The organism is Pseudomonas taiwanensis DSM 21245, from assembly GCF_000425785.1.
Classification (GTDB): domain Bacteria; phylum Pseudomonadota; class Gammaproteobacteria; order Pseudomonadales; family Pseudomonadaceae; genus Aquipseudomonas; species Aquipseudomonas taiwanensis.
Map to the genome: position 1 here is coordinate 115,099 of NZ_AUEC01000015.1, position 57,671 is coordinate 172,769.

General features: G+C 62.5%; 45 protein-coding genes (1 of these 45 running past the window's edge). 11 read left to right on the forward strand and 34 right to left on the reverse strand.

The genetic code is table 11. The features are described from left to right. The 18 genes from tssM to H620_RS0107125 form a co-directional block, all read right to left on the reverse strand. Positions 1-2,995: the 5' portion of a type VI secretion system membrane subunit TssM gene (tssM, locus tag H620_RS0107040; protein WP_027907032.1), read on the reverse strand. Its footprint begins 533 nt before the window's first position; the window shows 2,995 of its 3,528 coding nt (coding positions 1-2,995); it begins with the start codon at positions 2,993-2,995; its stop codon lies beyond the left edge, outside the window. Between the two features lie 14 nt (positions 2,996-3,009). Then, positions 3,010-3,876 carry a type IVB secretion system protein IcmH/DotU gene (gene icmH / locus H620_RS0107045; RefSeq protein ID WP_027907033.1) on the reverse strand — a complete coding sequence of 289 codons (867 nt, stop codon included), beginning with the start codon at positions 3,874-3,876 and terminating at the stop codon, positions 3,010-3,012. A gap of 5 nt (positions 3,877-3,881) precedes the next feature. Next, positions 3,882-5,213, reverse strand: coding sequence for a type VI secretion system baseplate subunit TssK (gene tssK, locus H620_RS0107050; protein WP_023380004.1), 1,332 nt, complete (start codon positions 5,211-5,213; stop codon positions 3,882-3,884). Then, complete coding sequence (gene tssJ / locus H620_RS0107055; protein ID WP_027907034.1) at positions 5,210-5,716, reverse strand: type VI secretion system lipoprotein TssJ; 507 nt, start codon at positions 5,714-5,716, stop codon at positions 5,210-5,212. Before tssJ ends, tssK begins: the two co-directional genes overlap by 4 nt. A gap of 4 nt (positions 5,717-5,720) precedes the next feature. Beyond that, entirely contained in the window at positions 5,721-6,902 is a 1,182-nt protein-coding gene (gene tagH / locus H620_RS0107060; RefSeq protein WP_023380002.1) for a type VI secretion system-associated FHA domain protein TagH, read from the reverse strand. An 18-nt stretch (positions 6,903-6,920) separates the two neighbouring features. Continuing rightward, positions 6,921-7,061 (reverse strand): hypothetical protein, encoded by a 141-nt coding sequence (locus H620_RS0107065; RefSeq protein ID WP_023380001.1) that lies wholly within the window; start codon positions 7,059-7,061, stop codon positions 6,921-6,923. Between the two features lie 68 nt (positions 7,062-7,129). Then, on the reverse strand, positions 7,130-8,659 hold the full coding sequence (locus tag H620_RS0107070) for a sigma-54-dependent Fis family transcriptional regulator (protein ID WP_023380000.1): 1,530 nt from the start codon (positions 8,657-8,659) through the stop codon (positions 7,130-7,132). Positions 8,660-8,669: 10 nt separating this feature from the next. Next, positions 8,670-11,282: a type VI secretion system ATPase TssH gene (tssH, locus tag H620_RS0107075; protein WP_162144442.1), complete on the reverse strand. Its 2,613-nt coding sequence runs from the start codon at positions 11,280-11,282 to the stop codon at positions 8,670-8,672. A gap of 6 nt (positions 11,283-11,288) precedes the next feature. Then, positions 11,289-12,296, reverse strand: a complete 1,008-nt coding sequence (gene tssG / locus H620_RS0107080) for a type VI secretion system baseplate subunit TssG (protein ID WP_027907036.1) — start codon at positions 12,294-12,296, stop codon at positions 11,289-11,291. Then, a complete protein-coding gene (tssF, locus tag H620_RS0107085; protein WP_023379997.1) occupies positions 12,260-14,047 on the reverse strand; it encodes a type VI secretion system baseplate subunit TssF in 1,788 nt (595 codons plus the stop codon). The genes tssG and tssF overlap by 37 nt, the downstream gene beginning before the upstream one ends. Before the next feature lie 128 nt (positions 14,048-14,175). Next, positions 14,176-14,598, reverse strand: coding sequence for a type VI secretion system baseplate subunit TssE (gene tssE / locus H620_RS0107090; RefSeq protein ID WP_023379996.1), 423 nt, complete (start codon positions 14,596-14,598; stop codon positions 14,176-14,178). A gap of 7 nt (positions 14,599-14,605) precedes the next feature. Next, positions 14,606-16,078, reverse strand: coding sequence for a type VI secretion system contractile sheath large subunit (gene tssC / locus H620_RS0107095; RefSeq protein ID WP_023379995.1), 1,473 nt, complete (start codon positions 16,076-16,078; stop codon positions 14,606-14,608). Between the two features lie 27 nt (positions 16,079-16,105). Next, positions 16,106-16,606 (reverse strand): type VI secretion system contractile sheath small subunit, encoded by a 501-nt coding sequence (tssB, locus tag H620_RS0107100; protein ID WP_023379994.1) that lies wholly within the window; start codon positions 16,604-16,606, stop codon positions 16,106-16,108. A 33-nt stretch (positions 16,607-16,639) separates the two neighbouring features. Continuing rightward, complete coding sequence (gene tssA, locus H620_RS0107105) at positions 16,640-18,196, reverse strand: type VI secretion system protein TssA (protein WP_027907037.1); 1,557 nt, start codon at positions 18,194-18,196, stop codon at positions 16,640-16,642. Between the two features lie 834 nt (positions 18,197-19,030). Beyond that, positions 19,031-19,294: a PAAR domain-containing protein gene (locus tag H620_RS0107110; RefSeq protein WP_023379992.1), complete on the reverse strand. Its 264-nt coding sequence runs from the start codon at positions 19,292-19,294 to the stop codon at positions 19,031-19,033. 131 nt (positions 19,295-19,425) lie between these two features. Continuing rightward, positions 19,426-21,636 (reverse strand): 1,4-alpha-glucan branching protein GlgB, encoded by a 2,211-nt coding sequence (gene glgB / locus H620_RS0107115; RefSeq protein ID WP_023379991.1) that lies wholly within the window; start codon positions 21,634-21,636, stop codon positions 19,426-19,428. Further along, entirely contained in the window at positions 21,637-24,948 is a 3,312-nt protein-coding gene (gene treS / locus H620_RS0107120) for a maltose alpha-D-glucosyltransferase (protein WP_027907038.1), read from the reverse strand. A gap of 144 nt (positions 24,949-25,092) precedes the next feature. Beyond that, positions 25,093-27,111, reverse strand: a complete 2,019-nt coding sequence (locus H620_RS0107125; RefSeq protein ID WP_027907039.1) for an alpha-1,4-glucan--maltose-1-phosphate maltosyltransferase — start codon at positions 27,109-27,111, stop codon at positions 25,093-25,095. A gap of 139 nt (positions 27,112-27,250) precedes the next feature. Between H620_RS0107125 and H620_RS27160 the strand changes: the two genes are divergently transcribed. Further along, complete coding sequence (locus H620_RS27160; protein WP_023379988.1) at positions 27,251-27,412, forward strand: hypothetical protein; 162 nt, start codon at positions 27,251-27,253, stop codon at positions 27,410-27,412. Positions 27,413-27,480: 68 nt separating this feature from the next. Here H620_RS27160 and H620_RS0107135 read toward each other — a convergent pair whose 3' ends face one another. Beyond that, complete coding sequence (locus H620_RS0107135; protein WP_027907040.1) at positions 27,481-29,148, reverse strand: AMP-binding protein; 1,668 nt, start codon at positions 29,146-29,148, stop codon at positions 27,481-27,483. A gap of 218 nt (positions 29,149-29,366) precedes the next feature. On the opposite strand from H620_RS0107135, the gene H620_RS0107145 reads away from it, so the two are divergent. From H620_RS0107145 to H620_RS0107160, 4 genes are read left to right on the forward strand one after another with little or no spacing between them, the layout of a single operon-like run. Continuing rightward, on the forward strand, positions 29,367-30,530 hold the full coding sequence (locus H620_RS0107145) for an isovaleryl-CoA dehydrogenase (protein ID WP_027907041.1): 1,164 nt from the start codon (positions 29,367-29,369) through the stop codon (positions 30,528-30,530). A gap of 19 nt (positions 30,531-30,549) precedes the next feature. Then, entirely contained in the window at positions 30,550-32,157 is a 1,608-nt protein-coding gene (locus tag H620_RS0107150; protein ID WP_023379985.1) for a carboxyl transferase domain-containing protein, read from the forward strand. 3 nt (positions 32,158-32,160) lie between these two features. Continuing rightward, the gene (locus tag H620_RS0107155) at positions 32,161-32,976 is read left to right on the forward strand and encodes a gamma-carboxygeranoyl-CoA hydratase (RefSeq protein ID WP_023379984.1); all 816 of its coding nucleotides are present in this window, start codon (positions 32,161-32,163) and stop codon (positions 32,974-32,976) included. Then, on the forward strand, positions 32,973-34,925 hold the full coding sequence (locus H620_RS0107160) for an acetyl/propionyl/methylcrotonyl-CoA carboxylase subunit alpha (RefSeq protein WP_023379983.1): 1,953 nt from the start codon (positions 32,973-32,975) through the stop codon (positions 34,923-34,925). The genes H620_RS0107155 and H620_RS0107160 overlap by 4 nt, the downstream gene beginning before the upstream one ends. Positions 34,926-35,000: 75 nt before the next feature. On the opposite strand, the gene H620_RS0107165 is transcribed toward H620_RS0107160, so the two are convergent. After that, positions 35,001-35,708, reverse strand: a complete 708-nt coding sequence (locus tag H620_RS0107165; protein ID WP_041925469.1) for a LexA family protein — start codon at positions 35,706-35,708, stop codon at positions 35,001-35,003. 88 nt (positions 35,709-35,796) lie between these two features. On the opposite strand from H620_RS0107165, the gene H620_RS0107170 reads away from it, so the two are divergent. Beyond that, a complete protein-coding gene (locus H620_RS0107170; protein ID WP_023379981.1) occupies positions 35,797-36,108 on the forward strand; it encodes a DUF6124 family protein in 312 nt (103 codons plus the stop codon). Positions 36,109-36,539: 431 nt separating this feature from the next. Next, complete coding sequence (locus H620_RS0107175) at positions 36,540-37,055, forward strand: DUF4880 domain-containing protein (protein ID WP_023379980.1); 516 nt, start codon at positions 36,540-36,542, stop codon at positions 37,053-37,055. Positions 37,056-37,219: 164 nt separating this feature from the next. On the opposite strand, the gene H620_RS0107180 is transcribed toward H620_RS0107175, so the two are convergent. The 13 genes from H620_RS0107180 to H620_RS0107240 form a co-directional block, all read right to left on the reverse strand. After that, positions 37,220-38,002 carry a cyclase family protein gene (locus H620_RS0107180; RefSeq protein ID WP_023379979.1) on the reverse strand — a complete coding sequence of 261 codons (783 nt, stop codon included), beginning with the start codon at positions 38,000-38,002 and terminating at the stop codon, positions 37,220-37,222. Continuing rightward, positions 37,999-38,985 (reverse strand): NAD-dependent epimerase/dehydratase family protein, encoded by a 987-nt coding sequence (locus H620_RS0107185; protein WP_027907043.1) that lies wholly within the window; start codon positions 38,983-38,985, stop codon positions 37,999-38,001. The genes H620_RS0107180 and H620_RS0107185 overlap by 4 nt, the downstream gene beginning before the upstream one ends. Continuing rightward, a complete protein-coding gene (locus H620_RS0107190; RefSeq protein ID WP_023379977.1) occupies positions 38,976-39,968 on the reverse strand; it encodes a fumarylacetoacetate hydrolase family protein in 993 nt (330 codons plus the stop codon). Before H620_RS0107190 ends, H620_RS0107185 begins: the two co-directional genes overlap by 10 nt. Beyond that, positions 39,965-40,537: a cupin domain-containing protein gene (locus tag H620_RS0107195; RefSeq protein WP_023379976.1), complete on the reverse strand. Its 573-nt coding sequence runs from the start codon at positions 40,535-40,537 to the stop codon at positions 39,965-39,967. Before H620_RS0107195 ends, H620_RS0107190 begins: the two co-directional genes overlap by 4 nt. Positions 40,538-40,548: 11 nt before the next feature. After that, positions 40,549-41,322: an SDR family NAD(P)-dependent oxidoreductase gene (locus H620_RS0107200; RefSeq protein ID WP_027907044.1), complete on the reverse strand. Its 774-nt coding sequence runs from the start codon at positions 41,320-41,322 to the stop codon at positions 40,549-40,551. Then, on the reverse strand, positions 41,319-42,509 hold the full coding sequence (locus tag H620_RS0107205; protein WP_027907045.1) for an MFS transporter: 1,191 nt from the start codon (positions 42,507-42,509) through the stop codon (positions 41,319-41,321). Before H620_RS0107205 ends, H620_RS0107200 begins: the two co-directional genes overlap by 4 nt. Further along, entirely contained in the window at positions 42,499-44,997 is a 2,499-nt protein-coding gene (locus tag H620_RS0107210; RefSeq protein ID WP_027907046.1) for an efflux RND transporter permease subunit, read from the reverse strand. Before H620_RS0107210 ends, H620_RS0107205 begins: the two co-directional genes overlap by 11 nt. 3 nt (positions 44,998-45,000) lie before the next feature. Beyond that, positions 45,001-46,062, reverse strand: coding sequence for a WD40/YVTN/BNR-like repeat-containing protein (locus tag H620_RS0107215; protein ID WP_023379970.1), 1,062 nt, complete (start codon positions 46,060-46,062; stop codon positions 45,001-45,003). Positions 46,063-46,114: 52 nt separating this feature from the next. Continuing rightward, on the reverse strand, positions 46,115-47,482 hold the full coding sequence (locus H620_RS0107220; RefSeq protein ID WP_023379969.1) for a DUF1329 domain-containing protein: 1,368 nt from the start codon (positions 47,480-47,482) through the stop codon (positions 46,115-46,117). A gap of 14 nt (positions 47,483-47,496) precedes the next feature. Continuing rightward, positions 47,497-49,167, reverse strand: coding sequence for a DUF1302 domain-containing protein (locus H620_RS0107225; protein ID WP_027907047.1), 1,671 nt, complete (start codon positions 49,165-49,167; stop codon positions 47,497-47,499). 85 nt (positions 49,168-49,252) lie between these two features. Then, complete coding sequence (locus H620_RS0107230; RefSeq protein ID WP_027907048.1) at positions 49,253-50,377, reverse strand: FAD-dependent oxidoreductase; 1,125 nt, start codon at positions 50,375-50,377, stop codon at positions 49,253-49,255. A 139-nt stretch (positions 50,378-50,516) separates the two neighbouring features. Continuing rightward, entirely contained in the window at positions 50,517-50,864 is a 348-nt protein-coding gene (locus H620_RS0107235) for a Rieske (2Fe-2S) protein (protein WP_023379966.1), read from the reverse strand. 3 nt (positions 50,865-50,867) lie between these two features. After that, positions 50,868-51,809 (reverse strand): VOC family protein, encoded by a 942-nt coding sequence (locus H620_RS0107240; RefSeq protein ID WP_027907049.1) that lies wholly within the window; start codon positions 51,807-51,809, stop codon positions 50,868-50,870. Positions 51,810-52,086: 277 nt separating this feature from the next. On the opposite strand from H620_RS0107240, the gene H620_RS0107245 reads away from it, so the two are divergent. Continuing rightward, positions 52,087-53,025, forward strand: coding sequence for a LysR family transcriptional regulator (locus H620_RS0107245; RefSeq protein ID WP_023379962.1), 939 nt, complete (start codon positions 52,087-52,089; stop codon positions 53,023-53,025). A gap of 180 nt (positions 53,026-53,205) precedes the next feature. Then, positions 53,206-54,363 (forward strand): alpha/beta hydrolase family protein, encoded by a 1,158-nt coding sequence (locus tag H620_RS0107250; protein WP_027907050.1) that lies wholly within the window; start codon positions 53,206-53,208, stop codon positions 54,361-54,363. A gap of 343 nt (positions 54,364-54,706) precedes the next feature. Here H620_RS0107250 and H620_RS0107255 read toward each other — a convergent pair whose 3' ends face one another. After that, a complete protein-coding gene (locus H620_RS0107255) occupies positions 54,707-55,321 on the reverse strand; it encodes a hypothetical protein (RefSeq protein ID WP_155950774.1) in 615 nt (204 codons plus the stop codon). 516 nt (positions 55,322-55,837) lie between these two features. On the opposite strand from H620_RS0107255, the gene H620_RS0107260 reads away from it, so the two are divergent. Both H620_RS0107260 and H620_RS26895 read left to right on the forward strand, forming a co-directional pair. Beyond that, positions 55,838-56,995, forward strand: a complete 1,158-nt coding sequence (locus H620_RS0107260) for an AAA family ATPase (protein WP_027907052.1) — start codon at positions 55,838-55,840, stop codon at positions 56,993-56,995. Then, positions 56,992-57,489 carry a hypothetical protein gene (locus H620_RS26895; protein WP_155950775.1) on the forward strand — a complete coding sequence of 166 codons (498 nt, stop codon included), beginning with the start codon at positions 56,992-56,994 and terminating at the stop codon, positions 57,487-57,489. Before H620_RS0107260 ends, H620_RS26895 begins: the two co-directional genes overlap by 4 nt. Positions 57,490-57,671 lie beyond the last annotated feature (182 nt).

Consider the following 57,671-nt stretch of genomic DNA (forward strand, 5'->3'; position numbering starts at 1 on the left):
GCTTCATGTAGCTGTCGAAGAACTGGTCGGCTACACCCTGGGCCTTGAAGAAGTCGCGGAAATCGCTGATCGCCACATCGCCGGTGCCTGCGGCGTTGAACGGGTAGCGCGACTCGATGGCCTTGCCATAGAAGCTGTACAGCTCACTCTGGTAACGCTGGTTGAGGTAGTTGTAGCTGTCGTTCAGGACCATGCGCCAGATGTCGTCCGAGAGCAGGTTGAACCAGCCCGCCACTGGCCGTGGCAGTCGGGCGGTGCCGTTGCGCAGGCTGCTCAAGGCGTCACGTTGGCCCGACATGCGCGCCTTGGCCATCTGGTACGAAGCTTCCTCGACCTGATTGGAGCGCGCCAGCCCGGCCAATTGTTGTTGCAGATCGTTCAGCGCTTGCAGGGTCGGCGCCAGATCAGGCCCTGGGCCGTTGTTGTCATCGAGCAAACGGTGCAGCGGCTCGAAGCGCCGTTGCAGCGCCATGCGCGCGGTGTCTGGCAGCGGTCGCTTGGCCAGGGCGTCACGGGCCTTGCCGGCGACCGCGCCAGCCACGGCAGTGCCGTTCTTGCCAAGCTTCTTGGCCGCGGCCTTGCCAGCGGCCGCCTCGGCTGCCTGCTCGCCCTCGTCTGACGTCTCTGGCAACGTCGGGAAACGGGTGTTCTCGCGCACTTCGGTCAGCAGCAGCAACAACGGCGAGTTGGCGGCGGTGAGCGCCGACAATTGGTCAGCGCCTTCCCCCGCGTCGCTGAACGGAATCAAGCCGACCTGGTTGATCGCCTCCCCCCAATAATTGGCGTAGTCGCGAAAATACAACTGTTCCAGCGCCACCATCAGCCGTCGCATGTCCATGTCGCTGATACCTGGCCCCTCCCCCAGCACCCAGTTGTCACGCAGGATGTCGTTGACCAGGTTGGCGCCCTGCACCGAGAAGTATTGCTGGTAACCCTGGGAGGTGTAGAAGCCCGGAATCGCATAGTCGACCCCCACGAACTGGCTCGCCTGTGGCCCCAACTGCTGGCTCAGGCGGTACTCGGGCAGACTGCGGGCCTGTTCTCGCAGCACTCGGTAGACCACGCTGGCCAGCGACTCTGCACGCAACACCTGACGCGCCTGTGCCACCAGCGCATCATTGAGCGGCAAGGCGAACGGTTGCTGCAACAGGCGCCCGAAGTGTGCGTTGAGCGCCTCCTGCGCGGCGGTGTTGCCGCTGTAGCGCTGCGACCAGCCGGCTGCCACCCAATCCTGCAACCAGTCCTGATCTCGACGCTCGGGATCGCCCAGCATCAGGTAGGCACGCAGGCTGTTGAGCAAGCGTTCGCGGTTCTTCAGGTTGCTGCGAATCTGCTCTTCCACCATCTTGCCGACGCGCGGCAGCAGGACTTGCTCGAGTTCGCGCTGGTAAGCAGGTTGCAGCACCTCGTTGGCAGCCCCCCCTTGATACAGGCCGGCGCGCTGCAGCAGCGAGACATCGCCACTGTCGGGAAACACTCGTGCTGCCTGGTAGGCCGAATCCAACGGCTTGAGTGCGGCCAGGGCATCGTCGCGGCCGTCGAGGCTCTGGTGCTGATGCTGCCATTGCCGAGCCAGTTCACGCAGCGCTTCCAGACGCTCATGGTTGCCGGAGAAACTGTTTGCCCACAGCAGGCCGAACAGCACCAGCGCGCCGAGTGCCGTCAGGTATACGGCACGCTGGCCCCAATTGATGCGGCGCCGCTCACGGCGGTCGAGGCCAGCCAGGTCGTATTCGGGAAACACGACACGGGTGAACAACTGCAGCATGAAGCGCGCCCGCCCCCGCGGGATTCCGTGCCCAGGTATACCGGGCTGGAAGCCATTGTCGCTATCGACCTGCGGCGCAAGGTGCGGCGCGCTGGTCAGATAGACACCGCGCAAGTGGCTGGCGCGCTGATAGCGGTTGCCGGTGAAAGCGGCATCCACCAACAGGCACAATTGGTCACCGATGCGTCCGAGCTGGTGCGGGAAATCGAGGATGCGCGCACGACGCAAGGTATTGCGCTCGTGGTGGATGCGCTGGGTGACCTGGTCACCCAGGCGCTGCAGCAGGCCCTGAAACTCGTTGGCCAGTAACTCGGTATCGGCGCCATTCTTGCCTTTGCCGAACGTGACGCCAAACACCTGTTCGTTTTCTTCTCGCGACTGCTGGTCGAAGAATTCCTCAAAGCCAGCCAGCCGGTCGGTCTTGGTCAGCACCAGGTATACCGGCAGGTCCTGGTGCAGGCGCTGGCGCAACTCCTGCAAGCGCGAGCGAACCTTCTGCGCCAAGTCGTTCAATGCCGCGTCACCGCCAAGCAAGGTGTCCATCGGTACGGTGATCAACACACCGTTGAGCGGCCGATTGCGGCGACGCTGACGCAGCAGGTCGAGCAAGGTGCGCCAGGCATGGCCGTCCAGCTCACTGTCGCGCTGTTCGAGGAAGCGCCCGCCGGTGTCGACCAGCACGCCCTGCTCGGCAAAGTAGTAATTGCAGTATTCGCCATTGCCCGCGTCCTGCGAGCGCCTGCGCTCCAGCGCGTTGATGGGAAACTCCAGCCCCGAATGCTCCAGCAGGCTGGTCTTGCCCGAGCCATTGGCGCCGAGCACCAGGTACCATGGCAGATCACGACGCCAGCGGTCGTGACGGCCACCGTACAGGCTCGAGGTGTTGAGCGTGGCCAGGGCATGCTTGAAACGCGCCCTGATTTCCTTGGCCGCTTCGTACTTGCGCTCTTCACGCTCCAGACGCTCTTGCCCGCCCTCGCTCTCCAGCGCCTTCTGCTTGCGATGGTTGGCACGCCAGCTGGCGTACACCATCCACAATCCCCAGAGCAGGAACAGCACACTGATGGTCAACAGCCGCGCCGCGGCGTCTTCCCAGAACTTGTCGTCGGCGACGGCCAGCAGTGGCCCGATGAACCACACCAGCAAGGCCAGGGCCAGCACCAGCAGCAGACTCCACACCCAGGTCCGGGCAAGGAATGCGCCGACTTTCTTGAAAACATTCTTCATCACAGATCCTTGTGTCACTGCTTCTGTTCGGCCACGTTCTGTTCGAGGGGCTGGAAGGGTTGCAAGACGGTGGCGCGCTGCTCCCCCAGCACCCAGGCGAAACCGGCATACAGCACCATCAGACACACCATCGTGAGCAACGCCACGCTCCACCACGGCACGATACGCACCGGAGTGTGGCGCTGGTCGTGACCCTCCCAGCGTGGCGCCAACTCGCGCGGCACGTCGCCCCGCAGCTGGCGGATCTGGCGGAACAGCGCGTCGCGGATGCCTTCGAGTTCGGACATACCGCGATCGATTACCCGATACTTGCCCTCGAAGCCCAGCGACAGGCACAGGTACATCAGCTCCAGCATGGCCAGGTGCTTGACCGGGTTCTTCGACATGCGGTCGAGCAAGGCGAAGAACTTCTCGCCGCCGAAGGTTTCGTTGTGAAACGCACTGAGCAGGCTCATCTGGGACCACTGACTTTCGTTGCCCCACGAGGTGGTGACCACGGCTTCATCGACCACGGTGCAAATCAGGTAGCGCGCCACCGTCACCTGGCTGCTCTCGACCCCTTCGTAATGGATGCGCGCTTCGAAGGTGCGGATGTAGGCGCTCAGTCGCTCCTTGAGCGTATTCAAGTCTTCGGCGGTTTCGCTGTGCTTGAGCCGCACCACTTCCGAAATCAACTCGCCAGCAGCCGCCACCAACGGGTTGAGACCGACGCTGAAGCTGCCGCTGGCAGGGAGCCGCGCCGAATAGACCATACGCTGCTCCAGCGCCTCGACCTTGGCCGCATCGCCATGGGCCGTCAGTGGCTGGCCAGAGGGTGCCGAGCCATCCTGGTTGTACAGGACGGTCTTGTCGTCCTGCGGGTGTTCCGTGTCCTTGCTCATTGCGGTCAGTTCCTGATGGCCCAGAATTTCAGTTCAAGATCGGAGAACTCACTGGTGACGTGGAAGGCGAAACCACCAGAGCCATCCATCTTGGCGCGATCTGCGGCATCGAGTTCGACGATGAAGTAGGTTTTGTTGGCATGAAACGGGATCTGCCTCGGTGCCACAGGCAAGGGCTTGACCTTGAGCCCAGGCAAGTGAAGGTTGACCAACTGGCGAATGCGCTCCACCGGGCCGACCTTGAGGTGCAGCGGCAAACGCTGGCGCAGCTCCTCGGATTCGCAGTTGGCGCTGGCGGCCAGTACGAACGATGCCGTGGTGAGCAGCCCTGGATCGTGCAAGGGTGAAACCAGGATGCCGTACTGGCGCTGTTGCAGCTCCAACTCGATGGCATGTTGCTCGAGCACCATCGACAACACCTGACGGATCGACTCCATCAGCTTGCGGAAGCTGCTGCCCTGGTCACTGTGCTGGTAACGAGCGTCCAGCCGAGGGCGCTTGGTGTCGCTGGAGAAGGTCGACAGGTCGCCGAGCATGATCAGGAAGGTGCGGTACAACTCTTCCGGGTGCACCTGCTCAAGGTTCAGGTAGTGACGCAGCAGCAACTCGGTACGGTTGATCAGCTGCAGCATCATGAAGTCGCCCACCTCTGCACCGCCGACCTTGCCATTGGAGCGGATGCGCTCGGCCAGGGTGTCGCCACGCAAGGCCAGCATGCTGATCACTTCCTTCAGGCATGACTGCAGGTACACCGAGGATTGGGTCCGGATGTAGCTCGGGACGAAGTCCGGATCCAGGGTAATGACCCCGTCCGGCGAGGTGTCGAGCACTTCGCACACCTTGAGCTTGACGTACGCCTGGTCGCCCTGCTGCTCGCCCAGCAGCAGGCGGAAGTCCGGGCGCGCGCAGTTGATCTGGGTGCTGTTGTCATCGCCCGCGTTGGAATCGCTGACCTCCAGCTCGTAGGTGGTATAGCGCGTCAATACCTCGGCCTGCTCCGGCCGGCGGGCCTCGATGTGGTTTCCGGTGACCAGCGGCAAGGCCATGAAGATCGGCGTGCTGCCGGTGTTTGGCGGCACGTCCAGGGCCAGCGGTTCACTGCTGCCATCGAGCTCGAACAGACTGCCATCCGGCAGGATGCCTGCGGCACGACTGATCACCAGCTTGCCCATGGTCAGGAACTGCAGGTCGATCTCCAGATCGATGAAACCCCAGGTGCAATTACCCAGCAGCTGCGTGCGGGTTTTCATCTGGCTGTCGTAGTAGCGGTCGTTGTGCTGGAAATGCTGCGGGCGCAGCAGCATGCCTTCCTGCCAGACTACCTTGTGCACGTTCATGGCTGTTCACCCGCTTGGACTACCGCTGGTACGCCGTTGTGAATACCGGTCTTGTCCAGGTACAGGTTGACGACCGTCCGCTCACCGGCCCGAACCGGCTGCACCCGGCGCCACTCGGCTTGCTCCAGGTCGCGATAGGCGGCCAGCACGCCGACGAAGCGGCTGCCTGGGTCGATGCTCAGGTTCAGACTCAGGGTTTCGCCTGGGCGCAGTTCGTGCTCTTCGCTGGCAACCATGTCCAGGTCGAGGGCTTCTTTCGGGCGCTGGTAGAGCGTGAAGAAGTCGGTGCTTTCGAACGCGACCGGGTGCTTGAGCTCGAACAGACGTACCACTACCGGCGACGGCCGGCCGTTGATGTCGAGGTTGAGCGCGTCGGTGGCGGTCAGTGTCAGGTCGAGCTTGGTCATGTGCGAATACGGCGACAGCGCGGCACAGCCGGTCAACCAGGTCGCGGCAACCAAAGCCCACGCTGCCCCGAAGCATTTGCGGGTGATAGGTTTCATGCAGTCATCCTCGCGGATCGTGGTGAAGGGAAGCGATCAGGCGCACCTGCTCTTCGTAGGTTTGGGCGAAGTCCTTGGCCAGCAGGCGCTCGCTCCAGTCGGCATCGGCACTGAGTGCTTCGTGGTAGCGCACGTATTGCTTCCAGCGGCTACCGAACCACGGCTTGCGACCCAGGCGTTCGAACTGCAACGCCAACTGACTGGGGGCAAAGTGTTCGAGGGTGCTACGCAAGGCGCTGCGACTGGCACCAAGCAAAGCCACCTGGTGTGCCTGCAAGTCACGGAAGGCCTGGGCCACGGCCTGCTCGGCCGACAACTGTCCGGGCCGGCGCGGCTTGAGCAACTCGCCCAGGGCCTGGTCGGCTTCCAGCGGCGCCTTGATCGGGTTCCGGCTGGCGCCTTGCGGGGTGGTGAGCGACAGGCGCAACTCGTTCTTGAGCTCGCTACGGGTGCGCAAGCTTTGCTGCAAGGCACCGATACTGTGGCGCAGCAAACCGGCTGCCTGCACCGCGAGGTCTTCGCGAGCTTGATCGTCGAGACCGGCGAGGTCGACGCCCAGCGCTGCGCCGAAGCGCTCCCAGAATGCTTCACTTCGCCGTTCGCGCGGGGCCGGTTGCGGGGCAGGCTCGGTAACCGGGGCTGGCACCAACGTCGGCACGATGATGTTTTCGCGGTCGATCTGGGCGTAGTCGGCACGCTGCTTGGCCGGGGTGTCGGGCAAGGTCATGGCGGCCAGTTCATCCATCGGTGCAAGGCGCGCCTCTTCGTTGTCCAGGGCGGACAGCGGGTCAAGCGCGAGGAAGGCATCATCGGGGATGATGTCCGATCCCGGTATGCCGAGCCCTACATCCAAGGCACGATCCGTTTCGATCAAGCGGGCGCGCACCTCGATGTCGCCCATCTGGTACACCGCCCCCTGCTCGATACGGTAGGCCTCGCCCTTGCGCAGTTGCGCACCGCTGCTGGCCAGGCGAATGCCATTGCTGCTCTGGTCGGTGAGGTAGAAGGCGCCCTCGCGATAGGTGACCTCGGCATGGTGGCTGGACAAGTGGCGCTTTTCGTCCTCGATGCACCAGTGGCAGTCCTTGGCGCGTCCAATGTGGCCGCCACTGCGGCCAAACGACTTGCTGGGCGAGTCGGTGCGGGTGTGCTGGCGTCTGTCCACCAGCTCGAAAACCAGTTCCATGGTCAGGGCTCCTTGGGCTCAGTTGCCACGATTGAGGGCCTGTGGGTCGCCCACTGGCCGGTAGCGGTCGTCATCGAACTTGTAGTTGCCGCTGCACCCGGCCAGGACCAGCACGGTTAACAGGGCCAGTAACGCAGCCCGCCAGATACCGATGAACATCGAAAACACTCCATGAGCTAAACAGGCAAGCACCAGCTGCGGCGCGCCTTGGATGTAAGAGAAAAGGTTCATGCCAGCCGGCCTGCGCCATCGCCGATCTGGATATTCAGGCGACCGAGTCGGTACAGCAGGGTGCGCCGCGGCAAGCCCAACTCGCGAGCGGCCATGGTCTGGTTGCCATCGTGCTTGCGCAGGCAGTCGAGCAGCAGATTGCGCTCGACCTGCTCGAGGCGTTCGCGCAGGTTCAGCTCGCCATCGCCCGCTGTGGATGCGGCGCCGTTCAGCGCAAAGTGCTCCGCCGCCAGCTCACGGCCCTCGCAGAGCACCACCGCGCGCTCCACCAGCCCCTTGAGCTCGCGAACGTTGCCAGGGAAGCCATAGCCTTCGAGGTGGTTCAGGGCGGCGTTGGACCAGATCACTGGGCTGCGCTGCAGGAACGCACAGGCCTTATCGGAAAAATGCCGTGCCAGGGCACTCACATCGCCGTCACGCTGGCGCAGTGGCGGCAAGTCGATCGGGAACTGGGCCAGGCGGTAATAGAGGTCTTCACGGAACTGACCGTCACGCACCATCTGCGCCAGGTCACGGTGCGTGGCAGCGACGATGCGCACGTCGATCTTGTGCGTGCTGTTAGCCCCCAACGGGCGGATCTCACCCTCCTGCAGCACCCGCAGCAACTTGGCCTGCAACGCCAGCGGCATGTCACCAATCTCGTCGAGCAACAGGGTGCCGCCGTCCGCGGCGTCGAACAGTCCCGGGCGGTCGCGGTCGGCCCCGGTGAAGGCGCCTTTGCGGTAACCGAACAGCTCGCTTTCCAGCAGGTGCTCGGGAAATGCCGCGCAGTTCTGCACCACGAATGGCCCCGAACGGCGAGGGCCGTAGTCGTGGATGGCCCGGGCCACCAATTCCTTGCCGGTGCCCGTCTCACCGAGCACCAGCACGGTGTAAGGGCTGTGCAGCACCTTGCTGATCATCTGGCAGGTCTGACGCATGGCCGGGCTGTCACCGATCAGGCCGTAACTACCGACCTCGGCCGGCTTGGCGACACTGGCCGGCAGCTGCGGCTGGGGTTGACGCAAACGCCGCAGCAGATGCAACTGAGCCATGGCGAAAGCACCGAGGCGTCCCAGCGAGTCGGCAAAGCCGGCCAGCTCGATGCGCGCCCGGGCTACGCACAACAACACGCCAACCACCCGTTGCTGCGGGGTCACCAGGGGCACCGCCAGCAGCGCCTGCCATGGTGTTGCCTGAGCCGGCAGGAAACTGGTGTCGAACATGCTGGCGGACAGCTCGGCGATGCTCACCATGCGGTTCTGACACAAGGCGAACTGCATCAACTGCTCGCCATTGTAGTCGGCCGGCAGGCTGGCACAGTCCCGCGCCTGCAACTGCCCATCGAGGCAGGCGACCTCAAGCCCCAGCCGCGTGTGGGTCGAGTCGAGCAAGTACACCTGCACCAGCGCGCAGCCACTGAGCCCGGCCACCGCCTGGACCAGTGCCTGCATCAGGCCCTGCTCGTCAGCGGCGCAGGCCAGCTCGGTGAAGGTCCCCATCAAGGTCTCGGCATAGGCCAGAGGCTGCGGCACATGCGTGAACATCACTCCCACCTCAGGCGAACTCGCAGATCACGCCCGCAGCCGGGTCCAAGGTCGCATGCACACGGCTGATGTCCTCGCCGCTGGCCATGGCATCGAGCAGGCGATCAGCCACTTTTGGCAGCACGTGCGAATCGAGCAGGTGGTCGATCAGGCGGGCGCCACTCTCGCTCTGGCTGCAGCGCTCGGCCAGGTGGTCGACCAGCGGCTGGCAATAGCTGAACGCCAGTTGCCGACGCTGCAGTCGCTCGCCCAGGCGGGCAAGCTTGATCTCGATGAGTTCGCGCAGCACCGGGCCACCGACCGGGTAGTACGGCACCACGCGCATGCGCGCCAGCAGGGCCGGCTTGAAGTGGCGGCTGAGCACAGGGCGGATATGGCTTTCAAGCTGCTCGGCGTCCGGGCGCTTGCCGTTCTCGCAGAGGGCGCTGATCTGATCGCTGGCCAGATTCGAGGTCATCAGGATCAGGGTGTTGCGAAAATCGATCTGTCGCCCTTCGCCATCGTTGGCCACGCCTTTGTCGAAGATCTGATAGAACAGGTTGAGCACGTCGGGGTCGGCTTTTTCCACCTCATCGAGCAACACCACCGAGTATGGTTTCTGGCGCACGGCTTCGGTCAACATGCCGCCTTCGCCATAACCCACATATCCAGGTGGCGCACCGATCAGGCGCGAAACAGTGTGTTTTTCCTGGAACTCGGACATGTTGATGGTAGTGATGAAGCGATCACCACCGTACAGCAGGTCGGCCAGGGCCAGCGCCGTTTCTGTCTTGCCCACGCCACTTGGGCCAACCAGCAGGAACACCCCCACCGGTGCATCGGGCTTGTTCAGACCTGCGGCGGTGGCCCGCATGGCACGGTCAAGGGCATGCACGGCCTGCTCCTGGCCACGGATGCGCGCACGCAGGTCGTCGGCGAAGCTGACCACTTTGGCGTTATGCTCGCGTGCCAGCTGGGTCAACGGCACGCCCGTCCAGGCGCTAATCACTTCGGCCACCAGCCGTGGACAGACCTCGGCACTGACCAGGCGCTCTTGCGCCTGGGCATCGAGCAAGGCCTGGTGCGTCTCGGCAAGGCGCTGCTGCAGCTGCTCGCGGGTCTCGACCAGGGTGCCCTCCTCGTCCGCCTCGGCCACCGGCGCCACGGCAGCGCTGGCAACTTGCTGACGCAATGCCAGCACTTGCTCGGCCAGCTCACGCTGGCGCGCCCAGCGCACGCTCAGGTGTCGCTCTTGCTCGGTCGCCTCGGCCAGGCGCTGCTGCAAGCCTTCGAACGCTTCCTGGTCGATCTGCAGCCCTGCCTCAGCATCACGGCTGATGGCATTGCGTTGGCGCTCGCCTTCGGCCAGCTCGGCGCGCAAGCGCTCCAGGCTGTCGGGCGGCGCCGCCAGGCTGATGCGCACGCGGGCACAAGCGGTGTCGAGCACATCGACCGCCTTGTCCGGCAGTTGTCGACCGGTAAGGTAGCGCGCCGACAACTCGGCAGCGGTCACCACGGCGTCGTCGCGCAGGTAGATGCCGTGGCTTTTTTCGTACAACTGCGCCAGGCCACGCAGGATGGTCACCGCTTCAACCACGGTCGGCTCATGCAGTTGCACCGGCTGGAAGCGACGGGCCAGTGCCGGGTCCTTCTCGAAGTATTTCTTGTATTCGGCCCAGGTGGTGGCGGCGATGGTGCGCAGTTCGCCGCGTGCCAACGCGGGCTTGAGCAGGTTGGCGGCATCGGAGCCACCCGCGTTGCCACCGGCACCGATCAGGGTGTGTGCTTCGTCGATGAACAGGATGATTGGCCGGGGCGAGGCCTTGACCTCGTCGATCACGCCCTTGAGGCGCCGCTCGAACTCGCCTTTGACGCTGGCGCCAGCCTGCAACAGGCCCATGTCCAGCGCCAGTAGGTCGACGCCCTGCAAGGCAGGCGGCACCTGGCCTGCGACGATACGCGCCGCCAGCCCTTCGACCACGGCGGTCTTGCCGACACCGGCCTCGCCCACCACGATGGGGTTGTTCTTGCGTCGACGAGCGAGGATATCGATCATCTGGCGGATCGAACCGTCGCGGCACAGCACCGGGTCGAGCTTGCCGGCACGGGCCTGCTCGGTAAGGTTGTGGGTGAAACGCTGCAGCATCGACTCGCCCTGAGGCTGGCCAGCGGCCTTGGGCGCAGCGGGCTGCTGGGCCAGCGCATAGCCCTTTAGGCGTTCGATATCCAGGCGGCCTAGGAGCTTCTGGTAACGGCTGCCGGCATAGCGCAGCGGGTTGCGCAACAGTGCCAGGATCAAGGCAGCCTGGTCGACCTGGGCCTGGCTCAGTTCAAGGTTGGACACCAGCAGCGCATCCTGCAACCACTGCACCAGTTCCGGGGAGAACACGGGGTTGCGGGTGGCACTGTGCTCGACCGCCGTATGCAGCGCGGCGCGGAATTCGCCGAAATCGACCTCGGCGTCTTGCAGCGCTCGCTGCAACAGACTGCCTTCACGTTCGAACAAGCCGAGCAGCAGGTCTTCGACGAGGATCTTGCTGCCGCTGCGAGCGACGCAGCGCTCGGCGCAGCGCTCCAGGTCACGGCGGCTGTCGGCATCCAGGGCTTGTACGAGTTGTTGCAGGTCTACGTTGATCATGGTCATTGGTCCTTAATGAATTTTGCTTCCCAAAGTCACCACGCCATCGGCGCGCTCGCGCCCCAACCAGCTGGTCCAGCCCAAGTGGCAGACGTTCTGCTCGCCAATGCGTAGCTCGCGAATTTCCTCGCGGCGCAGCTCCAGGCGGATGTCGTAATCAAGGGGGTCGCGCAGCGTGAAACGCACCAACGCACACAGCGGCTGATAGCCGAGGCCGATGGGCAGGAATTCGTGAAAGCGCTGCCAGTCCAACTGGGTGATGTGAATACGGAACTTGCCACTGCGATCGCGCACCCGCTCGCCCAGTACCGCGTCTTCACCGAGCAGGCTGTTCGCCAGGCCAAGGCGGTTGCACTGTTCCTCGAGAATCTCCACGCGTCGTTCCAGGCATTGCTCGATGACCAGGTCGGCGTGCTTGAAGTAATAGCGCAGCACCGCCTCGATCAGGGCGGCCGAATGCGCACGCAGGCTCAGCACGCCCAGGTACGGCAGTAGGCGCTTCCAGTTCAGTTCCTTGGCCCTGCGGATCTCCTCACCGCCCAGGCCGATCAAGGCGAACAGGTGCGATGAGAAGCCATCCAGCGCCCCGCTCTTGAAGCTGGCGCGGTAGCGGTACTTTTGCCAGATCGGCAGGAGCAAGCGTTGCAGCCGGTGGTGGAACAGGTCGAGAAACTGGCGCGTGGGGTTGCCATCTTCACTGTCACCCAACGCCTGTTCGCCATAGAACGCGGGCAGCGGCGAGCTGGAACCGATCAGGCTCACCAGGTTGAATCGAAGACGCGCACGCAACTGGCCGTGCTCGCGGAAGAACTCGACGCGGTCGACATCGCTGCGCGGAAAGCCCAGGCTCGGGTTGGCCTCGAACTCGAGCAGGTCATACAGCTCGTCGTCCTCCAGGTACGGGTAATGCTCGTGCAACTGCTCGGTGACCAGCAGAACCGCCTGGAACAGCGAGTATTCACGGATGCTCCGGCTCAGCCGGCTCAAAGCAGGGGCTGCAGGCCCATACGTGGTGTCCATTGGTACACCTCCCCTTGTGTGCTTTTCACCCGCAGCTCGTGGTACGAGTTGAGGCTGGCGTAGAGTGCGAAGAACTCGTTGAGCACCGAGGCGAAGACGAACAGGTCGCCTTCACCGATGTAACCCTCGGGATCGATCGTCAGTTCGGTGCGCAGGCCGCGTAGCGGCAGGCCACGGTGCAAGCGGTCGACATGCTGGTGGCGGATCGACTTGAGCCCACCGAGCAGGCGTCGGCTGACCTTCTCCGCGTGCTGGTCGTAGTAGCGCGGCAGGTCATAGGTTTCGAGAATGACCTTCAGCGCGTCCACATCGGCCAGCGACAGGTAGTTCAGCGACATGTTGCTGATCAGCTTCCAAAGAAAATCGCGATTGAGCGGCGGTGCATAACTGGAGGTGACCGCAGTGATGTTGCGGAAGGTCAGGAACTCGGGGGTCTGCTCGCTCAGCATGCAGATGTCACCGAGTTTGAGCCGCCGCGGCAGGTTCTGATTGGTGCACGTCAGCTCGATCGACAAGGTCTCGTGGAACTCGCCGCCATGCACACCGAAGCTCAGGTAGGTATCGAGGCCATCGTGCAGCAGCGAAGAGCGTTGGCGCAGGCTGTAGTGCGATCGGCTGTGCGGCACATCGAAGCTGGGGTCGTGCTCGAAGGACTCGAAGGGCACGTATTCCTGGTAGCCCAGCCCTCCGGGGCTCCAGCCGGTGACACCATCGACCGAGAATACCCCGCAGTGCTCGGGGTCGAGCTCGGCAGGCAACAGCAGGTATTCGTCCTGCTTGCCGTCCAGGCGGATCGGCAAGGCGTCGTGCTTGAACAGGTTGACGATTGGCGTGCAGTACAGTTTCACATTGTCCAGGGTCGGGCGCAGGCGCTGGGCTTCGGCTTTGCGGATATCGAAACGCACCTCCACGCCGTGCACCTGCTTGAGGGTTTCCTCGGGCAGCCGCTGCAGAACGTCCAGGCCAGTGACATCGACGAACAGGAACTTGTCCTGGAAGGCGAAGTACTCCTGCAAGAAGCGATAGCCACGAAACGTGTTCAACGGGTAAGGAATCAGCGCCTCTTCCTCGGCGAACCCTACCGGATGAACCTTGGCATCCCGCGCCTTGAGGACCAGCGGATCGCCAGCATCGTTGAGCAACGGTTTGCCATTGCTGCATAGCGCTATGAGCTCGATGCCAGCCAGTCCGCGCAACAGGCTCAAGTAGAGCATCTGGCTGATGTAGCGCTCTCCGGCCAGGTGCAGGCGCAGGCGGCTGAGCTTGACGTCGCCGACATGGCCATCGCAGTTCATGTCCAGGCGCAGGCTGAGCAGCGCGCCCTGACCATTGAGCGAGTAATTGAGCGCGCTCAGTTTCAGCGGCAGGACCTCGGTGGGGTAACAGGTGCGAAAGCGGCAGCTGACCCCATCGATAGGCCGACCTTCCACTGGCGTGTCGCGCTCGACCAGCAGTGCCGGACCGGCCTGGCGCAGCGGGTCGAACTGCAGGATGCTGAAGGCTGGCAACGGACGCATGTAGTTGGGCCACAGCAGCAACATCAGTGAGTGAGTGAGCTCAGGCAGCTCGTCGTCGAGCTTCTGGCGTAAACGACCCGTGAGAAAGGCAAAGCCTTCGAGCAGCCGCTCGACATCGGGGTCGCGTCCGGCCTGGCCCAGGTACGGCGCCAACGCCGGGCTGCGCTCGGCGAAACGGCGACCTAGCTGGCGCAGGGCCGTCAGCTCGCTTTGGTAGTAATGATTGAAGGACATCTGTCGTTTCGCCTGAATTCGGTCTGGGTACCACCGTGGCTGCCTGAGCAGTCCCTGGCAGACGGCGTGCGGCTAGCCGGTGGTGGTCAAAAAGTCACAGGGAGAGCCCAGTCATGTGCAAGGCAACATCACCAGTCTCCCTGACCTACGCTGACTTGCCCGCTGCCATCCAGGCGCGCGGCAAAACTGACCTGGCGCTTGATACCGTTCACCTCAAGCTGGCCTTCGATACTGAAAGCGAGCTTGAGCTGATCGTGATCACGCGGTCTTGAAATCACCCTGACATCCGACAAGCGCGGCTCGTAGGCCTCGATGAAATGCTCGATGGCCTGGCGGGCCTGACTGAGCGCGTCGTGCAGGCTCAGGCGCATGTCGTTGAGATCGGGCAACCCGTAGTCGGCAAGCGTCTGCACGCTGCCGGCCCGGGTGCTGAGCATCTTCGCCAGATGAGCGGCGACGGACGCCATGGCAGCATCTTCACGCCGCCAGTTGGCACGCTTGCCGGCTTCGCCGCTCAAACGTTCGAACAGGCTTCCGTATCCGCTCGTCATCGGCGTGTTACTCCTTGTCCAGCTTGCCGACCAGCGACAGGGTGAAATCGGCCCCCATGTACTTGAAGTGCGGACGCACGTTCAGGCTCACGCGGTACCAGCCCGGCTCACCTTCCACGTCGCTGACGATGACCTGTGCCGCACGCAGCGGACGGCGGCCACGGACTTCGGCGCTGGGGTTCTCCTGGTCGGCCACGTACTGGCGGATCCACTTGTTCAGCTCCAGCTCCAGGTCGGTGCGCTCCTTCCAGGAGCCCAGTTGCTCGCGCTGCAGGACCTTGATGTAGTGGGCCAGTCGGTTGACGATCATCATGTACGGCAGCTGGGTGCCGAGCTTGTAGTTCAGTTCGGCCGTCTTGCCTTCGGCGCTGATGCCGAAGAACTTCGGTTTCTGTACCGAGTTGGCCGAGAAGAACGCTGCGTTGTCGCTACCTTTGCGCATGGTCAGGGCGATGAAGCCCTCTTCGGCCAGTTCGTACTCGCGGCGGTCGGAAACCAGCACTTCGGTCGGGATCTTGGTTTCGATCTCGCCCATGCTTTCGAAGTGGTGCAACGGCAGATCTTCCACCGCGCCTCCGCTCTGCGGACCGATGATGTTCGGGCACCAGCGGAACTTGGCAAAGCTGTCGGTCAGCTTGGTGCCGAAGGCGAAGGCAGTGTTGCCCCACAGGTAGTGTTCGTGGCTGTTGGCGACGGTTTCGCGGTAGACGAACGACTTGACCGGGTTCTCCTCCGGGTCGTACGGGTTGCGCAGCAGGAAGCGCGGCACGGTCAGGCCGATGTAGCGCGAGTCCTCCGACTGGCGGAAGCTCTGCCACTTGGCGAATTGCGGGCCTTCGAAGTGGTCTTTCAGGTCTTTGAGGTCCGGCAGGCCGGTGAAGCTTTCCAGGCCGAAGAACTTCGGGCCGGCCGCGGCGATGAACGGCGCGTGGGACATGCACGCTACGCTGGACACGTACTGCATCAGCTTGACGTCCGGCGAGCTCGGCGACAGGAAGTAGTTGGCGATGACCGCGCCAACCGGCTGGCCACCGAACTGGCCGTACTCAGCGGTGTAGATGTGCTTGTACAGGCCGGCCTGCATCACTTCGGGCGAGTCCTCGAAGTCGTCCAGCAGGTCTTGCTTGGAAACGTTGAGGATTTCGATCTTGATGTTTTCGCGGAAGTTGGTGCGGTCGACCAGCAACTGCAGGCCACGCCACGCCGACTCCATGGCCTGGAAATCGGCATGGTGGAGGATCTCGTCCATCTGACGGCTGAGCTTGGCATCGATCTCGGCGATCATGCGGTCGACCAGCGCCTTCTTGACCGGCTCGCCGTCGTTCTGCGGCTTGAGCAACTCTTCGATGAAGGCCGACACACCGCGCTTGGCGATGTCGTAGGCTTCGTCGTCGGGGGTCAGACGGGTTTCGGCGATGATGCTGTCGAGAATGCTGAATTCGCTGTTCTCGGCGCTCTGTTGTTGTGCGGCGGTGCTCATGACAAATAGCTTCCTTGACTAGTGGGTTCAGGCGTCCGGCGTTGCATTGATGCCCAGCTCACCGAGCACGCGCTCACGCGAGGCATCATCGGCCAGCACGCCTTCGATAGCCTTGCGGAACGCTGGAGCGTTACCCAGCGGGCCTTTCAGCGCGACCAGGGCCTCACGCAGCTCCATCAGCTTCTTCAACTCAGGCACCTGCTCGACCAGGCTGGCCGGGTTGAAGTCCTTCATCGAATTGATGCGCAGGCTGACGGCAAGCTCGTCGCTTTCGGCGCCTTCCTGCAGGCGATTGGGCACGGCCAGGGTCATGCTCAGTTCCTGCTTGGCCAGCACTTCGTCGAAGTTCATCTTGTCGATGCTGATCGGTTTGCGGTCTTCGATCTTGCGATCATCGGCACGCAGCGTGTAGTCACCGATCGCCAGCAGTTTCAGCGGCAGTTCGATCTCTTCCTGAGCGCCGCCAGTGGCGGGTTTGAAGGTGACGTTGATACGTTCCTTGGGGGCTACCGAGCCTTCTTTGGCCATTGGTTTTCTCCTTGAGGGTTATGGCCCTTGGGCCTATTCGAGTACGACTTCGAGATCGAGGTGGCACAGACGGCGATAGATCTCGTCCTTGCGCTCGCGAACCACATGGTTCTGCGGCAACAATTCACAGCAGGTGTGCAACAGATGCAGCACCTGCAGCGACAGGTCTGGCTCCCAGGCATCCAGGCCGGATTGGCACAGCTGCAGATCGAGGGCTTCCAGTTGGGTCTTGGCCAGCTCGTACTTTTTTGCCGTGAAGCACAGCCGGGCTTGGCTGAGTTGCCAGAAGAAACGCTCTCGCCCGCCGTGGCACCCTTGCATCTGCTGCTTGAGCTGCTGCACCGCCTTCTTCAGGCCATCCTTGCGCAGTACCGGGATCGCCGCTTCCAGGGCCTCTTCCCAGGGCGCCTGGCGCTCGCTGGATTCGACCACTGGCTGAGCGACGACTGCCTGCAGGTGGGGCGAGACCTGGGAGGCAATCCAGGCGCGGGTCTCGGGGTCGGCGAACGGTGTGCCATCGTGAAACTTGAGCTCGATCAGCATGGGCAGGCGCTGCAGCAGCGAGGCGAAGTTCATTTCCACTTCACGCATGCCGGCCTCGACGTTCAGGGCCTGGCAGCACTCCCAGACCATGCGCTGTCCGTCGAACCAGAACGGCGCCTTGGCCACGCTGTTCTCCAGTTCGACCAGCAGGTCGGCATAGGCGCCTTGCTCGAAGCGGTCGCGGTAGCTCTTGAGCTTGTCGGCCGGCACCCCCCGTAGCGCGGTGACATTCTCGGCGTTGCGTTCGGGAACGGCTTCGATGGGCAACCACAGCAGTGTGCGGTTAAGGCGCAGCGCGCGCAGGTCGGTGGCTTTCTGTCGCTGCCACCACACGCACAGCTGGCGCCCCTGCTCCTGCTGGGCACGCAGGGCCTTGCCGGCATCCTTTTCACTCTCCACCGGTTCGCCAGGAGTGAACAGCTGCGTGGCCGCCTGCTTGACCTGGTTGACGATCGCCCCGACACTCCCCGCTGGCGGCTCGTTGCTGGCCGAACGTTGCACCTGGTTCTTGAGCGAACGGCAAAGCGGCAGCAGCATCGGTGCATCGGTGCCCAGTTGCTGCGAGAGAAACGCCTCGAACCCAGCGAGGTGCTCGACCATCTGCTGGAACAGTGGCAGTTGCTCCTTGATCGCGATATCGCTGTCCAACGCCTGCTCCAGGCGCGGAACCAGCCAGCCGATCGCCGCCGAGCGCGTACGGGCCTTTTGCGGATGAACTGTCTCCCAGTGCTGCTCGCACAACTGGCGCAGCATGCCCAGCCCTGCCAGCAGCCCCGCGTAGGACTCGCGCTGGTACAGCGCCCAGGTCAACCAGGCACCGACGCGCAGATCCTTGGACTGCTCTCGCAGCAGCGTTTCACCGCCTTCGAGAATCTTCAGCCAGTCGACCTGGCCGCTGGCATGTATTGACTGAGCCTTGCCAAGTTCAGCTTCCAAGGCTTCGAACTCGGAAGAAAAACGCACATCTTCGCCGACGAAAGATCCCGGCGCGATGGCATTACTGGCGAGCGCTGCAAAACGCGCAGTCAGTTTCGAGGAGTAGGACATCCATATCTCACATTGTGAACTTTCGCGCGCACAATACTTGGCGAAACCACTTGTTCAGTGGACACGAAGTTCAAACTATCGAAGCTCACACCCTAGTGAGCAGCCAGGAAAACGGGCACCAAAGCCAAGGACTCAAACGGTCTCGAAAGCCGCGAAAAGCCTTGGAAACTTCACCACCCTACTCCAGTTCAGCAGATCAACTCGAAAGACTATACAAACCCTAACCACTTCCTAAAATAGCCGCATGGGAAATTCAGATTCGTCTTACGGAAATATCCGATACTGAATTAACTCGTAACAACCCCCGTTGATCCATCCATTAAATTATTAAATTTAATGACTACGACCGGGCAATGGCGTGGGAAAGACGCAAACGTTTGAGCGCAAGACAAGAATGCTCGCCAAGGGGGGCTGGATGGAGTGCTCGGGAAGGTAGTGCGCAGAGGTAGCAACAGCGAGAACATCGATGGCGTTGGCTTGCAGTGGCGCGGCCTTAAGCACAGGCGACGACACCGCCGCGCCATGGCCCGGAAGACGGCCATCCAGGCGACCCAGTGGCCGCTCCAACTCAGTACTGCCAACGACGGAATGATCCGGTGTCATGTATCGCTCCTTGAAGTCACTTTCGCACATCCCAGTGCACCGTGGCGCGCAAGCTACCAGCTCTTCCGGCTAAAGCCAACTTTTTTTGGCGTCAATTAGCCACCATCGGACAGGGGGCGTTCGAACATTTGACGCACAGCGCCAGCCGGCCCCCAAGCGAGTAGCCGAGGGGCCTTGCGAACTGGGCTGAGGTTAGAGGTCAGGAGCGGACCGTAAAGTCACACCGAAAGATCAGCTTGCGACTACGCTCTTCGGCCCGCTGGCAATGAGCGCCGCGCCGCAGGCGGTCTTGTGTCCGTCGAGCGCGACAGGGATGCCATCGACGCTGTAGGTAGCACTGCCTTCGACGATGGGGAACACCCCCTTGCACAGCGGGCAACTGACCATGTGCCCGACGCCGGCGATGGGTTTGCCGTTGACGTTGGTGTTGCCGAACGAGCCAAGCACTTTGCCGCCGTGGGTAGTGGAATCGCCGAGGCGGATGATGTCTTTCATGGTACGAACTCCTGTCATAAGGGGGGGCATCGATGCCAACAGCTGAAGCCTACCACAGCGAAACGGAGCCTACGTCCGGTCACCGCAGTAGGCATACCAGCCGATGAGCGGCCAACGCCCCAGCGCTCCCCTTACGCGGGCCTCATCACCAACACCCCCAACGGCGGCAAATTCAGCGACAGCGACACCGGTTGCCCATGACTGGCCACCGCCTCACAGTCCACTGCGCCCAGGTTACCCACATTCGACCCGGCATACAGCTCGGCATCGCTGTTGAGCAGCTCTTGCCAGCGTTCACCGAACGGCACACCAATCCTGTAGCCCTCACGCGGCACCGGGGTGAAGTTAGCCACTACCAGCAGCGGATCACCTTGGCTGCTCCAGCGCAGCCAGGCATACACGCTGTTGTGCGCATCATCGCCGATCAACCACTGGAAGCCCTGCGGCTGGCAGTCCTGCTCATGCAATTGCGGCAGGTTGCGGTACAGCCGGTTAAGGTCACTCACCAGGCGCTGCACACCCTGGTGCTCGGGGTACTGCAGCAGGTACCAGTCCAACTCGTCGTCGTGATTCCATTCGCGCCATTGGCCGAACTCGCAGCCCATGAACAGCAACTTCTTGCCGGGGTGGGTCCACATGAAGGTGAGGTAGGCGCGCAGGTTGGCGAATTTCTGCCAGCGATCGCCGGGCATCTTGTCGATCAGCGAATGCTTGCCATGCACCACTTCATCGTGGGAAATCGGCAGGATGAAATGCTCGGAATAGGCATAGATCAGCCCGAAACTCATCTCGTTGTGGTGGTACGTGCGGTGGATCGGGTCGTTCTGGATGTAATGCAGCGTGTCGTGCATCCAGCCCATGTTCCACTTGTAAGCAAAGCCCAGGCCGCCTTGCTGGATCGGCTGGCTGACGCCGGGCCAGGCAGTGGATTCCTCGGCGATGATCAGCGCACCGGGCGCTTCATGGGCGGCAACGCCGTTGAGGTGGCGGATGAAGTCGATGGCTTCGAGGTTCTCGCGCCCACCATGGCGGTTGGGCACCCACTCACCCGACTTGCGCGAGTAGTCGCGGTACAGCATCGAAGCCACCGCATCGACCCGCAGGCCGTCGATGTGGAAGTGTTTGAGCCAGTGCAGCGCCGAGGCCATCATGAAGCCGCGTACTTCGTTGCGACCAAGGTTATAGATAAGGGTGTTCCAGTCCTGGTGGAAGCCTTCCAGGGGATTGTCGTACTCGTAAAGTGCCGTGCCGTCGAAGCGGGCCAGGCCGTGTTCATCGGTGGGGAAATGCGCAGGCACCCAGTCGAGTATCACGCCAATGCCACCCTGGTGGCAGGCATCGACGAATGCCGCGAAATCTTCGGCGCTGCCGTAACGCGAGGTGGGCGCGAACAGCGAAAGCGGCTGGTAGCCCCATGAGCCACCGAACGGGTGCTCCATGATCGGCATCAGCTCGATATGGGTGAAGCCAAGTTCCTGTACATAGGGCACCAGCCGCTCGGCCAGTTCGCGCCAGTTGTAATAGCGCGCGATTTCACCGGCATCGTCCAACTCGCAGCGCCAGGAGCCTGCGTGCAGCTCGTAGATCGACAGCGGCGCACTGTAGGCGTGACGCTGGGCACGGTGTGCCATCCAGTCGTGATCCTGCCATGGGTGACTGAGCGCATCAGCGACCTTGGAGGCGGTACTGGGCGGCAGTTCGGTGGCGCGGGCCAGTGGGTCGGCCTTCAGTGGCAGCACCCCTTCCTTGCCCAATACCTCGAACTTGTATGTCTCGCCAACACCGATGCGGGGCACGAACAATTCCCAGACACCCGTACTGTGGCGCAGGCGCATGGGATGGCGGCGACCGTCCCAGTTGTTGAAGTCGCCCACGACCGACACACGACGGGCGTTCGGCGCCCACACCGAGAAGCAGACGCCAGCGACACCATCGACCTGCGTCGGCTGGGCACCGAAGCGGCCGGACAGATCCCGGTGGTTGCCCTCGGCAAACAGGTACAAGTCCATGTCGCCCAGTTGCGGACCGAAACTGTAGGGATCCTCGGTCACCTGCTCGCCGCCTGCCCAACCAATTTGCAGCAAATAGGGTTGTGCCTCATCCAAGTGCGCGGTGAACAACCCAGGCAAGCTACCCTGCACCATATCGGCGAGCACTTGCCCATCATGGCGGGCCAGCACGCGTGCATTCAACGCATTGGGCAGGAAGGCGCGGACGAACGAGCCCCCCGTTCCATCGCCATGGGGGCCGAGCACTGCAAAGGGATCGGCGTGCTCGGCGCGGGCCAGGGCATCCAGGTCCCGTTGCCGAAGTCCGCCGTTTTCACGCGTGGTTGCATTCATCTATGACTCTCCCCAGGTACTGATCAGTCCATGCAAGCCATGCAAAGGCACGGCCAGCCAGCTTGGACGGTTTTCGGCTTCGTATGTGATCTCGTAGGCGGCTTTTTCCAGGCAGAAGAGCTCCAAGGCGGCGCGCTCGCCCTCAGCCTGTTGCCAGGCGTGGGGCATTGCGGCGGTGGCCAGGCCATAGGCTTCGACGAAGGCGTGGCGCGACTGGTGCAGGTACTGCCGTGCAACCCGCTGACGAGCCTGGCGCGCCGCGTCGGAGAGGTCTACCGCCGAGGCGCTGCGCAGGATCATGGCAGCAGCATAGTCGAAGGATCGCAACACGCCGGTTACATCCTTGTAGGGACTGTGCTTGGCGCGCCGCTCGTCCAAAGGACGGGCGGGTTCTCCTTCGAAATCAATCAAGTAGGCATCGCCCTGTACCACCAGCACCTGACCCAGGTGCAGGTCGCCGTGTACGCGCATCAGCAAGCCGCCCTGGGCCTGGCGCGCGAGGTTGTCGATGTGCTGGGCGAGACCGTCGCGTTGCTGCTGCAGGTCATCGACCAGCGCCTGGCTGTCGGCATCGAGGCTGTCGCGGTGTTGCGCCAGCAGGTCGAGGGCACGGGCAAGTTCGGCTGTGATCTGCTCGCTCCAACGCTTGCTGTCACGGGCATCGCTGGGCCGTGGCGTGAAGGCAGAATCGTCGCTGGGCCTGGCCAGCAGCAGGTGCATCTCGCCCAGCCGCTGGCCGAGCAAGGCCGCGAAACCGTTTAGTTCGGCCAGAGCGTCGGCGTGGGCATCGGGGGTGTTGCTCGAAGGCTCCATCTGGTCGCGGATGGCCCGTTCGAGGGTGTTCTGGGTCCAGGCCCAGGCATCGCCCTGGTTGCTCAGGTAGCCCTGGGCGATCATCAACAGGTGCGGTGTGCCCTGCTCGTCCACCCGGCTGACCCAGGCCAGCAACGGGGAGATGTTGGTGAACCCGGCAGCCGTGAGGTAGGCGCTCATTTCCAGTTCCGGGTGCACGCCTGCATTGACCCGACGAATCAGTTTGAGCACCACGCGGTCAGCGACCACCACCGAGCTGTTGGATTGCTCGGCGCCCAGGTAGCGTACCTGGCTTTCCTCAGACAGCCCGGCTGCCGCAAGCAAGTCGGTACGTTCGAAACGTAGCTCGCCCGCCGTGCAGGGCAGCCTCGTGCCTGCCTCACAGTTGCGCAGCACGGCGCGGATGAAGGGTTCGAGCACGAAGGCATCGGTGATCAGTCCCACCTGACGGCCCCGGCGTACGCGGGACAGCGCCAGTTGCTGGGGCAACGCGGTGGTGATCTGTTCTTCAGGCAACAGGCCGAACGGCAGTTGGTAACGCGTGACAGTATCTTCGCTGCGAACTTCGATCTCGCTCAGCAGCACCGGCGTGGTGGCCGTGGCCAAGCGCACGCCATAGCTCAGTTGCACTTGGTCCAGTGGCCCTTCCTTGCCGGCGTACCAGCGGCGTTTGGGCAGGTACTGCGGCAGAATCGCGGTTTCCAGGGTGTCGCGGCAGGGCGCGTCGAGCAACTCCTCCATGCGCTTGCGCAACACCAGCGTAGTGAGCTCCGGCAGGCCTTCGGAGGGCTGGATGTGCCAGCTGGGCATGCGGTCGTGGGAGGTCAGCAAGAACCAGTAGAACGCATAGGGGGGCAAGGTGAGCAAGAACGGCAACTGGCCGATCGGCGGGAATGCGCTGCCGCCGAGCATCTCCACCGGCACCATGTCGGCGTACGGCGACAACTCCAGTTCGGCCGCCTGCGCAGCCCGCGACACGTTGGCCACGCACAGGATCACTTCAGTGTTGCCGTTCGCGTCGGTGTATTCGCGAAGGTAGGCCAGGATCCGCCGGTTACTCGGCGTGAGCATCTTGAAGGTGCCACGACCAAAGGCCTTCTGTTGTTTGCGGACGGCCAGCAGGCGGCGATTCCAATTGAGCAGCGAGTGCGGGTCGTGGGACTGGGCCTCGGCGTTGACGGTCTGGTAGCCGTACAGCGGGTCCATGATCGGCGGTAGCACCAGGCGTTGCGGGTCGGCCTTGGAGAAACCGCCATTGCGGTCCGGTGACCATTGCATGGGGGTGCGCACGCCGTCGCGATCGCCCAGGTAGATGTTATCGCCCATGCCTAGCTCGTCGCCGTAATACAAGGTGGGTGTGCCGGGCATCGACAGCAGCAGGCTGGTGAGCAGTTCGATACGCCGACGGTCGCGCTGCAACAGCGGCGCCAGGCGCCGACGGATGCCGAGGTTGATGCGTGCGCGGCGGTCCTCGGCATAGTAGTTCCACAGGTAGTCGCGCTCGCGGTCGGTGACCATCTCCAGGGTCAGTTCATCGTGGTTGCGCAGGAAAATCGCCCATTGGCAGTTGGCCGGAATCTCCGGTGTCTGACGCAGGATATCGGTGATCGGAAAACGGTCCTCCATCGCCAGGGCCATGTACATGCGTGGCATCAACGGGAAGTGGAATGCCATGTGGCATTCGTCACCATCGCCTTCGCCGAAGTACGGGTGGGTGTCCTCCGGCCATTGGTTGGCCTCGGCCAGCAGCATGCGATCAGGGTAGTTGGCGTCGATCTCGGCGCGGATCGCCTTGAGTACCTGGTGGGTTTCGGGGAGGTTCTCGTTGTTGGTGCCATCGCGCTCGATCAGGTACGGAATGGCATCCAGACGTAGGCCATCGACGCCCATGTCCAACCAGAAACGCATGACGCCGATCACCGCCTTGAGCACCTGCGGGTTATCGAAGTTGAGGTCGGGCTGATGGGAGTAGAAGCGGTGCCAGAAATACTGGCCGGCCACCGGATCCCAGGTCCAGTTGGACTTTTCGGTGTCAAGGAAGATGATCCGCGTGCCGTCGTACTTCTGGTCGTCATCGGACCACACGTAGAAGTCCCGCGCCTTGCTGCCGCGCTTGGCATGGCGGGCTCGCTGGAACCAGGGGTGCTGGTCGGAGGTGTGGTTGATGACCAACTCGGTAATCACCCGCAACCCACGCTTGTGCGCCTCGGCAATGAAGCGTTTGGCATCGGCCATGCTGCCGTAATCGGGATGCACGGCCTTGTACTCGGCGATGTCGTAACCGTCGTCGCGCCGGGGGGACGGGTAGAATGGCAGCAGCCAGAGGGTGTTGACGCCCAGCTCGGCAATGTAGTCGAGCTTGTTGATCAGGCCGGGAAAATCGCCGATGCCATCGTTGTTGGCGTCGAAGAACGACTTGACGTGCAACTGGTAGATCACTGCGTCCTTGTACCACAGTGGGTCGTCGATGAAGGCAGCAGGGCGGGAACGCTTGGCCATGTGTGACTCCTTTCAAAGCTTTCTTGAACTTGCGCGATCTCCTGTGAGCCGCAGATCCCGGCGCAGTGTGCAACGGGCTCCATAGCACCGGATTGGCCCGAGTTCGCGGGTGAGCCCGCTCCCACAGGGAACAGCGTGCGACCGTCAATGGGCCTTTTCGATGCGCCAGATGCCGAACGGCGAATGCCAGGGCTCTATGCGCATCCACTGGGTCTTGCCATGCCAGGTCCAGCGATGACCGGTCATCAGGTCTTCACCGAGGGTGTCGGCGTTGTCGTCCAGGCCCAGTTCCCACAGCGGCAGTTCGAAGCTCGCCTCCTGGGCGTTATGGGGATCGAGGCTCACCGCCACCAGGATGAAGTTGTCGCGCTCTGGGGTGCGTTTGGCGAAATACAGGATGTTGTCGTTCCAGCAATTGAAGAACGCCACGCCCAGGTGGGTCTGCAAGGCACGGTTCTGGCGGCGAATGCGATTGAGCTGGGCGATTTCGGCGATGATGTTGCCGGGCTGGGTGAAGTCCCGCGGACGGATCTCGTACTTCTCCGAGTCCATGTACTCTTCCTTGCCCGGCAGTGGCGTGCTTTCGCACAGTTCGAAGCCCGAATACATCCCCCACAACCCCGAACCCATGGTGGCCAGCGCGGCACGAATGAGGAAACCGGCGCGCCCGGAGCTGTGCAGGAAGAACGGGTTGATGTCGGGCGTATTGACGAAGAAGTTGGGGCGATAGCATTGGCTCCAGGGCGGCTGGTTGAGCTGTTCGAAGTACTCGCGCAGTTCTTGCTTGGTGTTACGCCAGGTGAAGTAGGTATAGCTTTGGGCATAACCGACCTTGCCCAGGCGCGCCATCATCGCCGGTCGGGTGAAGGCCTCGGCGAGGAAGATCACCTCCGGGTGCTGGCTGCGCACATTGGCGATCAGCCATTGCCAGAATGGCAGGGGCTTGGTGTGCGGATTGTCCACGCGAAACGTCTTCACCCCCTCCTCGACCCAACCGACCACCACGTCGCGCAATGCCAGCCACAGCGATGGCACCGCCTCGGGCGCATAGAAGTCGACATTGACGATGTCCTGGTACTTCTTGGGTGGGTTCTCGGCATAGCGGATCGTGCCGTCGGGGCGCCAGCTGAACCAGCCGGGGTGTTCCTTGAGCCAGGGGTGATCCTGGGAGCACTGGATGGCGAAGTCCAGGGCGATTTCCAGGCCATGCTCAGCGGCTGCGGCCACCAGCCGTCGGAAGTCGTCGCGGCTGCCCAGCTGCGGGTGAATGGCCTCGTGCCCGCCCTCGTGGCTACCGATGGCGTAAGGGCTGCCGGGGTCACCCGTCTCAGCACGCAGGGCATTGTTGCGGCCCTTGCGGTACTGCGTTCCGATAGGGTGGATGGGCGGAAAGTACAGCACGTCGAAGCCCATGTCGCGGATCATCGGCAAACGTGCGTGCACATCGTTGAAGGTGCCGTGGCGGTCAGGGCTATCGGTGATCGAGCGGGGAAACAGTTCGTACCAACTGGCGAACAGCGCCGCCTCACGATCGACATCCAGCGGGAATTCGGTGCTACGGGTCAGGTAGCTGCGATGTTCGGCCTCGCTCATCAAGCGCGCAGTGTTGGCATCGAGCAGCAGCGCCACCTGGTCATCCGCCGGCAGGGTCGGCAAGCTGTCGAGCAGCGTCTGGATTTCCTTGCGCAGGGCCCCATCGCTGCGCTCCAGGCCCTTGCCAAGCATCAGCCTGCCCTCCTCCAGCTCCAGCGACACCTCGACACCCGCATGGTACTTTTTCTCAAGGTCGTGGCAGTAGGTCGCGAACGGGTCGATCCAGGCCTCGATACTGAATAGGTGCAAGCCCAGCTCGACTGGGGTGAACTCGGCCAGCCACAGGTCGTTACCAGGGGAATGCATCGGCACACAGTGCCAGCGGCGGCTGTGGGCCTGTCGCCACACCAGGGTTACCGCCAGGCGGTCATGGCCATCGCTATAGACCTTGCTGCTGACCGTGACCGGCTGGCCGCTGATGGCCTTGGCGGCGAAAGTGCCAGCGTCGAGCACCGGGCTGGTGTCCTCGATCACGATGCGCGGCGCCAGCAGCGCCTGGGACAGGCTAATAGCCTGGTCGGGGTGATCGTTCGCCATCGGTACGCTTTCGAAGGGCTCGTTGCGCGTCATCGGTCCTGGCTCCCTGTTGGCATTGGCGCTAAGGATTCAGAGCCGTCGACCGGCAGGGGGTTCAAAAAAAATGAGCGATTGGCGCTGGCACGCATCAAAGCCTGCACCACCCTCTCCTATCACCCTGCGAGGTCAGGCCATGAACATTCCCATTCCACCGGAGACACCCGACCCGAACATCGACGACCCCAGCCTGCCGCCGCCGGTACCGGAAGAAGACCCCAACGAGCTGCCGATCAAGCCGACCGTGCCGCCAACCGTGGGTGACCCGCCCAGCCAGGAGCCACCGGTGAAGGCATAAGGATAGCCAAGGATCGTGGTGGGGTTGTCAGCCTGATCGCCGGCTTGCCGCCGATCAGGCCGAAACGGTCAACCCAGCTCTGCCATGCTGATCTCGCGCATCCGTAACTTCTGCACCTTGCCGGTGACCGTCATCGGAAATTCATCGACGAACCGGTAATGCCGCGGCACCTTGAAATGGGCAATGCGGGCCTTGCACCAGGCCTGCAGCTCTTCGACGGTCGCGCTGTGCCCGGGGTGTAGCTTGATCCAGGCCACCACCTCCTCGCCATACTTGTTGCATGGTATGCCGATCACCTGCGCATCGGCCACCGCCGGGTGGGTGTAGAAGAACTCCTCCAGTTCGCGTGGGTAGATGTTCTCGCCGCCGCGGATGATCATGTCCTTGTTGCGCCCGACGATACGCACATAGCCCGCCTCGTCCATCACCGCCAGGTCGCCGGTGTGCATCCAGCCGGCCGGGTCGATGGCGTCCACGGTGGCCTGGGTGTTGTCCCAGTACCCGAGCATCACGCTGTAGCCACGGGTGCACAGCTCGCCGATCTCGCCGCGCGGGACGATGCGCCCCTCCTGGTCGACCAGTTTGGTCTCAAGTTGCGGCTGGGTACGGCCGACGGTGGTCACACGCAGCTCAAGGTCGTCGTCCGGACCGGTCTGCAGCGACACCGGGCTGGTTTCCGTCATGCCGTAGGCGATCTGTACTTCGGCCATGTGCATCTGGTCGATGACCCGTCGCATCACCTCGATCGGGCAAGTGGCACCGGCCATGATGCCGCTGCGCAGCGTCGAAAGGTCCATCTGTGCACGCGAGGGGTGGTCGAGCATGGCGATGAACATGGTCGGCACGCCATAAAGGATGCTGGCACGCTCTTGGGCCACTGCGCGCAGGGTGAGTTCGGCGTCGAAGGCGTCGTTGGGGTAGATCATGGTGCTGCCGTGGGTGATGCAACCGAGGTTGGCCATGACCATGCCGAAGCAGTGGTACAGCGGCACCGGGATCACCATGCGGTCGCGCTCGGTCAGGCCGAGGCTTTCGCCGACCATGAAGCCGTTGTTGAGGATATTGTAGTGACTGAGCGTGGCGCCCTTGGGCGCGCCTGTGGTACCGGAGGTGTACTGGATGTTCACCGGCTGGTCGAATTGCAGGCTTTGCTGGCGAGCCAAGCAGGCCTGCGCCGAGACCTGCCCTGCCCGTTCGGCCAGTGCTTGCCAGGGTAGAAAGCCCACCGGTGGGGTGGCCGCCAGACTGATCACGCCACGCAGGTCGGGCAAGCGTTCGCAAGCCAGCTCACCTGCAGTGGCGCTGGCCAGTTCCGGCACCAGTTCCTGGACCATGGCATGGTAATCGGAGGTCTTGAAGGCATCGGCACATACCAACCAACGGCAGCCGGATTGGCGCAAGACATATTCCAGCTCGCCCACCCGGTATGCCGGGTTGATGTTGACCAGGATGGCACCGACCTTGGCGCTGGCCAGTTGCAGGATGCACCACTGGGCGCAGTTGGGTGACCAGATCCCGACCCGGTCGCCGGTGTTCACCTCCAGCGCCATCAGGGCACGAGCGTGCATTTCGACCTGCTCGGCCAACTGACGCCAGGTGTAGCGCAGGCCCTGATGGCGGGCCACCAGCGCCTCGCCGTCGGCGCACCGGGCCACAGTGGCATCGAAGGCCTGGCCGATGGTTTGGGTCAGCAAGGGTCGGTCCTGGCGACCGCGGGTGTAGCTTGGTTGACTCATGGGTGTCCCTTCTTGTGGTTGTTCTGGGCACGACTGAAGCAAGCAGGAATACTCTGGCGCAGATTTACGTTTACGTAAAGGTGATGAATGGATTGACAGCGATGAGGGTCAGGTTTACGTTAACGTAAAGGTGATGAACGACACCGGCCCTCAGGCAGGACGCCGGATCCTTGAACCAGGCTGTTTCCCCTATTTCAAGAACAACAAGGTGCCCCAGCATGCATTACCCCTCCCTGAACTTCGCCCTGGGCGAGACCATCGACATGCTCCGCGACCAGGTCCGCACGTTCGTCGCTGCCGAACTGGCCCCCCGCGCTGCGCAGATCGACCACGACAACCTGTTCCCCGCCGACATGTGGCGCAAGTTCGGTGACATGGGCCTGCTGGGCATCACCGTGCCGGAAGAGTACGGTGGTGCCGGCCTGGGTTACCTGGCGCACGTGGTGTCCATGGAAGAAGTCAGCCGTGGCTCGGCCTCGGTAGCCCTCTCCTATGGCGCTCATTCCAACCTCTGCGTCAACCAGATCAACCGCAATGGCAGCCACGAGCAGAAGCTCAAGTACCTACCCAAGCTGATCAGCGGCGAACACATCGGCGCCCTGGCCATGAGCGAGCCCAATGCCGGATCCGACGTGGTGTCGATGAAACTGCGTGCGGAAAAACGCGGCGACCACTACGTACTGAACGGCAGCAAGACCTGGATCACCAACGGCCCCGATGCCAACACCTACGTGATCTACGCCAAGACCAACCTGGACAAGGGCCCCCATGGCATCACCGCGTTTATCGTCGAGCGTGACTGGAAAGGCTTCAGCCGCAGCAACAAGTTCGACAAGCTGGGCATGCGCGGCTCCAACACCTGCGAGCTGTTCTTCGATGGCGTCGAAGTCCCGCAAGAGAACATCCTCGGCCAGCTCAACGGCGGTGTGCGCGTGCTAATGAGTGGCCTGGACTACGAGCGTGTGGTGCTCTCCGGCGGCCCCACCGGCATCATGCAAAGCTGCATGGACCTGGTGGTGCCCTACATTCACGATCGCAAGCAGTTCGGCCAGAGCATCGGCGAATTCCAGCTGATCCAGGGCAAGATCGCCGACATGTACACCCAGCTCAATGCCAGCCGCGCCTACCTGTATGCCGTGGCCCAGGCCTGCGACCGTGGCGAGACCACCCGCAAGGACGCCGCCGGGGTCATCCTCTATACCGCCGAACGCGCCACCCAGATGGCCCTGGAAGCGATTCAGATTCTCGGCGGCAACGGCTACATCAACGAGTTCCCGGCCGGCCGCTTGCTGCGCGACGCCAAGCTGTACGAGATCGGTGCCGGCACCAGCGAAATCCGTCGGATGCTGATCGGCCGCGAACTGTTCAACGAAACCCGCTGAGCATAAGGAACGGGCGTCCATGGCTATCCTGCATACCCAGATCAACCCGCGCTCGGCGGAGTTCGCCAGCAACAGCGCGGCCATGCTAGAACAGGTCCAAGCCCTGCGCAGCCTGCTCGCCCAGGTCAGCCAGGGCGGAGGGCCGAAAGCTCAGGAACGGCACACCTCGCGGGGCAAGCTGTTGCCACGCGAGCGTATCGACCGCCTGCTCGACACCGGCTCGCCCTTCCTTGAGATCGGTCAGCTGGCGGCCCATGAAGTCTATGGCGAAGACGTGCCCGCGGCGGGCCTGATCGCCGGTATCGGCCGTGTCGAGGGCGTGGAGTGCATGATCGTGGCCAACGACGCCACGGTCAAAGGCGGGTCCTACTACCCGCTGACGGTGAAAAAGCACCTGCGCGCCCAGACCATCGCGTTGCAGAACCGTCTGCCGTGCATCTACCTGGTGGACTCGGGCGGCGCCAACCTGCCGCGCCAGGATGAAGTGTTCCCCGACCGTGAGCATTTCGGCCGCATCTTCTTCAACCAGGCGAACATGAGCGCGTTGGGCATTGCGCAGATCGCCGTGGTGATGGGCTCGTGCACCGCCGGTGGCGCCTACGTGCCAGCCATGGCCGACGAAGCGATCATGGTACGCCAGCAGGCCACCATCTTCCTCGCCGGCCCGCCTCTGGTGAGAGCCGCTACCGGGGAGGTGGTGAGCGCCGAGGACCTGGGTGGTGCCGACGTGCATTGCCGTACCAGCGGCGTGGCCGACCATTATGCCGACAACGACGAACACGCCCTGGCCCTGGCGCGGCGCAGCGTCGCCAACCTCAACTGGCACAAGCTGGGCAAACTGCAGCGCCAAACGCCCATCGCCCCGCTGTATAGCGCCGAGGAGCTGTACGGCGTGGTGCCGGCCGACGCCAAGCAACCGTTCGATGTCCGCGAGGTGATCGCCCGCCTGGTCGACGGCTCGGTGTTCGATGAGTTCAAGGCGCTGTTCGGTACCACCTTGGTGTGCGGTTTCGCCCACCTGCACGGCTATCCGGTCGCGATCCTGGCCAACAACGGCATCCTGTTCGCCGAAGCTGCGCAAAAAGGTGCGCATTTCATCGAACTGGCCTGCCAGCGGGGCATTCCGCTGCTGTTCCTGCAAAACATCACCGGTTTCATGGTCGGCAAGAAGTACGAAGAGGGCGGCATCGCCAAGCATGGCGCCAAGTTGGTGACCGCCGTGGCTTGTGCCCAGGTGCCGAAGTTCACGGTGATCATCGGCGGCAGTTTCGGCGCCGGCAACTATGGCATGTGCGGCCGGGCCTACGACCCGCGCTTCCTGTGGATGTGGCCCAACGCGCGCATCGGTGTGATGGGCGCCGAGCAAGCCGCCGGGGTACTGGCGCAGGTCAAGCGCGAGCAGAGCGAACGCAGTGGCCAGCCCTTCAGCGCCGAAGACGAGGCGCGCCTGAAGCAGCCGATTCTCGACCAGTACGAGCACCAGGGCCACCCCTACTACTCCAGCGCCCGGCTGTGGGACGACGGCGTCATCGACCCGGCGCAGACCCGCGACGTGCTCGGCCTGGCGTTGTCCGCCTCGCTGAACGCCCCGATCGAACAGAGCCGCTTCGGCATATTCCGGATGTGATCCATGAGCGATTTCAGCACCCTCGAAGTGATTCGCGACCCGCGCGGCTTCGCCACCTTGTGGCTGAGCCGAGAGGACAAGAACAACGCCTTCAACGCGCTGATGATCCGCGAGCTGATCGTCGCCCTCGACCAGTTGGCCGAGGACGCGAGCCTGCGCTTTTTGCTGCTGCGCGGCCGTGGCCGGCACTTCAGCGCTGGCGCCGACCTGGCCTGGATGCAGCAATCGGCGCAGCTGGACTTCAACACCAACCTCGACGACGCCCGCGAACTCGGCGAGCTGATGTACGCCTTGCACCGTCTCAAGGCGCCGACCTTGGCCGTGGTGCAAGGCGCGGCCTTTGGTGGCGCACTGGGCCTGATCAGTTGCTGTGACATGGCCATCGGCGCCGAAGACGCTCAGCTGTGCCTCTCGGAAGTGCGCATCGGCCTGGCGCCAGCGGTCATCAGCCCGTTCGTGGTCAAGGCCATCGGCGAACGCGCCGCACGCCGCTATGCCCTGACCGCCGAGCGTTTCAGCGGCGTGCGCGCGCACGAACTGGGCCTGCTTGCGCAGGTGTATCCCGCCGCCGAGCTGGATGCACAGGTCGAGGCTTGGGTAGCCAATCTATTGCAGAACAGCCCGCAGGCGCTGCGTGTCACCAAGGACCTGCTGCGCGAAGTGGACGACGGCGAACTCAGCCCCGCCCTGCGCCGCTATTGCGAAAACACCATTGCCCGCATCCGCGTCAGCGCAGAAGGCCAGGAAGGCCTGCGCGCCTTCCTGGAAAAACGCCGCCCCGCCTGGCAAAACGACGACAAGAAGGAGCCGCGCCCATGAGCCGCCCCACACTGACCACCCTGCTGGTCGCCAACCGTGGCGAAATCGCCTGCCGGGTAATGCGCACCGCCAAGTCCATGGGACTGACCACCGTCGCCGTGCACAGCGCTACCGATCGTGACGCCCGCCACAGCCGTGAAGCGGACATCCGTGTCGACCTGGGCGGCACCAAGGCCGCCGAAAGCTACCTGGTGATCGACAAGTTGCTGGCCGCCGCCAAGGCCAGCGGCGCCCAGGCCATCCATCCCGGCTATGGCTTCCTGTCCGAAAACGCCACCTTTGCCCGGGCCATCGAACAAGCCGGGCTGATCTTCCTCGGTCCACCGGCCAGTGCCATCGACGCCATGGGCAGCAAGTCGGCGGCCAAGGCACTGATGGAAGCTGCCGGCGTACCCCTGGTGCCCGGCTATCATGGCGAGGCCCAGGACCTGGAAACCTTCCGCGCCGCCGCCGAACGCATCGGCTACCCGGTTCTGCTCAAGGCCAGTGCGGGCGGCGGTGGCAAGGGCATGAAGGTGGTCGAGGACGAAAGCCAGCTTGCCGACGCCCTGGCCTCGGCCCAGCGTGAAGCGCAATCGTCGTTCGGCGACTCGCGCATGCTCGTGGAAAAGTACGTGCTCAAGCCACGTCATGTGGAAATCCAGGTGTTCGCCGACCAGCACGGCAACTGCCTGTACCTGAACGAGCGTGACTGCTCGATCCAGCGTCGTCACCAGAAGGTCGTCGAGGAAGCCCCGGCGCCAGGCCTTTCCCCGGAACTGCGCCAGGCCATGGGTGAAGCTGCAGTGCGTGCCGCCCAGGCCATCGGCTACGTTGGCGCGGGGACCGTGGAGTTCCTGCTCGATGCCCGTGGCGAGTTCTTCTTCATGGAGATGAACACCCGCCTGCAGGTGGAGCACCCGGTCACCGAAGCCATCACCGGCCTCGACCTGGTGGCCTGGCAGATCCGCGTGGCCTGCGGCGAACCGTTGCCGATCACCCAAGCCGAGGTGCCTCTGATGGGCCATGCCATCGAGGTACGTCTGTACGCCGAGGACCCAGCCAATGAATTCCTACCGGCCACTGGCACCCTGACGCTGTACCGCGAGTCGGCGCCGGGCGAAGGGCGCCGGGTCGATAGCGGCGTCAGCGAGGGCGATGTGGTGTCGCCGTTCTACGACCCGATGCTGGGCAAGCTGATTGCCTGGGGCCAGGACCGCGAACAGGCGCGCCTGCGGTTGCTGGCGATGCTCGACGAGTTCGCCATCGGCGGCCTCAAGACCAACATCAACTTCCTGCGCCGAATTCTCGCCCACCCGGCGTTCGCCGAGGCAGAACTCGATACTGGGTTCATCCCGCGCCATCAAGACGTCTTGCTGCCTGCGCCCCAGGCACTGCCGGCCACCTTCTGGGAAGCAGCGGCCGAAGCCTGGCTGCTGGGCCAGGCACCGCACGAGCGCGCCGACGACGCAGGCTCGCCCTGGCGGGAACACAACGGCCTGCGCCTGGGGTTGCCGGCACGCAGCAGCCTGCACCTGTTGAGCGGCGGGCAAGCTCAGGCCGTCGCCCTCGAACGCAGCGCCGCATCGACCTGGCAGCTCGATGGCGAGCAGTTGTGCCAAGACCACGATGGCATGCGCCGCCGGCATCTGGCCGTGCGCAAAGGCAGCACGCTGTTCCTGCGCTGGGAAGGTGAAGTGCACGCCGTGGAAGCGTTCGACCCGATCGCCGAAGCCGAGGCCAGCCATGGCCATCAAGGCGGCCTGACGGCGCCCATGAACGGCAGTATCGTGCGGGTGCTGGTCGAGTTGGGGCAACGGGTGGAGGCCGGCGCTGCGCTTGTGGTGCTGGAGGCGATGAAGATGGAACACAGCATTCGCGCCCCACACGCCGGGACGGTGAAGGCACTGTTCTGTCAGGAAGGGGATATGGTCAGCGAAGGAACGGCGCTGGTCGAACTGGCTGAGTGATTGGGCTTGGGCAACGGTGTGTGTTGTCTGTTCTGGCCTCATCGTCGGCAAGCCGGCGATGAGGCCACGATCCAGCTAGAAAACCCCGTGCGCCTGCACGACGACGCCCAGAAACTCACACCCCTCCTCGCAAAGGAGCGCCGGATAACTGTTGTTGAGCGCTTTCAGATAGCGTTGCCCGCCCTCCTCGGCCAGCTCCCGCAAAATCGCCGACTTGCCAGGCAACCGTGCAATCACCAGTTTTCCCGGCACAGCCTCAAGCCCTGGGTCAACCAGCACACGCATGCCTTGAGGCACGCTGCGGCCCGTGTTCGTACTCATGGCATCGTTTTCGACCGGCAGCCAGAACGCATTGCCCTGTGCCAGATAGTCGGTCTGCTCGAACACCGTGGATGATTCGGCCGTGCTTGAGCCGACCTGCTCCCAGCCCAGCACCGGGTAGCGAAAACACACGATGTACTGCATCAGGTCCTGGTCGTCATCGACCTCATCCAAGGTATAGCTACCTGGGTCTTCGCCCACCCGCCCCAGCACCCGCAACTGCATGCTGACGTGATAGTGAGGCATGCCCAGTTCGACGAACACACGGTTCATCGAGTCGACCCTGGGTTGGCGCCGCTTGCATAGCCAATGACCCACGCTACCTTGGGAGACGCCAACGCGTTCGGCCAGTTGCTCCTGGGAGATATCGAGCTCCTCCATCCGCTCACGGACGAGGGCAATCCATTTATCCATATTCATCGCTGGCACGATACGGACTGCCTTCGAGCGCTCAATAAACATTTAGTATTATTTATCAGAAAGCAAGAGAATACCCCAAGTATTAAACTCGGGTTGAACCTTTTCCCCATTGGCATTCACAGGTATCAGGATGAAACCCTCGAAAAAAGACGAAACAGATCTCGACAGCGAAGCCGCTCGCCGTGCCCTCGACTATTACCTGAACCCCAACCCAACGCGCCCCACTGCCCAGAACAAGATCTGGACCTTGCACGAAGGCGTTACCGGCGAACAGGCGCAGGAACACGCCATCGCACTGCTACGCTGCGCAGCGGCCACGGCACAGGAAACGGCCCAGCACCAGCAAGGCACCCAGCGGGAGTTGACGTTCGCGTTGATGCACATGATGGACATGGCCAGGGCGCTGCTCGAACACAAACGCTCGGTGCAGACGGGCCTTTAGCACGGATTAGGAAGGGAGAAACGTGATAGCCGCGTCACGGCAAAGGCCCCGGTTGCCGGGACTAGGAGCGCACCGGTAATACTTTTTTACCGGATAACTGAAAATTCATTTGACTCGCAAATGATAACGATTATTATTGCACTCAGCTGATCGCGAGATCCGCTGGATAACCTGGAGCTTAGGTCGCTCTCAGATTATCTCCTCATCAGGCTAATCACGGTTTTTGACCCGGCTTTTTGCCGGGTCTTTTTTTTGGCTCTTCAGGCTAATGAAGATCGTTGAATGGCGGCGATGATAGCAAAAATGTTTCAGAGCGTGAACGCTCATTACAAAACTTTGCGGAATCAGCACTTGAGAATCAATCTCGTTTCACTTACTCTGAATCCGCATCACGGAAGATGCCCCCTTCCCACTTGAGCACGGAGCTGTCCATGAGCCGTTCGCTGCTGCCCGTTGAACACAGCCCCCATGCCGTCGCAGGGCCCACTGACGATGCCCTTCTGCATGGCCTCAAGCGGCTTCCACGCCGCGTGCAGCAAGTCTTCCTGCTCAATCGTCTGGACCAGCTCGATTTCCCCTGCATCGCTACCCGCCTTGGCCTGCCGCTGTCCAGCGTCGAGCGGCACATGATCCAGGCGCTGCAATGCGCACGTCCCCGTGGCGATGCCTTGGCACGCCTAGCCGGCCACTGGTACGTGCGCCTGCAGAATCCTCAGGCGAGCGCCTGCGAGCGCATCGACTTCCGCCGCTGGCTCGATGCCGACCCTGCGCATCTGCAAGCTTTCCACGAGACCGAACTGTGCTGGCGAAGTCTGTTGGCACCGGCTCGTGCGCTGGGGCATGACGGGTGGTACCGACAAGGCCGGGCGGCGTTATCGCTGGGTGGCTGTTCGATTGCTGTCGGCCTCGGCATTGCTGCGTTGCTGCTCTTGGGCCTTAGCGCCTGAGCCGCGCATCACGAGCAAGGCCAGCGCCTGCAAGCGCGCGATCATTGCGCCGTGCAGCAAGGCGGTCGCGCGCAAATCGTGCGGGCATGGCTGGCCCGAAACAGAGGTAGGAGCCTTGCTCGCGATGCGCCGCGCGGGCGGCGCTCGATTGACGCCCCTCAAGATCAAGTAAAGATCGCCACAGCCCGAACAAAGCCCGCAGAAGCCCGACGAATCTTGTACGGGAAACAACTGACCAGAAAACCGAACGGCGGCAGCTTTTCAAGATTGGCCAACTTCTCCATCTGCCCATACCCGATGTCGCGCCCAGCCTTGTGCCCCTCCCAGATAATCGAGGCATCGCCCGAAGCGATGAAACGTTCGCGGGTGTACTTGAACGGAGCGTCCCAGCTCCAGGCATCGGTACCGACCACCCTCACCCCCCGCTCCAACAGATAGAGCGTCGCCTCACGGCCCATTCCGACCCCAGCCTCCAGGTAACCGGGCTGGCCGAACAGGCTACCGGCGCGGGTGTTCACCAAGACGATATCCAGCGGCTGCAGTTCATGGCCGATGCGCGCCAACTCTGCCTCGACCTCGGCCGCGCTGACCACGTGACCATCGGGCAAGTGGCGCATGTCCAGTTTCACACCCGGCTGCAGGCACCACTCCAACGGCAGTTCGTCAATGCCGAAGGCCGGCTTGCCACCATCGGTGGTTGACGCGTAATGCCAGGGCGCATCCATGTGCGTCCCGCTATGGGTGGTGATCTGCAGGCGTTCGGCTGCCCAGGATTCGTCGCCCGGCAGGTCTTCCTTGCGTAGTCCGGGAAACATCGCGGCCATCTCCGGCCAGCCCTGCTGGTGGTCCATGTAGTCGATCTTCGGCAGCAGGGGCGGTGGATCGGTGTACGGGTTGTTGTCCAGGGTGACAGACAGGTCCAGCAAACGACGTGCACTGATGCTCATGCAGGGATTCCTTTTCGATGGGTGGCGCGGTTACTGCGGCGCAGCGGCAGGTCGAGGGCATTGCGCAGCAGCGCGGCCACCGACCCGTCGTGGCAGAAACCAAGCTCGCGGGCCTGGGACGTTCGCAGCGGTGGATAGCTGCCGAACTGCGCTTGCAGTTGGGGGTCCGGGGCGAAGCTGATGCGTGCGCCGTTGGCCTCGCCAAAGCTGGTCGCCAGCCCGGCCAGCACCTGGGCGATGGATAGATGCAACACAGGTAACTGCCAGATGCGCTGGTTGCCGGGTTCTTCCAGTTCGGCAGCACGCAGCAGGTTGTCCACGCAGCAATTGGCCGACATCCACCAGGCACGTGCATCAGGCGAGACCGGGCAGGTGTAGGCGTCACCCGCCGCATAGGCATGTAGAAGGTCGCTCATGAACGCCGAACGCAAACCGTTCGGCTCACGCGGCCTGGCGATGATGCCGGGCAGGCGCAAGGCACGGCCGTCCACCTCGCCACGGCGGGACAGGTCTTGCAAGGCGATTTCGACCATGCGCTTGTGCGCCGCATAGGAAAGCTGCGGGGACGCCGGTTGGCCTTCGTCCATGCGCAGCGGCAGCTCGCCGCCGTATACCGCTACGCTGCTGGCGTACACCAGCACCGGAGGACGACAGCGATTGCGCAGCTGGTTGAGCAGTTCCAGGCTGGCTTGCAGATTCACCTGATAACCCAGCTCGTACTGCGCCTCGGCCGCGCCTCCCGGCACACTGACCAGATGGAACACCACGTCGACACCATCTGCCAGTATCCGGCGCAACAAGGCCGCGTCAGTGATGTTGCCGGTGTGGCAACGCAGGCGCGTGTCCTCGGGCAAGCCATCCAGCACCTGGTCCAGCAGCAGCAATGCCTCGATGCGCTGCCCACGCAACTGCCCCCTGTCCAACAAGCGCCGCACCAGTTGTCGACCGACGAATCCATTGGCGCCGGTGATCATCACGCGCATGGCCCGCCTCCCTGCACCACGCGCTGGTCGATGGCACCGAACAGCACTTCGCCAGAGAGGCCGCGGGCTTCCATGCGCACGCGATCGCCAAAACGCATGAAGGCCGTGCGCGGCGCCCCAGTGGCAATGGTTTCGATGGCGCGGCGCTCGGCGATGCACGCCGAGCCCACACTGCGATCGGCATTGGACACGGTGCCGGAGCCAATCAGCGTGCCGGCACTCAAACGCCGTGTCAGCGCCGCATGGGCGATCAGCTGGTGAAAGCCAAAATGCATGGTGCCCCCATGGGGGTGGCCAAACCACTGGCCATTCCACTCCACCTGCAGCGGCAGGTGCACGCGACCCTCGCGCCACGCATCGCCAAGTTCGTCCGGCGTCACCGCTACCGGTGCGAAGGTGCTGGCAGGCTTGGCCTGCAGAAAGCCAAAACCAGTCTTCATTTCCCTCGGGGCCAGGGCTCGCAGGCTGACGTCATTGAGTTGCAGCACCAGGCGCACATGCTGCAACGCCTGATCAGCCAGGCAGCCCATGGGGACGTCATCGAGCAACACGGCAAACTCGCCTTCGAAGTCGATGCCGTGGGCTTCGCTGGGCAAAGGTATGTCCGCGCACGGGCCGAGGAAGTCGTCACTGGCGCCCTGGTAGATCAGCGGCGTGTGCTCTACGCCCTCAATGGGGTCCAGGTTGAAGGCCTTCTGCATCAGCTCGCCATGGCTGAGAAAGCAAGAGCCGTCCAACCATTGGCTGGCACGCGGCAGGGGGGCGGCCAGTCGGGTCAGGTCAAGATCGAAGCGCCCCCTGGCCGTGTTGTCGTTGAGCTGCTGATAGCGCTGCTGCAATCGGGCTTCGACCTGGGGCCAGTTCTCCAAGGCAACCTGCAAGTTGGCGGCGATGTCGCTGGCATCGACCGCTTGCCCGAGGTCACGGGCCACTACCAGCAAGCGGCCATCGCGGCTGCCGTCATCGAGTGTGGCAAGCTTCATGGCAACAGCTCCTTGAGGTCGTCGGCATAACGGCCATCGAGCAGGATGAAGACCATCCGTGCCATCTGCTCGGTGCGGTTGCTCCAGGCGTGGTTGGTGCCACGCTGGACCACGATGTCACCGCGCTTGAGGTGGACCTCGCCATCGTCCAGCACCAACCAGACCTCGCCCTCAGTGACGATGCCGTAGTCCAGGGTCTGTGTACGGTGCATCAGCTTGTGTTTCGAATCGGCCTTGCCCGTGCCGGCACCAACCTGGCCGATCTCGGCGAACACAGCCGCCGCCGCTTCAGCGCTGACCCGGTTCTGTACGCTGTCCGGCGGAATGTCCACTACCCGGATCACGCTGCCCAGCCTGCCAGGGCTCAGCTGCAGTGGCTGCGCGGTCGGGTCATCGCCGTTGTCCAGTAGCGCGGGGCTGCCGACACTGTTCCAGACCTCATAGAACAGGGTGCCGGGAACTGCCATGAGCGGGAAGTTGTTTGGCGTCGGGCCGCAACTGGCGATGACCGCCTGGCCCTTGGCATCGTGGCCGGTAACGACACGTTTGAATGCAGGAAGCGATTGCATGTTGTCTCCTTTCAATTGCCGTCGCCGATGGTCGTGCCACCGTCGACAATAAGATTCTGTCCCGTGATGAACGCGCCCCCCGGCGCAGCCAGCAGCAAGGCAAGGGCTGCCACTTCTTCCGGGCGGCCGACCCGCCGCAAGGGGGTGAGCGCCAGGCGCCGCTCCAGTACCTGGGGGTTGTCGGTCAGAGGGCGGGCGAACGCGGTGTGGATGACGCCAGGGCTGATGGCATTGACGCGAATGTTCGCCGGCCCCCACTCCACCGCCAGGTTGCGCGCCAGCTGTGCGAGGCCAGCCTTGGACAGCCCATACAGGCCCAGCCCCTTGTTGCCGCGCACACCGGCGATACTGGCCATGAACACCACGCTGCCGCCGCCGCCCTCGGCCATGGCCGGTAACAGCGCGTTGGTCAGCCACAGCGCGCTGCGCAGGTTGACGGTGAAGGTCAGTTCCCAGTCGGCGTCGCTAGCCGCGGCCAATGGCCCCATGTGCGGGGCGACACCGGCATTGCACACCAACGCATCGAGACGCCCGAAGTGATCCAGGCAGCGCCTAGCCAGGCCCTGTACGGCCTCGGCGTCACGCAGATCGGCGACCAGCGCGATGGCCTCGATGCCTTCCAGCGCCAGTTGCGCCACGGCGTGCTCGCAGCCCTCGGCACTCTCGCTGCTGATGGCGACACGCGCACCGGCACGCCCATACTCGCGGGCGATGGCCAGGCCGATGCCGCGGGTAGCGCCAGTGATGAGTGCAGTCTTTCCCGCCAGTGAAAACAGTTCGCTCATCGTGCACCTACCACTGCATCAGGACGTGTGCGGCGCATCATCACCAGGCACACTGGCGCCAATAGCAGTTGCCCGATGGCGATCAGCAACAGCGCGTGGGGCAATTGCGCAACCACGCCCGCCGTCAGCGCCAGCACCAGCAGCGGGCTGAGGAACTCGCCGGCGAAGATCGCCGCGGTGAATCCGCCAGTGGCGCGGCCACGCTGCTCGAAGCCGACCTGCTGCATTACCCGGGTGATCAGCGTCGGTAATAGCAGGCCTACACCCAAACCATTGATGAGCACCGCCACGACCACCGGTGCATGACTGCTGGCCAACGCCATCAGGCCACCACCGACCCCGGCGGTGGCAAAACCCAATGCCAGCAGGCGGCAAGGAGCCAGGCGCGCCAGCAGCCGGAAAGCCAGTGCGCCGGCCAACACGCCCAGTTGGTTGGCACCCATGGTCAAGCCGACGTGTTGCGGCGCATCGACATGCAGCAGTTGCAGCACGTAACCGGCCTGTACCGGGACGATGAACAGGCTGACGCCAGCCAGCCCGGTGAGCAGGTACAAAGGCGCCAAGGCTGCCCAGGGGAAACGCGATTGCGCCTTCTGCTCGCATGCGCTGCGACAGGTGCCGGGCTCCCACAGCGCGACGGCCATCAGCGGCAGGCACAGTACACCCACGGCGTAAAGCGCGAAGGGGGAACGCCAGTCGCTTTCGCCCAGCGCACCGCCCACGCCCATGAACAACGCCGCCGACAACGACGTCACCACCATCTGCAGGGCGAACAGCCGGGCTCGGCGCTGGCCGTCGAAGTAATCACCCATCAACGTCGTGCAGCAGGTCATGATCCCCGCTTCGGCCACGCCGATACCGGCGCGGCTGACGACGATCAGGGCCAATGAGTCCAGCCATAGCGGCAACAGTCCGCACAGGCTGTACAGCAGCATGCTCGCCAGCAACAGTGGTCGACGCCCGACACGGTCGGCGAGCACCCCGGCCAGCGGCGCCAGCAAGGCAATTACCAGCGCCGGCAGCGTCAACGCCACGGGCACCAGCACGGCGACTCCCGGAGTCTGGGCAAAATGCTCATGCATGCGCGGCAGGACCGGCGCTATGAGCACAGCACCCAGCACCGGCAGGCAACTGCCGAACAGCAGCAGCGCGCCCTGGATGCGTCCGGCGATACGTTCACCGGCCATGGCTCATCTCCTCCAGTGGACGAAAGCCTGCGCTGGGTTCCAGCGCCCCTGCCCCTTCCTCGCGCTGCGTGGGCTGGGATTCATGGGCCGATGCTTTGGGGTGCTGTTCGGCACTGGCCTGGCGGTGGGGCAAGAGGAAGTAAGCCAGTGCGGGCAAAAGGATCAGCGCGCCGACCATGTTCCAGACGAACATGAAGGCCAGCAGCACGCCCATGTCAGCCTGGAACTTGATCGGCGAGAAGATCCAGGTACCGACGCCGATGGCCAGGGTGATTCCGGTAAGCATCACCACCTTTCCAGTGAACAGCAGTGCGCGGTAATAGGCCTGGGACAGGCTCGCCCCTTCACGCAGCTGGCCCAGCACGATGCTCATCACGTACAGCGCGTAGTCCACGCCGATGCCGACACCCAGCGCGATCACCGGCAGGGTCGCGACCTTCACTCCTATACCGAGCGCGACCATCAGCGCTTCGCAGAGGATCGAGGTCAGCACCAGTGGCAATACCGCGCAGAGTACCGCTCGCCACGAGCGGAAGGTCGCCAGGCAGAGCAGGATCACAGCGCCGTACACCCACCACAGCATGTCGCGATTGGCCTGTTTCACCACCTGGTTGGTGGCAGCCTCGATACCCGCACTGCCAGCAGCCATCAGGAAGCTCGCCTGCTCGCTGTCGTTGGCCTGGGCGAAGCCCTGGACGCTGTCCACCACCTGCGCCAAGGTGTCGGCCTTGTGGTCGGTGAGGTAGGCGTAGAGCGTCAGCAGGCTGCAGTCGTCGTTGTATAACCCGCGCGGGGCATTGGCGGTGACCATGTTCAGGGTCGCCTGGTTGTTGACCAGGTCGTACCACTTCGGACTGCCCTCGGAAAGGCCGACCAGCACCCGGCGATTGAGCAGTGCCAGCGAGTTGGTCGAATCCACCCCCTGCAGGCCTCGCAGTTGCCAGTCCAGGTCATCCACCCGCTTGAGAGTGTCATAGGCCGAACAACCGCCGGGAGCGGTGCGCACCATCACGGCGAACACATCGCTGCTGGCGCCGTAATGCTGGGTGACGAAGGCATTGTCGCGGTTGTAGCGCGAATCGGCGCGCAACTCAGGCGCCCCCGCGTCGAGGTCGCCAACCTTCAGGTGCAGGCTGATGGCATACCCACCAGCGGCCATCAACGCCGCCACGGCGATGCAGGCACCAGCCCAGCGACGCTGGGTGAACAGGTCAAGAAAACGCCACAACGCCTGCTTGCGCGCCCCACTCGCCTGCGCTTCTTCGGCGCGCAGGCTACGCCGCGCGGCTCGGGCACTGACTCCCACGTACGAGAGCAATACCGGCAGCAGAATCAGGTTGGTGAAGATCAGCACCGCCACGCCCAGGCTGGCGATCACCGCAAGGTCCTGGATCACCTGGATCTGGATGATCATCAGCACAGCGAAACCCACCGCATCGCATAACAGCGCGGTCAACCCAGCCAGGAACAGGCGGCGGAAGGTAAAGCGCGCCGCCACCAGGCGATGCATGCCGCGTCCGATGTCCTGCATGATGCCGTTCATCTTCTGCGCGCCGTGGCTCATGCCGATGGCGAACACCAGGAACGGTACCAGCACCGAGTAAGGGTCGAGCGCGTAGCCCAGCAGCGGCAGCAGGCCGAGCTGCCAGATCACTGCCACCAACGAGCACACCACCACCAGTGCCGTGCTACGCACACAGCGGGTATACCCGTAGAGCACCACGGCGGTAATGGCGATTGCCACGGCGAAGAACAGCAGGATCTGCCGCAGGCCGTCGATCAGGTCGCCCACCACTTTGGCAAACCCGGTGATGTGGATCTGCACGCCCTGTGACTGGAAGCGCTCGCGGAGGGTCTCAAGCTCGTGGGCGAACGCTGTGTAGTCCAGCGACTGACCGTCTGGGGTCTTCTCCAGAAGCGGCACGTAGATGATGCTCGATCGCTGGTCGAAGGCCACCAACTGGCCGATCTCGTTGGAGCGCTCGACGTTGCGCTTGAGCGCCTCCAGGCTCGCGGCGGCGCCATCGTAGCCATCGGGAATCACCGGACCGCCCTCCAGACCTTCCTCAGTCACTCCGGTCCAGCGGGTGGAAGGGGTCCACAGGGATTTCATCGCGGCGCGGTCGACGCCCGGCAGCAGGTATACCGCGTCGTTGAGCTGCTGCAGATTGTCCAGGTAATGCTTGTCGTAGATGCTGCCGTGCGGGTTGGCCACGGCGATGCGAACGGCGTTGCCCAGCCCGGCCAGTTCCTGGCGGTGCTCCAGGTAGTTGTGAATGAATGGGTGATCCTGCGGGATCATTTTCTCGAAACTGGCGTTGAGGGTCAGGCGCGAGGCCTGCCAGCCGAGCAGCAGGGTTGCCGCCAGGCACAACAGCAGCACCCAGGCGCGATGGTTGAACAGCGCGCGCTCTAGCAGCGAGCCGGACGTGCTGTCGAAGTCATCGAGACGGCCGCTGGACGGCGCAGGTGAATTCATCGCGTGCATGGTTCAGTCCGCCGTGGTGGAAACGTTGGAAGCCGCCAGACGGCGGGTACCCGCCATTCCGACGGCGACGATGGCACCGTCTGCCGCGAGGGTGGCGGCGGTCAGCGGCAAGCCGTCGGAGACCGGCACAGGCTGCGCGGCGAAGGTGTCGATGCCGCTGCGCAGGAGCATGCCAGCCTGGTTGGCGAGCAAGAGCTGGTCACCGACGACGCGTATGCTGTTGAGCGAGGCGGGAATCGGGTTGGCCAGCGCCACAAAACTGTCTGCGCCGTCATCGGAGGCGAACAACGAGCCGCGCAATCCTCCGACCAGCAGTCGCCCGCTTGGCAGAATGGCGGCCGCGAAGTAGCTGCCATCGTAAGGGCCTTGCAGCGGTTCGAAGTGGGAACCGCTGTCGCGCGAACGCAACAGCAGGCCCTGCTCACCGGCGATGTACAGGTCGCTGCCCTGGCGCGCCAGGGCATACAGGTGCAAGCCACGTCGATTCGGCAAACGCCCCATGGCGGACTGCCAGGTCCGCCCACCATCGACAGTGCTCATGGCCAACCCGTAGGCTCCCACAGCAAGGCCGTGGCGTGCATCGGCGAAGCTCAGCGCCAGCAGCGGCTTGTCGGCGCCATCGGCGAGCAGCCGTTGCGCGGCGGCCACGCGCTGCTCGTCCGCGGATGCTTGGGCCGCTTGCAACTCCAGCGTCGCGGCGCGCTTGCCGTCAAGCTGCAAGGTCCAGTGCTCACCGCCGTCGGCGCTGTGCAACACCACCCCAGCGTGACCGACCACCCAACCGTGACGTTCATCGATGAACTGCACGGCGGTGAGGCTGACACTCACCGGTACGCTCATGGCCTGACGCCAGGTGGCGCCGTTGTCATCGCTGAGCAACACCACACCACGCTCGCCCACCGCCACCAGGCGCATACCAACCCGCGCCACGTCCTGCAGCACCGCACGCAGGGCTTGTGGCCCATGCACCGCGGGCTGCGAGAGTACATCCACGCCACTTCCGGCGAACGCCGGAGGCAGCCAGCAACAGGCGGCCAGCAGCCAGCTGTAGAGCATCTTGTTCATCGCACGCAACCTTTTGTTCTTGTAGTGGGTACAGCCCAGGCGCAGAGCCTGTTCAGCGCACGCCCTCACCGGCCATGGCGTCGGCGGTGAACACCGAGTCCTTGTAGGGCGGCACGATGCGGTACTGCTCGCTCTTGCCGGCGAACAGGTCACCTGCGAACCAGGCACCGGAGAGCAGGTCGTAGAAGCCATTGGTGAGCGTCACCACGCCAGGCAGGTCGGGTAGCACCACGGGTGACGTCCAGACCACCTTGGCCAACTGGTTTCGGGCGTCATAGCGCTCGCCCAGTACCGCGGCCCAGGTGTCTTCGTCGAGGTAGTAGGTACTGCGCGGCATCACGTGACGCTGGCCGTTCTTGAGGGTCGCCTGCACTTCCCACACGCGGTGCAGTTCCCAGCGGATGGCATCTGGGGCCAGGTGATGCGGGTCGAGCAGCGCTTCGGCGCTGGCAGCGGTAAAGACCTTATTGGCGTTGTAGGGGATGTACATTTCCTTCTTGCCCACCAGCTTCCAGTCGAAGCGGTCGAGGCGCCCGTTGAACACGTACAGCTCATCGAAACTCATCACACCGGCGGTGGCCGGGGTTGGCGTGTCGCAGCAGGCGTTGGGCAGGCGACGCACGCGGCGCTGGCCCGGCAGGTAGGTCCAGACAGCCGCTTTGTCGGCGTTAAGGTTCTCCAAGCCGGTGATGGCCTCACCGGCGCGCAGGGGTGGGCCATCGTTGGTCATGCGGATCGACCAGAACACGCCCTTGTCGCCACTGCCGCCCGGCAGGTACCAGGGCATCTGCAGGTCGGCGCGCGAGTCGTTGGTCAGCACATGCTTGCCGTCGGCGGTGGTCAGGTACTGCTTGAAGCTGGCATGCCACGACGCACCACGCCAACGCAGCAGGTGATTCCACATGGCTTGCACACCGTCGGCGGGGATCGGGAACGGAATACCTCCGGCCGCCCCTGTCGGCATCGGTCCGGCAGGGCCGTCCACAAGCGTGCCGCTGGTGGCATTGGCGAAGGTGGCGTCGTACACCGATTGTGGTGCGGCAGCGCTACGGTGGGTCGGGTAGACGTCCAGCCGGTAGCTGTCCGGGTACTTCTTGAGCATCGCCTGGATGCCTGGGGTCAGCTTGTCGGCATATTGCGCCATGTTCTGTGCAGTGATGGTCAACAGCGGTTTTTCACGGGCGAATGGATCGCCGCGCTTGCCGCCTTCCTTGTAGCCGGGGTCGGCCTGGGTATAACCGCCGGTCCAGGCCGGGATGCTGCCGTCGGCGTTACCGGCGCGCTCGCCGCCCAGCGGCGTCAAGGTGGTCTTGAGCGTGGCGGCCTGCTCGGCGGATACCGCGGCACAAGCGCCATGGGCGAACAGCAGCGAGACACTCAAGGCAGTGAACAGGGAAACGACTTTCTTGTTGTGTTTCATCGTGAAGTCCTCGGTCAGAAGGTGCGGCTGACGGTGAAGGCGATGAAGTCGCGGTCTTTGAGCGACTGTTCGAAGGTGTAATGGTTGTCGGCATCGAGGAAGGTGTTTTCCGGGCCGTAGTAGTGCGTGTAGGTCAGACCCAGGTTCCAGGTATTGAGGTAGTTGCCCTTCAGGCCGATGTTCAGGTCGCCGCCGTGGTCAGCGCCAAAACCGGTGCCCAGCGCCATGGATGCACCGTTGGTGTAGCTCGCTCCGATCGGCACCGAGAGGTCGAGGCCGGGGAAGATCTGCCGGTACATCGGCTCGAATACCAGGCGCAGGCTGGTGGCATCGCGGTCGGCATTGGGGTCGACGGCATCGGCGTTCTTGCTCACGCTCATCACCCGGTTCCAGGCGATTTCGCCAAGGAAACTGGACTCGGCAGCGATGAAGTTCGGCTCCAGGCTGGCCAGCCACGAGAAGTTGGCGTGCAGAGTGCGACCGGTGGCGTAGACCGGGTTGTCGTCGTTGTCGATGACCTCCCCCGCCGCCAATGCATGCTGGTTGGTGGAAGCCAACGGCTGGTTCCAGCGCGTAGACAACTCACCTGCGAGGTTGAAGTTGCCCAGCGTGGTGGAGAAGCTGGCGCCCAGCGCCTCGATGCCTTCTGGATACACCCAGTAGAACTCGCCCGCCTTGCCGCTGACTGGGTCGAGGTTGGCGAAGTTCGGACGCACGTTCAGTTGCGGCGACTTGTCATGGAAGCGAATGGCGTAGACGCCCCAATCGACGGTCTCGGTCCGCCAGCGCAGCTGCACCCCGCCCTGCCCCGAATCCTTGGCTTCCTTGTCGTTGCCACGGAAGAATGCCAGCGGCTGGCCGCCGGGAAACACCGGCGCCCCGACGAACATGCGTTCACCGCCATCACCGAAGAAGTCGTCGGTGGAGAAGTAGCTGCCAGCCGCAGGCAGACGGTTGGCTTCCCACTCGAACTGGTAGTAAGCCCCAACGGATACATCCGGTGTCAGTTGCAACTGGCCGGAGATCTGCTGCACGGGTCGAATCAGCTCCTTGAACTGGGTGTTGGGCACCGACAGTCCCTTGACTACGTCCACCGGCGCCATGCCACCGGCAATGCCGTTCATCCCATAGAACAGGCTCTCGCCCCATTGCATGGCGTATTGGCCAAAGCGCCCGGATACCGGCATGTCGCCGATCTCGGTCTTGCCGAAGATGAAGGCGTCAAGCAACTCGCCCTTGCGTCCATGCAACGTGCGGGTGTCGTCGGTGAAGGCGTCGTAGTCGACCGAATAGCTGTTGGCGCGGTTGGAGTCGTTGTTGTCGGTGCCTTGGTTGTAGACATCGTCGTACCAGGCCGCGCCGCTGACCCGTGCACCGACGTTGTCGTAGGTGATGTCCAGCTCCGACAGCAGATCGAGGCGGTTGGAGATCAGGCCTTTGTCGAAGTTGCGGTCGCCGTCATCCAGGTTCAGCGCAGTCTGGCCCTCGGTGAGTTTGCCGCTGGCATCCTGGGTGCGCCAGGCGGCGCTGTATTTGAGCGTGTTGTCCCAGCGCACCCGCAGATCGGGGTTACCGGTCTCGAACTCGAAGGCCTGGGCCTGGCTGGTGGCCAGCGCCAGAAGCGCCAGGCCGATGGGTTTCAGCGCCGGCAGGGGCCGTGGGGTCGCACCTTTGCGAGTCAACATCGGGGTTTCCTCTTTATTGTTCTTGTCGGTCGGTGTTGGCGGAGAATCCGGTGCGCCAGCACGGGGGCGCACCGATTGCAAGGCGTCAGATCGGTCGTGCGGTGACATCCAGCATGTGCTTGACCAGGCCGATGCGGTCGAAGGAGGCGTCACCCTGGATCTCTTTCTCGCCGGCCAGCAGGGACTTCTCGCTGATGAACTTGCAGCGCTCGAAACGTCGGCCCATGAAGCGCTGCAACTGGGCGTCGAGACTGCTGCCTGCGGTGAGCTCCTCAGCCAGCACCACGGCATCCTCGATGGCCATTCCCGCACCCTGCCCCAGATGCGGCGTGGTGGCATGGGCGGCGTCGCCGATCAGCAACACGCGACCGCGATACCAGGGCTGGTCGACGAACACGGCTTCCAGCGGCTTGTACACGACCTCGCGACTGTCGCCGATTTGCTCGCGCAGCTCACCGATCAGCCCGCCGAATCCGACCAGGCGCTGGCGCAGGCCATCGGCCAGGGTGGCCGGCTCCATCCAGGGGTTGCCCGGCTCATGGGAGGTGGTGAACAGGTACATCAGGTCATCGGCCAGGGGCACCAGGCCGGCATTGCCTGACGGCCCCTGGTAGTTGGCCAGGTGGTCGATACCGGCAGCCCGCGGGAAGTTGTAACGCCACACCGACTGCCCGGTAAAACGTGGTTGGTACTGGTCACCGAACAACAGCTCGCGAATCTTCGAGTACAGCCCGTCGGCACCCACAACCAGCCCATAACGCCCCTGGCTACCATCGGTGAACAGCACGTCCACCCCCCCGCGATCCTGTTCGAAACTCTCCACCGAGGTACCCAGGCGCACCTCGGTGCCGAGTTCGATGGCGGTTTCGCTCAAGACCTTGTGCAGAGCGCGGCGGGAGATGCCGACATTGGCCGGGTACTGGGGGCCGGCCAGTCGCTGCCCGGGAATGCGCGCCAGCTGTTGGCCCTGGGCGGTATAGATGGCCACGTCTTCGAACGCGTAGGCGGCATCGAGATAGGCCTCGAGCAGGCCCAGGCGATGCATCTCACGCACGACATTACTTTGCTGAATGATGCCGACGCCATAGACGGTCCACTCGGTCTTGAGCTCGACCAGGTCGACCGCAATGCCCTTGCGACGCAGGGCAATGGCGGCGCACAACCCGCCGATCCCGCCGCCGACGACCAGCACTTTGTTCACAGTATTCATGGCATGTCTCACGTCTTGTTCTTGTTGTCCGCCCCGTCATGGGTGGCGGTCGTTTCCTGTGCCTGGGCACAGCTTCACGGCAGCGCCGGGCTTTGACCAATCGTGTCCTGGGATGCGACCTATCGCGCAGCGCGATAGATCAGTGGCCCAACTGCTCCAGCGGCACTAGCAGCCATCCGCCCGCCTCGTGGTGTTGCAGCACGTGCAAGGCCTCGCCGCGGCAAGGGCCGTGGACACAGGTACCGTCGTCGGGCCTGAAGCGCGCACCGTGCGCGTAACACACCACCCACTGGCCATCGGCACTGAGGAAACGGTCCTTGCGGTACTCCAGAGGCCCCCGCAGGTGCGGACACAGGTTGCGATACACCCGGACCTGCCCCCGGTAGCGAAGGGCGAACAGCGTGTCTTCGCCCTTGCCCTTGGGGTCGAAGCCGCGGGCCTGGCCTTCAACCAGCTCTTCGAGCCGACACAGCGCCATACGGCCCATGGCTCAGGCCTTTTTCGGGGGTGGGCCGCCGGGGGCCCATTTCTCCCGCGAGGTGAACAGGAACAACTGCGAGTTGTCCGCGGACATCGGCGCCTGGCGCGCCGCCCAGGCGTCGTCATGCTTGTCCATATCGGCGTCGTATTCGATGTGGCACCCCAACGGGCTGTTGAAATACCAGAACCAGTTGGAGCCGAGCAGGTGCCGGCCTGGGCCCCAGAAACTGGTCCAACCGTTCTGCTGGAAGCGCGTGCCGGCCAGCAACACTTCGGTGCCGCTGCCCATGTGGAAGGTAAAGTGCTCGCAGCCTTGCATGTGCGGCGGTGTCTGGATCATGAACAGGCAATGGTGATCATCCATGCCCGCGCTACGCATGAACGGGCCGACGCCGGTGAAGCTATCGGTGGTGACGAAGCCCAGGCGGTCGCGGTAAAACGCTTCGCCCTTGGCCGCATCTGGGACGAAGTACACCACGTGGGACAGCGTGCGCGGCAGCGCAGGCATGTCCGGGGTGATGCCGAGCTGGTTGAGCGGACGCTGCGGGGTGCTGCCCGGGGCGTTGGTCAGGTCCGCTGGCGCCTCGAAGGTACGCCGGCAGGTCACCTGGAAAGCGATGGCGAACCCCAGGTCATCGAAGGTATGCAGCGCGCCGCTGGCGTCGCGGCGCACTTCCCGGTCGCGGCCCAGTTCGTCGGCGATCGCTTCGAGGTCGGCCGGCTCGGCCACGCCATAGACCGTCTCGCGCAGCGATGGGGTCGGCCCCAAGGCCGGCGGCAAGCTTTCGTCATCGCCGCGACGGATGACGATCGCGGTCCCGTCCAGCGCTTCAAAACGGCCGCCGTCGGCGTCCAGGTGGACGGTGTCAAGGCCATAGTCACGCAGGCAAGCGGCACAGGCCTGGATATCGTCGACGCCGAACACCAGCGCGTCGAGACCAAGAATGTTCATGGCTACCACTCCATTGAAATTGTTATTAGGCGAGGCAGAGCTGCCGTCAGTGGGTCGTGGACGGCGCATCGGCCGCTCGACTGGAGCGCAGGTTGCGCGGCGCTGGGGTGGCATGACCAATCGCGAGTCAGGATGCGAGGCATCAGCAATCGCGATACCTGCGCGCAGGCCCATGGCGCCTGGCGTTGGCTCGGTCAAAGGCGGCTGGCGCTTGACGTATCGGCAATGCAGCGAGAAGGTATCGCGAAAATAACTACAAGAGCCGAGAGCTATCACCATGCGCTTTCACCACCTGGATCTGAACCTGCTGGTTGCCTTGGACGTCCTGCTCGAAGAGCAGAACATCACCCGCGCCGCCGAACGCCTGCACATGACCCAGTCGGCCACCAGCGGCGTGCTGGGGCGCTTGCGAACCTTTTTCGAGGACGAACTGTTGGTGCAGGTCGGCCGCAAGATGCAGCCCACGCCCTACGCCCTGGAACTGGCCAAGCCGGTGCGCGAGGTGCTGCTTACCATTCGATCCTCGATCACCGCCAAGCCCGTGTTCGAACCGGCGAGCAGCAAGCGTCACTTTCGCCTGGTGAGCTCGGACTACCTGATCAGCGTGCTGTTCGCCCAGGTCATCCAGAAGCTTCACCGGGTGGCGCCGCACATCACCTTCGAAATGATCAGCCCCGGCGACAACAGCGCCGAGCTACTGATGCGCGGTGAGGTGGACATGATGATCGTGCCCGAGCGCTACCTCATCGACGGCCATCCAGCCCAACTGCTGTTCGAGGAGGACCACGTCTGCGTCGTCTGGCGCGATAACCCGGAGGTTGGCGAGCAACTGACGCTGGAGCAGTACATGCAAATGGGCCACATCTCGGTAGGCTTCGGCCGCAACCGGCACCTGAGCATCGAGGACTGGTTCATGAACCAGTACGGCTTCAACCGCCGCCTGGAAGTGATCACCAACGACTTCAACACCCTGCCCCAACTGCTGGTGGGCACCTCGCGGATCGCTACGATGCACCGCCGCCTGGCCGAGCTGTACGCCGGTTACCTGCCCCTACGCATCCTGCCGCCACCGGTGAGGATCCCGGTGATGCGAGAGTTCATGCTGTGGCACCGCAGCATGGACGGCGACCCCATGCACCGCTGGCTGCGAGAGCGGATCTGTGACTTCATCCAGAGCGCCGAGCGACAGCCACAAGCCCTGCGCGCCACCGCCTGATCCGTAACCATCGCCCCGGCTAGCGCAACGCAGCCGGGGCATCGCGTTTGGCGATACCTTGCATCCCCGATCACGATTGGCCTCGGCCTGTCTTGTCTGCGTAACGTGCTGTCGAACCGCGCCCTGCGTGCCTGCCGCAATAGGGGCGCCGGACTCAACGACCGCAGAAGGACAACAACAATGTTCCGTTACTTCCCCACCAATTACGTCTGGAACCTTTCGGTGGACCTGGCCATCGAGATGGGCGCCCGCATGGGCGAAATCGAGGTGATGTGCGCCCCGCTGCAAGAAGCCGCCAAGCAACCCGACGCCGCCGGTACCCAGGCCTTCCGGGAAACCTGGTCGAGCATGGCCGACAAACTCTGCGCCCTGGCCGAGGAAGACGAAGCCGCCGGCCGGCGCCTGTCCGCTGGCGAGAAGTACAACCGCGCCGCGACCTACTACCTTACCTGCGAACGCCTGCAGGCCCACGCCGCTCCAGGGCGCGCGGCGCTGTACCAGCGCTTTCTGGAGACCTTCGCCCGCGGCATCGACCTGTCCCGGGAAAACTGCGAACGGGTCCAGATCCCCTACGAAGGCAAGCACCTGAGTGGTTTGCTGGTTCGCGCAGAAGGCGTCAGTGGCCCGGCACCACTGCTGGTGCAGGTCAATGGCCTGGACTCGACCAAGGAGATGAAATACCGCGTCGGCCTACCCACCTGGCTGGCCAAGCGCGGCGTGTCGTCGTTGATCATCGACCAGCCCGGCACCGGCGAAGCGCTGCGTCTGCACGGCCTGACTGCACGCTACGACAGTGAGCACTGGGCCAGCCGAGTCATGGACTGGCTGGAAACCCGCGACGATGTCGACGCCAAGCGCATCGGTATGGAAGGTGTGTCCTTGGGCGGCTACTACTGCCCCCGCGCGGTGGCCTTCGAGCCGCGCTTCGCCTGCGGGGTGGTATGGGGTGCCAACCATGACTGGCGCGACGTGCAGAAGCGCCGACTGGAGAAAGAAGGTGACTTCCCGGTGCCGCATTACTGGGCGCATGTGCGTTGGGTCTGGGGTGCCAAGGACATGGACGATTTCATGCGCATCGCCGAGAACGTGCACCTGGATGGCGTGCTCGATCGCATCCGCGTTCCGTTTCTGGTCACCCACGGCGAGCAGGACTCGCAGATCCCGCTCAAATGGGCGCACCGCACCTACGAGCAACTGGTCAATAGCCCGAAACGCGAACTGAAGATCTTCACCGCGCGCGAAGGTGGCGTGCAGCACTCAAGTTTCGACAACAGCATCAATGCCGGGCACTACATCGCCGATTGGGTCGCGCAGACGCTCGGCGGGCGCACTGCTTGAGGCTTTTCGTGGTGTTAGGCGCTGCGTTTTGATGCTGGTTGAAAACGTGGGGGCATAAAAAAATCCAGTCACCGTTAAGTGACTGGATTTTTTAGGGATTTTTGGTCGGGACGGAGTGATTCGAACACTCGACCCCTTGCACCCATGCAGCACACCAAAAACCGATAAGTATTTGATTTTGAAGAATAAATAGCCGACAGGTGATCACCAAAATATAGGCTTTTCTAGATTTTTGCAAACGGAGCCATACGGCCTACAGGGGTGGTTTTGCGCGCCCGCCCCCTGCGCTTTGCTACGCAAAATCCCTACCCAGGGAGCACCACTTTGCCGTGCCAGGCTTCGCCTAATCTACATCACAGCTCTCTTCCAGATGCCTCAAACGGCTCTTAGCTTCCTGCCTTCCGCTATTACTAAGCGTCTCAACCTCAAGTTGATAAATTTCAACACCACTATCAATTAACTTCACCACACGTTTATCGTATTTTTCACGACCCCAATCTCTTTTTGAAAAATACAACGCATGGAATTTGAACTGATCCCTCAAAGTGAAGCACCAGCCTTCCTTCTCCTTTAAGCTTACCAACCCCAATATTTCCTCAGCCGAATAAAGCAAGAACGAAACATAATTCTCATACTTCTCATAGAGCTCACACTTCTTAGGCTTCTCGCATTGCTCTACGTGAGAATTTAAATCTCCGTCCAACAGAATCTTATTAAACCTTGGATTACGAAGCGGATAAGAAGCTGCAGAAAAATCAGGATTGGCAAAGGCCATCGACAAAAAGTCCTTGTACACTCCTTTTGCAGAAGCTTCCTTTGACTGCTCTAGCTGATTGTAAGCAACTAAAGCAGCACCGACCGCAACGAACGCCATAACTACAGTTGATAAATTCGCAAAAGACTCCAGAAGTTTACTCGCCACAGAAGACAGCTTCCTCAAAAAATCACAACCACGCACCACCACCCCTCCAGATCTAATAAATTTGAAAACCCGCAGCCCCTAATCAGCGGGGCTTGAGGACCGAGTTCGGATCCGAACCGGCGCAGACGGACTTGCAATCCGCCCTGCATTTCCTTGCATTTCAGCAGCTTACGATCTTTTCAGTTCCGCATAGAAGCTTTTTTAGCAACGCTGCAGCCCTTTAAAATCAAGGGGTATGGCAGGAGTTGCGGAACTGATTTTCGCGCCTGGTCAGCGGTTTTCAAGAACGTAGTAAAAGTGCCCAAACCATGGGTCGCCATAACCGGAATCGATTCCAAAATAAAGACGAAACGGCACCGCTGCAGGCTCCGTACTTCAAGGGTCGCCGTTTCAGTTTTGGAAGCGAATCTGAAGCTTGGCGCCTCCAAAGGCACCCACTCGTCATCGAACCCGGCTGAAGCTCAAACCAATGAAAAAATCCTGGCATCACCGGGAAAAATGTCTTAAGCTGATTTCAGGACGAATCCGTCATGAAATCGCATTAGGGTACATATGATTTTATCTTTTGGCGCAAAGAATTTTTGGTCTTTCAAAGATGGATTTGACATTTCTTTTGAACTTAATTCAAAGGTTCCAAAAAATGTCTCCATGGGAAGATCAATGGCATCAGTTATAGGTGTCAAGGGGGCAAACTCTTCTGGCAAAACTCAAATCTTAAAAGCGCTAGACTTTTTTAACTATCTAGGCCATCGCACTTTCATCCCCAACCGTAACAGTATATTTGTAGAAAGTTTTTTTGACAACGACGACCCAATAGAACTTTACATTGAATTTGAAACTCACTCCATAAGGTACACATACGAGATAGAGCTTACAAAAACAGAAATCTTACGCGAAACAATCTACAAAAAAAAATCTAGAAAAACGCCTATCATCGAACGCATTAAGAATCAGATTACAAAAAAGACCGCAGAGTATACAGAGCTCGATCTAATAACACTACAGCCACATGCATCTCTAATCAATACCGCACCTAACTTCAAACTAGAAAACATTGGTAGCGATATTGACAATATTTATGAATTTTTTGGAAAAATCCGCGGCAACGTAGGTGCTCGGGGCGCCCTTACAGATGCGGAAATTTTTTGCCATAAAGAGGCCAGCAAATATTACTCGAATGTTCCCAAAGCTCTTGAGTTCACAACTAAAATCTTAAAAAAATGCGACCCAGTTATAACTCGCATAGAAATCCTCAATCGCACTGACGACGAAGGGAAACGTGAGTACTTTCCAATATTTTACTGTGAAAACATTCAATCCAAAAAAAACTGGCTTACCATCTTCGACTTATCGGATGGAACCCAAGCATTATTTAAGCGCCTAGTCCAGTACTGGACTGTCCTACATGCTGGTGGAGTGCTGGTAATGGATGAGTTTGATACCCATCTTCACCCCGAATTACTACCAATTCTCGTCGATCTATTCACAAATACCGATACAAATCCAAATGATGCTCAATTCATATTTACATCGCACAATCTTGAGATAATCGATCACCTTGGAAAGTACAGAACTGTATTGGTAGACAAAGTCAATGGAGAGAGCTATTGCTACCGCTTGGACGAAATCCCTAGCGAAGTGATACGCAATGATCGCCCCATCTCAAACCTATACAGAGAGGGTAAGTTGGGTGGGGTGCCGAAACTATGAAGTATAGCAAAAACAACCCTCACCGCAGAAAGTTCATAGACACATTTCCGACGAGCACTCTTGAAGAACACGACATTGTTGTCCGCAGCAAATATAATTTTTCATTTTTCGACGACTCTCAAAATGCAGCAGTGAGCTTTTCTGATTTAGACCAGGCATCGCTTGCGGGTTTATTTGAAAAATTAAAAAATTTCTCTAGAAACGATCTGAATTACTGGAGAACTCAACGCTGCGGGGGTGGGGGTCTCAAAATACTAGCCGATTACGGAGACTTCCCTGAAAACTCAGGATTTCTTAGGCCGAAACATGTCCCAATGGGCGTGAATTGGGCTAGGTTTAGGCTTGAAAACATGACTCGTCTAGTTGGTTTTACTATACCTCCCGAGACTAACAAAAAGATCAAAGGCCTTTATGGCTCTGACTTCGATTCAAACACATTCTACGTAGTCTTCGTGGATTTAGAGCACCAATTCTACATCACTGAGCAAAAATGAGACGACAGAAGTATGTATGTGTGCGTGCTCTCACCACATACTCCCACTTTATTTTTCAACCTGTACAAAAAACTGTACTGGCTGGTTGTATGCCCATCCGGCAAGTTCAGTAATGCAGCAGTAGTGAGAAATGAACGCTAGGCCGCGCCGTTTGCGGCCTGTGAATCGAACCTGTCTAATAC

Bases quoted from the DNA above. Each gene is read 5' to 3' on its own strand.
- tagH (WP_023380002.1), bottom strand. From the start codon at position 6,902: ATGGAACTGGTTTTCGAGCTGGTGGACAGACGCCAGCACACCCGCACC.
- H620_RS0107170 (WP_023379981.1), top strand. From the start codon at position 35,797: ATGAAACCCTCGAAAAAAGACGAAACAGATCTCGACAGCGAAGCCGCT.
- H620_RS0107070 (WP_023380000.1), bottom strand. From the start codon at position 8,659: ATGTTCACGCATGTGCCGCAGCCTCTGGCCTATGCCGAGACCTTGATG.
- tssK (WP_023380004.1), bottom strand. From the start codon at position 5,213: ATGAACGTGCACAAGGTAGTCTGGCAGGAAGGCATGCTGCTGCGCCCG.
- H620_RS0107240 (WP_027907049.1), bottom strand. From the start codon at position 51,809: ATGAACATTCTTGGTCTCGACGCGCTGGTGTTCGGCGTCGACGATATC.
- H620_RS0107215 (WP_023379970.1), bottom strand. From the start codon at position 46,062: ATGAACAAGATGCTCTACAGCTGGCTGCTGGCCGCCTGTTGCTGGCTG.
- H620_RS0107205 (WP_027907045.1), bottom strand. From the start codon at position 42,509: ATGGCCGGTGAACGTATCGCCGGACGCATCCAGGGCGCGCTGCTGCTG.
- H620_RS0107065 (WP_023380001.1), bottom strand. From the start codon at position 7,061: ATGTTCATCGGTATCTGGCGGGCTGCGTTACTGGCCCTGTTAACCGTG.
- H620_RS0107185 (WP_027907043.1), bottom strand. From the start codon at position 38,985: ATGCGCGTGATGATCACCGGCGCCAATGGATTCGTCGGTCGACAACTG.
- glgB (WP_023379991.1), bottom strand. From the start codon at position 21,636: ATGAATGCAACCACGCGTGAAAACGGCGGACTTCGGCAACGGGACCTG.
- H620_RS0107245 (WP_023379962.1), top strand. From the start codon at position 52,087: ATGCGCTTTCACCACCTGGATCTGAACCTGCTGGTTGCCTTGGACGTC.
- H620_RS0107235 (WP_023379966.1), bottom strand. From the start codon at position 50,864: ATGGGCCGTATGGCGCTGTGTCGGCTCGAAGAGCTGGTTGAAGGCCAG.
- H620_RS26895 (WP_155950775.1), top strand. From the start codon at position 56,992: ATGAAGTATAGCAAAAACAACCCTCACCGCAGAAAGTTCATAGACACA.
- H620_RS0107250 (WP_027907050.1), top strand. From the start codon at position 53,206: ATGTTCCGTTACTTCCCCACCAATTACGTCTGGAACCTTTCGGTGGAC.
- tssH (WP_162144442.1), bottom strand. From the start codon at position 11,282: ATGACCATGATCAACGTAGACCTGCAACAACTCGTACAAGCCCTGGAT.
- H620_RS0107220 (WP_023379969.1), bottom strand. From the start codon at position 47,482: ATGAAACACAACAAGAAAGTCGTTTCCCTGTTCACTGCCTTGAGTGTC.
- H620_RS0107135 (WP_027907040.1), bottom strand. From the start codon at position 29,148: ATGAGTCAACCAAGCTACACCCGCGGTCGCCAGGACCGACCCTTGCTG.
- H620_RS0107110 (WP_023379992.1), bottom strand. From the start codon at position 19,294: ATGAAAGACATCATCCGCCTCGGCGATTCCACTACCCACGGCGGCAAA.
- tssE (WP_023379996.1), bottom strand. From the start codon at position 14,598: ATGACGAGCGGATACGGAAGCCTGTTCGAACGTTTGAGCGGCGAAGCC.
- tssA (WP_027907037.1), bottom strand. From the start codon at position 18,196: ATGTCCTACTCCTCGAAACTGACTGCGCGTTTTGCAGCGCTCGCCAGT.
- H620_RS0107230 (WP_027907048.1), bottom strand. From the start codon at position 50,377: ATGAATACTGTGAACAAAGTGCTGGTCGTCGGCGGCGGGATCGGCGGG.
- H620_RS0107160 (WP_023379983.1), top strand. From the start codon at position 32,973: ATGAGCCGCCCCACACTGACCACCCTGCTGGTCGCCAACCGTGGCGAA.
- H620_RS0107180 (WP_023379979.1), bottom strand. From the start codon at position 38,002: ATGAGCATCAGTGCACGTCGTTTGCTGGACCTGTCTGTCACCCTGGAC.
- H620_RS0107150 (WP_023379985.1), top strand. From the start codon at position 30,550: ATGGCTATCCTGCATACCCAGATCAACCCGCGCTCGGCGGAGTTCGCC.
- treS (WP_027907038.1), bottom strand. From the start codon at position 24,948: ATGGCCAAGCGTTCCCGCCCTGCTGCCTTCATCGACGACCCACTGTGG.
- tssG (WP_027907036.1), bottom strand. From the start codon at position 12,296: ATGGACACCACGTATGGGCCTGCAGCCCCTGCTTTGAGCCGGCTGAGC.
- H620_RS0107225 (WP_027907047.1), bottom strand. From the start codon at position 49,167: ATGTTGACTCGCAAAGGTGCGACCCCACGGCCCCTGCCGGCGCTGAAA.
- H620_RS0107175 (WP_023379980.1), top strand. From the start codon at position 36,540: ATGAGCCGTTCGCTGCTGCCCGTTGAACACAGCCCCCATGCCGTCGCA.
- H620_RS0107145 (WP_027907041.1), top strand. From the start codon at position 29,367: ATGCATTACCCCTCCCTGAACTTCGCCCTGGGCGAGACCATCGACATG.
- H620_RS27160 (WP_023379988.1), top strand. From the start codon at position 27,251: ATGAACATTCCCATTCCACCGGAGACACCCGACCCGAACATCGACGAC.
- H620_RS0107200 (WP_027907044.1), bottom strand. From the start codon at position 41,322: ATGAGCGAACTGTTTTCACTGGCGGGAAAGACTGCACTCATCACTGGC.
- tssF (WP_023379997.1), bottom strand. From the start codon at position 14,047: ATGTCCTTCAATCATTACTACCAAAGCGAGCTGACGGCCCTGCGCCAG.
- H620_RS0107190 (WP_023379977.1), bottom strand. From the start codon at position 39,968: ATGAAGCTTGCCACACTCGATGACGGCAGCCGCGATGGCCGCTTGCTG.
- H620_RS0107125 (WP_027907039.1), bottom strand. From the start codon at position 27,111: ATGACGCGCAACGAGCCCTTCGAAAGCGTACCGATGGCGAACGATCAC.
- tssC (WP_023379995.1), bottom strand. From the start codon at position 16,078: ATGAGCACCGCCGCACAACAACAGAGCGCCGAGAACAGCGAATTCAGC.
- H620_RS0107195 (WP_023379976.1), bottom strand. From the start codon at position 40,537: ATGCAATCGCTTCCTGCATTCAAACGTGTCGTTACCGGCCACGATGCC.
- tssJ (WP_027907034.1), bottom strand. From the start codon at position 5,716: ATGAAACCTATCACCCGCAAATGCTTCGGGGCAGCGTGGGCTTTGGTT.
- H620_RS0107165 (WP_041925469.1), bottom strand. From the start codon at position 35,708: ATGTTTATTGAGCGCTCGAAGGCAGTCCGTATCGTGCCAGCGATGAAT.
- H620_RS0107260 (WP_027907052.1), top strand. From the start codon at position 55,838: ATGATTTTATCTTTTGGCGCAAAGAATTTTTGGTCTTTCAAAGATGGA.
- tssB (WP_023379994.1), bottom strand. From the start codon at position 16,606: ATGGCCAAAGAAGGCTCGGTAGCCCCCAAGGAACGTATCAACGTCACC.
- icmH (WP_027907033.1), bottom strand. From the start codon at position 3,876: ATGAGCAAGGACACGGAACACCCGCAGGACGACAAGACCGTCCTGTAC.
- H620_RS0107210 (WP_027907046.1), bottom strand. From the start codon at position 44,997: ATGCACGCGATGAATTCACCTGCGCCGTCCAGCGGCCGTCTCGATGAC.
- H620_RS0107155 (WP_023379984.1), top strand. From the start codon at position 32,161: ATGAGCGATTTCAGCACCCTCGAAGTGATTCGCGACCCGCGCGGCTTC.